Source organism: Limnobacter sp. (genome assembly GCF_036846585.1).
Classification (GTDB): Bacteria; Pseudomonadota; Gammaproteobacteria; order Burkholderiales; family Burkholderiaceae_B; genus Limnobacter.
In genome coordinates this window covers 14289-66196 of sequence record NZ_DAIUBR010000019.1, presented here as the reverse complement: position 1 = coordinate 66196, position 51908 = coordinate 14289, and the positions used below count along the sequence as shown (strand labels likewise).

General features: G+C 51.7%; 42 protein-coding genes and 2 tRNA genes. 25 read left to right on the top strand and 19 right to left on the bottom strand.

What is annotated here, in order from left to right:
- Positions 1-61 precede the first annotated feature (61 nt).
- A complete protein-coding gene (locus V7028_RS10125) occupies positions 62-1405 on the bottom strand; it encodes an alanine/glycine:cation symporter family protein (RefSeq protein ID WP_334119960.1) in 1344 nt (447 codons plus the stop codon).
- Positions 1406-2055: 650 nt separating this feature from the next.
- Here V7028_RS10125 and V7028_RS10120 point away from each other — a divergent pair.
- Entirely contained in the window at positions 2056-3552 is a 1497-nt protein-coding gene (locus V7028_RS10120) for an OmpP1/FadL family transporter (RefSeq protein WP_334119959.1), read from the top strand.
- Here V7028_RS10120 and V7028_RS10115 read toward each other — a convergent pair.
- Entirely contained in the window at positions 3549-4379 is an 831-nt protein-coding gene (locus V7028_RS10115; protein ID WP_334119958.1) for a formylglycine-generating enzyme family protein, read from the bottom strand. The genes V7028_RS10120 and V7028_RS10115 overlap by 4 nt on opposite strands.
- Positions 4372-6801 (bottom strand): arylsulfatase, encoded by a 2430-nt coding sequence (locus V7028_RS10110; protein WP_334119957.1) that lies wholly within the window; start codon positions 6799-6801, stop codon positions 4372-4374. Before V7028_RS10110 ends, V7028_RS10115 begins: the two co-directional genes overlap by 8 nt.
- 76 nt (positions 6802-6877) lie before the next feature.
- Here V7028_RS10110 and V7028_RS10105 point away from each other — a divergent pair, with 76 nt between their 5' ends.
- Complete coding sequence (locus tag V7028_RS10105) at positions 6878-7966, top strand: glutathione S-transferase family protein (RefSeq protein WP_334119956.1); 1089 nt, start codon at positions 6878-6880, stop codon at positions 7964-7966.
- Positions 7960-8526 carry a TetR/AcrR family transcriptional regulator gene (locus tag V7028_RS10100; RefSeq protein ID WP_334119955.1) on the top strand — a complete coding sequence of 189 codons (567 nt, stop codon included), beginning with the start codon at positions 7960-7962 and terminating at the stop codon, positions 8524-8526. The genes V7028_RS10105 and V7028_RS10100 overlap by 7 nt, the downstream gene beginning before the upstream one ends.
- 2 nt (positions 8527-8528) lie before the next feature.
- Here V7028_RS10100 and V7028_RS10095 read toward each other — a convergent pair whose 3' ends face one another.
- A complete protein-coding gene (locus tag V7028_RS10095; RefSeq protein ID WP_334119954.1) occupies positions 8529-9122 on the bottom strand; it encodes a TetR/AcrR family transcriptional regulator in 594 nt (197 codons plus the stop codon).
- 123 nt (positions 9123-9245) lie between these two features.
- Here V7028_RS10095 and V7028_RS10090 point away from each other — a divergent pair, with 123 nt between their 5' ends.
- From V7028_RS10090 to V7028_RS10060, 7 genes are read left to right on the top strand one after another with little or no spacing between them, the layout of a single operon-like run.
- On the top strand, positions 9246-10376 hold the full coding sequence (locus tag V7028_RS10090) for a glutathione S-transferase family protein (protein WP_334119953.1): 1131 nt from the start codon (positions 9246-9248) through the stop codon (positions 10374-10376).
- Positions 10373-11122: an SDR family NAD(P)-dependent oxidoreductase gene (locus tag V7028_RS10085; RefSeq protein ID WP_334119952.1), complete on the top strand. Its 750-nt coding sequence runs from the start codon at positions 10373-10375 to the stop codon at positions 11120-11122. The genes V7028_RS10090 and V7028_RS10085 overlap by 4 nt, the downstream gene beginning before the upstream one ends.
- Positions 11123-11134: 12 nt before the next feature.
- Positions 11135-11938 (top strand): peptidylprolyl isomerase, encoded by an 804-nt coding sequence (locus V7028_RS10080; protein WP_334119951.1) that lies wholly within the window; start codon positions 11135-11137, stop codon positions 11936-11938.
- Positions 11935-12945: a HupE/UreJ family protein gene (locus V7028_RS10075; protein WP_334119950.1), complete on the top strand. Its 1011-nt coding sequence runs from the start codon at positions 11935-11937 to the stop codon at positions 12943-12945. The genes V7028_RS10080 and V7028_RS10075 overlap by 4 nt, the downstream gene beginning before the upstream one ends.
- Entirely contained in the window at positions 12938-15256 is a 2319-nt protein-coding gene (locus V7028_RS10070; RefSeq protein ID WP_334119949.1) for a DUF3604 domain-containing protein, read from the top strand. Before V7028_RS10075 ends, V7028_RS10070 begins: the two co-directional genes overlap by 8 nt.
- Positions 15257-15277: 21 nt before the next feature.
- Entirely contained in the window at positions 15278-16345 is a 1068-nt protein-coding gene (locus V7028_RS10065) for an MBL fold metallo-hydrolase (protein ID WP_334119948.1), read from the top strand.
- 37 nt (positions 16346-16382) lie between these two features.
- Complete coding sequence (locus tag V7028_RS10060) at positions 16383-16751, top strand: VOC family protein (RefSeq protein WP_334119947.1); 369 nt, start codon at positions 16383-16385, stop codon at positions 16749-16751.
- Between the two features lie 10 nt (positions 16752-16761).
- On the opposite strand, the gene V7028_RS10055 is transcribed toward V7028_RS10060, so the two are convergent.
- Positions 16762-17808: an asparaginase gene (locus tag V7028_RS10055; protein ID WP_334119946.1), complete on the bottom strand. Its 1047-nt coding sequence runs from the start codon at positions 17806-17808 to the stop codon at positions 16762-16764.
- A gap of 266 nt (positions 17809-18074) precedes the next feature.
- On the opposite strand from V7028_RS10055, the gene msrB reads away from it, so the two are divergent.
- A complete protein-coding gene (gene msrB, locus V7028_RS10050) occupies positions 18075-18578 on the top strand; it encodes a peptide-methionine (R)-S-oxide reductase MsrB (protein ID WP_334119945.1) in 504 nt (167 codons plus the stop codon).
- A 2-nt stretch (positions 18579-18580) separates the two neighbouring features.
- On the top strand, positions 18581-19174 hold the full coding sequence (gene msrA, locus V7028_RS10045; protein WP_334119944.1) for a peptide-methionine (S)-S-oxide reductase MsrA: 594 nt from the start codon (positions 18581-18583) through the stop codon (positions 19172-19174).
- A gap of 12 nt (positions 19175-19186) precedes the next feature.
- On the opposite strand, the gene V7028_RS10040 is transcribed toward msrA, so the two are convergent.
- The 3 genes from V7028_RS10040 to V7028_RS10030 all read right to left on the bottom strand — a co-directional run bounded on the left by V7028_RS10040 (position 19187) and on the right by V7028_RS10030 (position 21407).
- Positions 19187-20833, bottom strand: a complete 1647-nt coding sequence (locus V7028_RS10040) for a 3-(methylthio)propionyl-CoA ligase (protein ID WP_334119943.1) — start codon at positions 20831-20833, stop codon at positions 19187-19189.
- A gap of 68 nt (positions 20834-20901) precedes the next feature.
- Positions 20902-21273, bottom strand: a complete 372-nt coding sequence (locus V7028_RS10035) for a DoxX family protein (RefSeq protein WP_334119942.1) — start codon at positions 21271-21273, stop codon at positions 20902-20904.
- A 57-nt stretch (positions 21274-21330) separates the two neighbouring features.
- Positions 21331-21407 (bottom strand) — tRNA-Arg (locus V7028_RS10030).
- Between the two features lie 180 nt (positions 21408-21587).
- Between V7028_RS10030 and V7028_RS10025 the strand changes: the two genes are divergently transcribed.
- The gene (locus V7028_RS10025; RefSeq protein ID WP_334119941.1) at positions 21588-22775 is read left to right on the top strand and encodes a pectate lyase; all 1188 of its coding nucleotides are present in this window, start codon (positions 21588-21590) and stop codon (positions 22773-22775) included.
- 8 nt (positions 22776-22783) lie between these two features.
- Here the strand turns inward: V7028_RS10025 and V7028_RS10020 are convergent, their stop codons facing one another.
- Genes V7028_RS10020 through V7028_RS10010 form a run of 3 tightly spaced genes read right to left on the bottom strand, consistent with a single transcriptional unit; the run spans position 22784 to position 26237 of the window.
- On the bottom strand, positions 22784-24286 hold the full coding sequence (locus V7028_RS10020; RefSeq protein WP_334119940.1) for a glycerol-3-phosphate dehydrogenase/oxidase: 1503 nt from the start codon (positions 24284-24286) through the stop codon (positions 22784-22786).
- The gene (glpK, locus tag V7028_RS10015; RefSeq protein ID WP_334119939.1) at positions 24279-25769 is read right to left on the bottom strand and encodes a glycerol kinase GlpK; all 1491 of its coding nucleotides are present in this window, start codon (positions 25767-25769) and stop codon (positions 24279-24281) included. The genes V7028_RS10020 and glpK overlap by 8 nt, the downstream gene beginning before the upstream one ends.
- Positions 25770-25787: 18 nt before the next feature.
- Positions 25788-26237 (bottom strand): gamma-glutamylcyclotransferase family protein, encoded by a 450-nt coding sequence (locus V7028_RS10010; RefSeq protein WP_334119938.1) that lies wholly within the window; start codon positions 26235-26237, stop codon positions 25788-25790.
- Positions 26238-26290: 53 nt separating this feature from the next.
- Between V7028_RS10010 and V7028_RS10005 the strand changes: the two genes are divergently transcribed.
- The gene (locus V7028_RS10005; protein WP_334119937.1) at positions 26291-27064 is read left to right on the top strand and encodes an SDR family oxidoreductase; all 774 of its coding nucleotides are present in this window, start codon (positions 26291-26293) and stop codon (positions 27062-27064) included.
- Here V7028_RS10005 and V7028_RS10000 read toward each other — a convergent pair.
- Positions 27049-27876 (bottom strand): SDR family NAD(P)-dependent oxidoreductase, encoded by an 828-nt coding sequence (locus V7028_RS10000; protein ID WP_334119936.1) that lies wholly within the window; start codon positions 27874-27876, stop codon positions 27049-27051. The two genes, V7028_RS10005 and V7028_RS10000, sit on opposite strands and share 16 nt — an antisense overlap.
- Positions 27877-28094: 218 nt before the next feature.
- Here V7028_RS10000 and V7028_RS09995 point away from each other — a divergent pair, with 218 nt between their 5' ends.
- The gene (locus tag V7028_RS09995; protein ID WP_334119935.1) at positions 28095-29282 is read left to right on the top strand and encodes a hypothetical protein; all 1188 of its coding nucleotides are present in this window, start codon (positions 28095-28097) and stop codon (positions 29280-29282) included.
- Positions 29283-29676: 394 nt separating this feature from the next.
- Here V7028_RS09995 and V7028_RS09990 read toward each other — a convergent pair whose 3' ends face one another.
- The 3 genes from V7028_RS09990 to V7028_RS09985 all read right to left on the bottom strand — a co-directional run bounded on the left by V7028_RS09990 (position 29677) and on the right by V7028_RS09985 (position 31703).
- Positions 29677-30690 carry a P63C domain-containing protein gene (locus tag V7028_RS09990; RefSeq protein ID WP_334119934.1) on the bottom strand — a complete coding sequence of 338 codons (1014 nt, stop codon included), beginning with the start codon at positions 30688-30690 and terminating at the stop codon, positions 29677-29679.
- Between the two features lie 437 nt (positions 30691-31127).
- A complete protein-coding gene (locus V7028_RS15310; RefSeq protein WP_442918728.1) occupies positions 31128-31415 on the bottom strand; it encodes an Arm DNA-binding domain-containing protein in 288 nt (95 codons plus the stop codon).
- Positions 31416-31613: 198 nt separating this feature from the next.
- Positions 31614-31703, bottom strand: a tRNA-Ser gene (locus tag V7028_RS09985).
- A gap of 93 nt (positions 31704-31796) precedes the next feature.
- On the opposite strand from V7028_RS09985, the gene V7028_RS09980 reads away from it, so the two are divergent.
- The 4 genes from V7028_RS09980 (at position 31797) to V7028_RS09965 (ending at position 35591) form a co-directional block, all read left to right on the top strand.
- A complete protein-coding gene (locus V7028_RS09980) occupies positions 31797-32210 on the top strand; it encodes a hypothetical protein (protein WP_334119933.1) in 414 nt (137 codons plus the stop codon).
- A gap of 327 nt (positions 32211-32537) precedes the next feature.
- A complete protein-coding gene (locus V7028_RS09975) occupies positions 32538-33857 on the top strand; it encodes a CmpA/NrtA family ABC transporter substrate-binding protein (RefSeq protein WP_334119932.1) in 1320 nt (439 codons plus the stop codon).
- The gene (ntrB, locus tag V7028_RS09970; RefSeq protein WP_334119931.1) at positions 33854-34720 is read left to right on the top strand and encodes a nitrate ABC transporter permease; all 867 of its coding nucleotides are present in this window, start codon (positions 33854-33856) and stop codon (positions 34718-34720) included. The genes V7028_RS09975 and ntrB overlap by 4 nt, the downstream gene beginning before the upstream one ends.
- A 22-nt stretch (positions 34721-34742) precedes the next feature.
- Complete coding sequence (locus V7028_RS09965; RefSeq protein WP_334119930.1) at positions 34743-35591, top strand: ABC transporter ATP-binding protein; 849 nt, start codon at positions 34743-34745, stop codon at positions 35589-35591.
- A 69-nt stretch (positions 35592-35660) separates the two neighbouring features.
- On the opposite strand, the gene V7028_RS09960 is transcribed toward V7028_RS09965, so the two are convergent.
- Positions 35661-36524, bottom strand: coding sequence for a hypothetical protein (locus tag V7028_RS09960; RefSeq protein WP_334119929.1), 864 nt, complete (start codon positions 36522-36524; stop codon positions 35661-35663).
- Positions 36478-37203 carry an amidase family protein gene (locus tag V7028_RS09955; protein WP_334119928.1) on the bottom strand — a complete coding sequence of 242 codons (726 nt, stop codon included), beginning with the start codon at positions 37201-37203 and terminating at the stop codon, positions 36478-36480. The genes V7028_RS09960 and V7028_RS09955 overlap by 47 nt, the downstream gene beginning before the upstream one ends.
- 331 nt (positions 37204-37534) lie before the next feature.
- Between V7028_RS09955 and V7028_RS09950 the strand changes: the two genes are divergently transcribed.
- The 5 genes from V7028_RS09950 to V7028_RS09930 all read left to right on the top strand — a co-directional run bounded on the left by V7028_RS09950 (position 37535) and on the right by V7028_RS09930 (position 44253).
- A complete protein-coding gene (locus V7028_RS09950; RefSeq protein WP_334119927.1) occupies positions 37535-38653 on the top strand; it encodes a TRAP transporter substrate-binding protein in 1119 nt (372 codons plus the stop codon).
- 74 nt (positions 38654-38727) lie between these two features.
- Positions 38728-39297 carry a TRAP transporter small permease subunit gene (locus V7028_RS09945; RefSeq protein WP_334119926.1) on the top strand — a complete coding sequence of 190 codons (570 nt, stop codon included), beginning with the start codon at positions 38728-38730 and terminating at the stop codon, positions 39295-39297.
- A gap of 11 nt (positions 39298-39308) precedes the next feature.
- Positions 39309-41213 carry a TRAP transporter large permease gene (locus V7028_RS09940; protein WP_334119925.1) on the top strand — a complete coding sequence of 635 codons (1905 nt, stop codon included), beginning with the start codon at positions 39309-39311 and terminating at the stop codon, positions 41211-41213.
- A gap of 200 nt (positions 41214-41413) precedes the next feature.
- On the top strand, positions 41414-42841 hold the full coding sequence (locus V7028_RS09935) for an HD domain-containing phosphohydrolase (protein ID WP_334119924.1): 1428 nt from the start codon (positions 41414-41416) through the stop codon (positions 42839-42841).
- Between the two features lie 23 nt (positions 42842-42864).
- A complete protein-coding gene (locus V7028_RS09930) occupies positions 42865-44253 on the top strand; it encodes an HD domain-containing phosphohydrolase (RefSeq protein WP_334119923.1) in 1389 nt (462 codons plus the stop codon).
- 8 nt (positions 44254-44261) lie between these two features.
- Here the strand turns inward: V7028_RS09930 and V7028_RS09925 are convergent, their stop codons facing one another.
- Complete coding sequence (locus tag V7028_RS09925) at positions 44262-44510, bottom strand: hypothetical protein (RefSeq protein ID WP_334119922.1); 249 nt, start codon at positions 44508-44510, stop codon at positions 44262-44264.
- 144 nt (positions 44511-44654) lie between these two features.
- Here V7028_RS09925 and V7028_RS09920 point away from each other — a divergent pair, with 144 nt between their 5' ends.
- Complete coding sequence (locus tag V7028_RS09920; RefSeq protein WP_334119921.1) at positions 44655-46943, top strand: PAS domain-containing protein; 2289 nt, start codon at positions 44655-44657, stop codon at positions 46941-46943.
- Here V7028_RS09920 and V7028_RS09915 read toward each other — a convergent pair whose 3' ends face one another.
- On the bottom strand, positions 46944-51530 hold the full coding sequence (locus tag V7028_RS09915) for an ATP-binding protein (protein WP_334119920.1): 4587 nt from the start codon (positions 51528-51530) through the stop codon (positions 46944-46946).
- Between the last annotated feature and the right edge of the window lie 378 nt (positions 51531-51908).

The window sequence follows — 51908 nt, the reverse complement described above, 5'->3', positions numbered from 1 at the left end:
CGGGGAAATGCAACCAGCCCCGTATTGCAGGGGCTGGCGTTCGTCAAGACACGATCAACAATTATTTGTTGGCGAAATATTCATTGGTCAGTTTGACAATGACGGGCGACAGCAGAATCAGGGAAATCAGGTTTGGCAGGGCCATGAATGCATTCAAGGTGTCGGCAACCAGCCAAACGAAATCAAGCTGTGTGACCGCCCCCACCATCACAAAACCTGTCCACAACACGCGGTAGGGTTTGATGACGGCGGTGCCAGCGATGAATTCCCAGCACTTCTCGCCAAAATAAGACCAACCAATGATGGTCGAGAACGCGAAAAACGCCAAGGCGATGGCTAGTATGTATTCACCGAAGCCAGGCAAACCAGTTGCGTAGGCACTTGAACTGAGCGCTGCACCATTGACACCGCTGTTCCAGACACCGGTGACCACGATCACCAAGCCAGTCATGGTGCACACGATGATGGTGTCGATGAAGGTACCCATCATGCCCACCATGCCAGATTCAACCGGGTTCTTGCTTTGACCGGCAGCCTGTGCAATACCGGCTGTACCCAAACCGGCTTCGTTTGAAAAAATACCACGTGCCACGCCGTAACGAATGGCCAGCATGATGGCTGCGCCCGCGAAACCACCCGTTGCGGCAACCGGATTGAACGCGCTGTGAAAAATCAGTGCAAACGCAGCGGGAATTTCCTGAATGTAAATGGCCAAAACAATCAAGGAGGTAATGATGTAGGCAATGCACATGAATGGCACAATTTTCTGGGCCACTGCACCAATCCGCTTTACCCCGCCGATCAACACAAAACCCACCAGCACTGTCATCACAATGCCGGAAATCCAGGTGTCAATACCAAAAGTCACTTTCAGCACATCGGCCACGCTGTTGGACTGCACCATGTTGCCAATCCCAAAACCAGCCAAACCACCGAACAAGGCAAAAGCAATGCCCAGCCATTTCCAGTTTTGGCCCAAGCCATTTTTAATCGCATACATGGGCCCACCCACCTGCTGGCCCAACTCGTCCGTTTCACGGTAATGCACCGCCAGCAACACTTCTGCGTACTTGGTGGCCATGCCCACCAGGGCGGTCATCCACATCCAGAACAAGGCACCTGGCCCACCCAGCGCAATGGCTGTTGCCACGCCAGCAATATTACCGGTACCCACAGTGGCAGCAAGCGCTGTCATCAAAGCAGCATAAGGGGTGATGTCGCCTTTGGCGCCTGCTTCGGGTGTGCGGCTTTTCCAGATCCAGCGAAAACCCAAACCAATTTTGAAGATTGGCATCAACTTCAAACGTAGCTGCAAATACAGGCCAGTGCCCAGAATGGCAATGAGCATGGGGGGACCCCACACGATGCCGTTGACTGCGTTAACAAACTGCGTAAGTGCTTCCATGCCTTGTTCTCCTTGTTGTGTGAAAAGCGATGCGCCAACTTGGGGCTTTGGTATTGCAATTGCATCTTAGTACGCAAGCAACGTGCCCAAGCAACCTTTTTTAACAAATCCTGCAATTTTTAAACAAAAAAACCCCGAACAAGGTCGGGGTTTTTTCAGAAAAAGTGTCGCAACTTACTCTTTCTTTTCAGGCTGCTTTTCAGGGGTCTTGGGCTGATCACCCAAAATCGACTTGGCAGGACAAATTTTGAAGGCAGGACATTTTTTACAACCAACAGCAATCGCAATCGGGCAAACAGTCATGGCGATCCTCGTTTCTGGTTAAGGGAATACTCCCGCTTTCAGTATTGCAGGTGTAGCCCTTTCAGCCAAGACCCAAAGCAGCATTAATGACCAAGGGTTGGAAAGACCATGTGCATGGTGACCGCAGGCTGTCCAAGCAGAACTTTTTACCTGCCAGGCGAAGCAGATGAACGCCTGATTTTGAAAAAAATTTGAACGATTGATTGAATTTGGGTTACATTTCGGTGACCGCGGATGTTAATCATTGTAAACATCACTTGAATTTTTAAAACCAACCCGCTAAAAACTCACGACACCTTAAGTTGGGCGCACTGCGACCCAACGCGTCGGAGCCAGGAGACAGACCAATGGCGTTTTTGCAGCAAGGCCCCCTACAGAGGGCCTTTGCCGTCGTATTTTCATTGACGGCCTTCACTTCAAGCCAGCACGCATTTGCAGGCGGCACAGCCAATGACAACCAAAGCACCATGGGCCTTGCCACGGCTGGCGCAGGCCAGGCCGCCGATGCGGCAGACGCGTCCGTCATTTTCTTCAACCCCGCAGCCCTTACCCGGTTCAAACGCATTGAAGTGTTGAATGTTGCCAGCGTGGCGACGTTTGACAATGACTACACTTCGCGCCAGGACAACGATGGCCCTGAGACCAATTCAGGTACCACCGGATCAAATGGCCAGTTTTTCTCCAGAAAAGACGGCTACGATTCTGCCCTTTTCATTCCGGGTCTGTTTGTGGCTATACCTGTTACACACAAACTGGTTGTGGGTTTCAGCGCATCGGGTTCGCATGGTTTGCTGACCCGTTACCAGGAAGATTACCCTGGCCGCGGACAGGGTCGAGAAAGCGATTTGAAAGTAACGCGCCTGAACCTGGGCTTCGGTTACAAAATCACGCCCACCTTGTCAGTGGGCGCCAATGGTTCTTACGAACGGTACTTCCAGTCCATCAAGCTTCGTGTGAATTTCCGCGATGCGGTCAACAAACTGGGACCGGAAGGAACCGACACTGCAGCAGCGCTGGACGGCCTTGCCGCCTCGGGTGTTGATTCACGTGCCGAGGTGCCTGATGAAACCGATGCCAAGCTTCGCATCTTCGGCTGGGCGTTCAATGCACAGGCGGGCCTGCTGTGGGAACCCAGCGAAGTCACGCGAATCGGTTTGTCTTATCGTCCCAAAACGCGGTTCAACGGCAACAGTGGCAAGCTGACCATCAACGAGAACGAAAACACCGCAGCGTTCCGCGATTTTCTGGCAACCAGCCCCTTCACCAACGGCACCGGTGGCAATTTGCTGGGCGTTGATGGTGCAACCTCTGCCGGTGATCTTTCTCCGGAGCAACGGGTTCGTCAAAGCGTGATTTTTCCGGACGAACTTCGTGCGTCAATTTTTCACCATTACAGCCCAAGGCTGGACCTGATGGCCACCTACACCTATCAAGACTACACCGAAACATTTTTGCGTTATGAACGCGAAAACAATGGCCGACTGGTTGAAAACGTTCCCCAGAATTTCAGGGTTGCACATTCCTATCGCATCGGCATGAACTACAAGCTGTACCAACGCCTGACCCTGCACGCAGGTTACGCGCAGGAAAATGGTGTGGTGGGTGATGATTTGCGGATCCCGATTCTGCCCGACAACGACCGTCGCTTCTACGGCCTGGGCGCCAGCTTCACCCCCAGCCGTGACACCACACTGGCAGTTGGCTATCAACTGCTGGATGTGGATGCAGGCGAAGTGGGCAACAACGACCAGATCACACCACGTGAAGTGTCGGGCGGCGAGTACAAGGGCATTGCAGATCTGGATGTACAGTTCTTTTCTTTCAGCCTGACCCAACGGTTTTAAGGTTCATAAGCACATCGAAAACCGATGTGCGAAGTGCTACTGACCCCTGCCACGCCAATGCGTGCGGCGGGCCGGTAACGCAGGCAATATTCCGCTGCGCACAGGTGCGAACCGCCTTTCAGGGTGAACAAGGTGTTTGAATCTTGCTGCGGGCTGCACGAGCAACAAGTGGCAGTTTCGTTGAAAGCCGGCTCGGCAAACATTGACTGGGTCCATTCCCACACATTGCCTATCATGTCGTGCAAGCCATACCCATTGGCCGGGAACTGCCCCACAGGCACAGTACCTGGCGTTCCGCCCGGGGCGTAATACCAGGGAAATGCGCCTTGCCACACCTGCGCCATGCGCTGGCCATTGGGTGCGAATTCATCGCCCCATGCAAACTGGGCATTGTGCAAACCGCCGCGTGCAGCAAACTCCCATTCAGCTTCCGTGAGCAAGCGCCCACCTGCCCAGGCAGCATAGGCCTTTGCATCTTCAAGGGCCACATGCACCACAGGGTGTTGATCGAAATCACCGGGCAATTCAATGCCGGGGCGTGGGTTGTGCCAGCACGCGCCCTGCACCGCTTTCCACCACAGGTCGGGATTGTTCAAAGGCACAGGGCCTTGGGTCATTTGAAACACATGGGAATGTCCCTGGCGCTCAGCAACAGTGACGTGCTGTGTGGCCTCAAAAAATTCTGCAAAATCTGTATTGCGCACAGGAAAAACATCGATTGCAAACTCAGCCACGCTTGCAGTGCGCTCGGGGCGCTCCTCGGGATAATGGCGATTCGACCCCATGCAAAAACCGCCACCCGAAAGCAATGTATTTCTTTTAGACATTCAATCCCATTTGGCTCAAGAAGCGCAGCATTTCAACCGGATTGACTTTACTGGTGTCCACATCAATTGTCACCTTGCCCAACTTGCCCTGAAATGGATTGGGGCCTTTGTAGCGGGTCGACACCTGGTTGCCAAGGTCTGAACCAACAGTAAAACCATCGTAACTTGTTGAAAACAGCACTCGTTTGAAGGTGTGCTTGGCCACCTGCTGACCATTCACAAACAAAGCGCCTTCACCATCAAAGGGCCGGCCCGTCATGCGCTGCTGGTACTTGATTTTCAGTTTGCCTTCGGGCAATACGGCGTTCGATTCCATGCGCTCCACATACGGCACCAGGCTTTGTTCATAACACAGCTTGCCATTTTGAATGTAAAGCACCCAACCCGCGTACTTGGCCCCCTGCGCCAGCAACACACCATCGCCCGCGGCATTGGTGCGTTCACATTCCAGCTCAATGGTGTGCGACAAACCACACACAATGGGCGCCACATCGCGTGCCAATCGTTCCACGGGCGGGTGGAAATCCCAACGCGCACGCAGGCCTTTTTCCTGTCGATCCTGTACCAGACGAAGCACCAGGTTGCGGTCGTCCAGTGGCAGCACATTGTGCTGTTGCGCGGCTTGCAACCATTTGCTTTTCAGGCGCTCAACAATGTCCGGAAACTGGCTGGCCAGGTCGGTGCCCTCGGCGGGGTCTTTGCTTAAGTCGTACAGCTCCCACACATCGTTGTCAAATGGTTTGCCACGCGTGTGGCGCGCCACTGCACGCCAATTGTTTTCCATGTAGGCGCGGTGGCCACCCAACTCGAAGTACTGTTCACTGCGGGTGGCGCTTTCCGACTTGCTGAATGTGGCCAGCACACTTTGCCCTTCAATGGGTTTTTGAGGCTGCCCCTTGTAAACAGTGGGGCGTTCAACACCGGTGGCTTCCAGCAAGGTGGGGAACAAATCCACCACATGCACAAAGTTCTCTCGCAATTCGCCCTGTGCGGGAATACCTTTTGGCCAACTGACAATCAGCGGGTCGGCCACGCCACCCAGGTGCGCATACTGTTTGTACATTTTGAATGGTGTATTCGATGCGCTGGCCCAGCCCATGGGGTAGTGGGGAAAGGTGCCCTCCTCGCCCAGCACATCGTACAACTGCGCTGCTTCTTCAACCGGAATCGGGCGGCCAAACGCTGGCGCGAACACATTGGGCGTGCCTGTGGGCGTGCCCTCAGGCGAACCACCGTTGTCAGAAAACAAAACAACAATCGTGTTGTCCCGCACACCCAGTTCATCCAGGCTTTGCAGCAAGCGGTCAATGTTTGCATCCATATTGCTCATCAAGCCTGCATACACTTCCATGTAGCGCGCGGTAATCTGCTTGTGTGCTTCAGGTAGTTTGTCCCAACTGTCAGAACCAAACGAAAGTGGTGGCAATTCAACCGTGTCGGGCATCACGCCAAGCGCTTTTTGCCGTGCAAGGCGCTCGGCACGCACGGCATCCCAGCCTTTGTCATATTGGCCTTTGTAAGCATCGCGTTCACGCGCACGGGCCTGCAAGGGCGAATGTGGGCCGGGAAAGGCAAGATGAAGGTAAAACGGGCGACCTGGCTCCAGCGCCTTCTGGGTTCGAATGTAGGTGATGGCGCGGTCGGTCAGGTCGTCGCACACAAAATAATCAAGTGTGTCAGGTGGTTCTACAGGTGCAATGCCATCGAACAATTCAGAGGGTTTGAAGTAATCGGTGGAATGCCCCTGAAACCAGTACGCACGGTCGAAACCGCGTTGCGTGGGCCAATTGTCGTAAGGCCCATTGGCACCTGTTGTGTGTGCGTTGTTGACATGCCACTTGCCACTCAGGAAAGTGGACCAACCAGCGCCCTGCAATACTTCCGCCAAGGTGGCCGCCTCGTGGGTTAAATCGCCACGGTAACCGGGGTAGCCTGCATCAATGTCAGCCAGCCAACCCATGCCTGCCGAATGGTGATTCAGACCGGTCAGGAATGACGCACGCGTGGGTGAACACATGGAACAGGTGCGAAAGTTGGTGTACTGCAAACCGGTTGTTGCCAGTATGTCGATTGCCGGTGTTTTTATTTCACTGCCATAGCACCCCAAATCGGAAAAACCGCAATCGTCCAACAGTATCACGACCACGTTGGGCGCACCTTCTTTGGCTTTGGGCTTGCGGGTGCTGGCTGGGCGAGAATCCTGAAACGACAGGGCCACCTGTGCCGCTTCGCCTTCCGGCAGGGCCTTGGGTGTCATCAACGCCCGCGCTTTGGTGTTGGCCACATGCGCACCTGTGGCAGCCACACCCACGGTAGCCGCCCCCACTGCGAGGCCTGACAAAAATGCCCGCCGTTTCAAGCGCTTCGGGGACAAGCCTTCTGCATTGTTGTTGTCGTTTTGATCATCACTGTGCTGCGCCATGTTTGCCCTCTTTAACTAGTGACACTATTTGTGTCACTATATACAAAAGAAAATCGAATCTCAAGGAAACATGCACATGGCAATGCCAAAAGTTTTGAAGGTTCATGGTCTGGACCTTTCCTACTTCACCGGAAAGCTTGAAGGCTACTTGCGTGGCAAACAAATTCCCTATGAACTGATTGAAATGGACACCGGCGATTTCAAGCGCTGCGGCAAGGCCACTGGCGTGGCCCAAATGCCGCAAGTGGAGTGGCAAAATGGGCAATGGCTTAGCGACACCACCTTGATCATTGAATTTCTGGAACAACTCAAACCGGAAACATCGGTGATGCCACAAAACCCCACGCTTCGCTTTGTCGCGCAACTGCTGGAAGATTTTGGCGACGAATGGCTGTGGCGCCCCGCCCTGTATTACCGCTGGGCACACACACAAGACGCGAGGCTGATGAGCCACCGCCTGGCCGAGGGCATGATGCGCGATGTACCGTTGCCCTTTTTCATGCGGCGCTGGGCCATATTGAACCGGCAACGGTTTCACTTTTTGTGGCTGGACGGTGTACGCAAAAGCACCGCCAAACGGGTTGAAGCACACTACCTTGAAACGCTGGATGCGCTCGAGGCAGTGCTAAAAAAACAGCCTTTCATCCTTGGTCAACGCCCCACACTGGCCGACTATGGCTTGTACGGCGGCATGTACAGGCATTTTTTTTGCGACCCCACACCAGCACGCATCATGCGCAATCGCGCCCCAGCAGTGCATGAATGGGTTGCACGCCTTTGGAATACAACACTGGTTGATTACGACAACACACCGTTTCCAACGCTTTTGCCCAACGAGATAACACCCCTGCTGAAAATTGTGTGCACGGAATTTTTGCCCTACATGCAAGCCAATGAGGAAGCGATTGCCAATGAAAGAAGTAAATTCGAATTCACCAGCAAAGGGATTCAATTCAAACTACCCACGCAACGCTACCGTGCCTGGCGGTTCCAACGCCTGAGAACCCGGTACCAGGTGCTGGACACGTCAAGTCAACATGAAATAAACACGTGTTTTCCCGAACTGGGCACAGCCTTGAACAAGCCTGTAACATCGCCCATACAGGCCCGAATTGCGGACCTTCCCATCACAACCCCTTCAACAATGACAAGCAGAACATGGTGAAAGTAGACGGACGCACCACACGCGGACAGGAAAACAAAAAACAGATTGTGCAAGCCTTGATTGAACTGATTCGCGAAGGTCATGTGTCGCCTACGGCTGAAATGGTCTCGGCGCGAGCAAGTGTAGGCTTGCGTACCGTGTTCAGGCACTTCAAAGACATGGAAACCCTGTACCGTGAAATCAGCAGCGAAGTGGATGCCATTGTGGCACCTGTGTTGGCCACCCCGGTGGTGGGTGACACTGCGCATGAAAAGCTGATGCACGCCATTGACCGGCGTACCGACATGTTTGAAAAACTGGCACCCATTCAGGCAGCCAGCCTGGTGCATTTGCATGAATCGGCATTTCTGCGAGACCAGCAGGCACGCACCGTGGCATTGCAGCGCTATTTGTTGCGCGCGTTTTTGCCCGCACCAATTGTGAAAGACAAACCACTGTTCGAGGCACTCGATTTGATTTTGAGTTTTGAAAGCTGGCTTCGGCTTCGCCGCGATCAACAACTGAGCGTGAAACAGGCCAAGAAAGTATTGCGGCGAAGCGTTGAGCAACTACTGAAATAGCTTTACAGCACTCGATCCAGCAAGGCATCAAATTGCGCAATGCCTTGCTCCCGCTCAACCACCTTGTCGCGAATCAACTGCCGGATACCCCAAAACGACAAAATAATCATCCACACCATGCTGGTTGCGGCAGCCTCATCAATGCCCTTGATTTTCTGGATTGAGGGCACCCACAGCTTGAGGATCACATCCCGAATACCAAGGCGAATGGTGTCCAGTTCCGGGGAATTCAAACCCGAACCTGCGATCAGTTGCCACAGTGCATCGCCACGCCCAACAGGCATGTCCAGCGACACCAGTTCGGCGGCCCGAATGGCCTGCTTTAAATCATCCGGGTAATTGGCGATGGCCTGCGCCGTGCCTTGCATGGTGTCGTTGAAAATGGCCCACGCCGTGGCACCCAACAAACCTTCCAGATTGGGGAAGTGCTGGTACACCAATTGCCGGCTTACACCTGCACGGTCGGCCAGCGCGCTCATGTTCAGCACACCCCACCCGGCTTCCTCAACCAGCTCGGCCGCGCTTTGCAGCAAGGCCCGTTTGCGCTCGTCTTTGCCCAGGTAAGGGCGTTTCTCTTGTGTATTGCTTGTTGTCATTCAAATGCTGCGCCACGATAAAACCTGTCCTAGTGTGCCACACATTCAAAGAATTTGACACTATGTAAATATTAATGCTTTAATGATTTATTCAAACTTGAAAACCCCGAAAGAAGGGTCCACATGAGACACCACTACACCCTGTATGGATGGCACCTGTCCTATTTCACCGGCAAGGCGCTGTGCTACCTGCGTTACAAGCAAGTGAACCATGTCCTGAAACCGGTGAACCTTTACACCTTGACACGAACCATCAAACGTAAAACCGGGGCTGCGGTCATGCCTGTGTTGAAAACCCCGTCGGGCATCTGGATTCAGGACACCAGCGAGATCATTGATTACATTGAATCGCTGCACCACAACAACCCGGTCACCCCCAACACATCGGTTCAGGAATTTGCGTCCCTGTTGCTTGAAGCGTGGGGCGATGAATGGTGGGTGCCCATCGCCATGCACACGCGCTGGAACTATCCGGAAAACTATGCATTGTTCCAGCACGATGCTGGCAAAGCCTTAATGCCCTGGGCACCGCGGTTTGTTCAACACAAAATGGCAGACCGACCCGCCACCATGCTGCGTGGCATGTTGCCATTTGTGGGCATTGTTCCAGAACAGTTCGACACCATGAACACATGGACAACCCGAATGCTGGACGTACTGGACACGCATTTCGAAGCTTTTCCCTTTCTGCTGGGTGCACGCCCCAGCCTTGGCGATTTTGGTCTGGTGGGTACCATGTACGGTCACCTTGGCCGCGACCCCTGGCCGAAACGTGAATTGATCGATCCCAGAAAACACCTGAGTGCCTGGCTGGAACGCATGAAAAACCCCTCGCCATTTGCACTTGCGCAACTGGTGCCCAACGACGAAATTCCGGCAACCCTGAACGACGTATTTCATTCCGTGTTTCACGAGTTTATTCCCATGGTTGCGCAAATTGGCGAACTGGCCACAGCCCACGCAAAGGAACATGGCTTGAACATTCGCCTGCCACGCCGCATTGGCGAAGTAACAACCACCATGGGTGGAAAGCCGTTCAAGCGCGGTGCCCTGCCCTACATGATCTGGATGCTGCAGCGTGCAATAGACCGCTACAACGGCATGGCCCAGAGCGAGAAAAAACAGGTTCGCGCATGGCTTCAAACTCATCAGGCCGAACATGTTTTGAACCTGAATTTGCCACGGGTTGAACGCATGGCCCTGACCGTGGCCGTCAGCGAATTACCCAAACAACAGATGGAGCAGACAGAGTGAACAAAACAGTGGTAATCACCGGCGCATCGTCGGGCATCGGCAAGGCATTGGCCCTTGAATTTGCGCAACGCGGATACAACCTTGGCTTGGCCGCGCGGCGGCTTGACAAACTTGAAGCACTTCAAGCTGAAATTGCCCTGTTGCCCGGTGCACAGAACGTTCGGGTGGAAATAATTGAACTGGATGTGAACAACACCCACGCGGTGGGGCCAACCCTGCAAACACTGTTTAGCCACTTGAACCGTGTGGATATTGTGGTGGTCAATGCGGGTGTAAACCAGTTGACCGCTGTGGGCAAAGGGCAATTACATGAAGAACTGGGCTTGATTCAAACCAACTTGCTGGGTGCCATTGCCACCGTGAACGCCGCCGTGGAATTTTTCAAAACACAAGGCAGCGGCCATGTGGTGGGCATATCCTCCCTTGCGTCCCTTGCCCCCATTCCAAAGCAAGCCGCTTACTGTGCCACCAAGGCTGGTTTTTCCATGTACCTGGATGCCGCAGCCATCGAATTGAAAAAGTACAACATCGACTTCACAAAAATACTGCCTGGCTTTGTGAAAACGGAGATCGTCGAGAACATGGACAAGTTCCCGTTTGTGGTGTCTGCCGAGAAGGCTGCGAAAGAAATGGTTACCCACATTGAAAAACGTCACAGCGTGGGCGTGGTACCCGGCTACCCGTGGCGGCTGCTTAAACCTGTACTGGCCAACATGCCTTCGGGTGTGTGGCAGTACCTGAAATAAGGCAGGCTGGCCATGAAGCCCTCGCACTCTGCACTGGGATTTCTCGCCGTTGCCGCACTGATCGGCATTCTGGAATGGAATTCTGCGCAGCTGGCGGCTACCAATACACTGCTGCTCACCGATTCCCAACGCGCCTTTGTGCGCGAGCAGGTGCTGCAAACCGGCGTTCGCATCGATGTTGAAAGCGGTGTCGATCAAGCCATGGCCAGTTACATCGACGATGAAATTCTGTACCGCGAAGGTTTGAAACTTGGGCTGGAAAAAGACGACCTGATCATCAAGCGCCGGGTGGTGCAAAAAATGCGCTTCCTGCTTGAAGACATGACCCCCATTGCGCCACCCACCCACGAGCAACTTCAGGCATGGCTTGAAAAAAACCCGCAGCGTTATCAAACAGGGCAAAGCGTTTCATTTGAACACCATTTTTTCAGCCGGGGAAAACGCGGCGATGAAGCCCTTTTTCACGCCCGGGATGCCAGGCAAACCCTGTTGGCGGGTGGCAGTATTGAATCAGATCCATTCCCCCTGGCGGCCAGTGGTGTTGCCACCCACAAAGACCGACTGATCAAAGAACTGGGCCTGCCAGCGGGCAAGGCCGTGTTTGAACTGCCCATGAATGAATGGTCTGCACCGGTGCAGTCTTCCATGGGTGTGCACTTGTTCAAGGTCACTGCGCGCAACGAAGGCAGAACCATGACCGTGCAAGAGGCAGGTGGCCAATTGCTCTCAGACCTGCTTGCCGCACAACGCGATGCCGTGAACAAAGCCGGCATGGCCGCACTTCGCGCAAGCTACACCATTCTGGAAACACCATGAGGGGCGCACTTCGCCGGGTCGGGCTGCTGTACCTGGCTGCATCGGCCTTGCTTTGCACACCTTTGTTTGCCCATGAAATGGGAACATCGGCCCTGCTGATTCACGAATCAGAAAGTGGCACCGGAAACCTTGTGTTCAAACGCACAGTGGGTGCAGACGGCAAAGTGCCGCCAATTGATTTCCAGTTCACACCAGCTTGCGAGTTGCGCAACCTGAACACCGAGTGGGAAGACACAACCGAGGTCATTCAACGCGCCACGTTCTTTTGCAATGCGCCTTTGATAAACCACCAGGTTTCAGTCAACGGTTTCACACGCCTTGCACCCGATCTTATTCTTGTGGCCACGCCACTGAACCATCAACGGGTCAACGCAGTGTTAACCCCGAAGCAAAGCAGCTTCCGGTTCAACACGGCAACTGTGCACACGGCAACACTGGGCTACCTGCGCATTGGGATCGAACATATTGTGCTGGGCTGGGACCACGTGCTGTTTGTTGCAGGCCTGTTTTTGCTGTGGAAAAAACGCGACCAAAGCACCCGCCAACTGGTTGGGCAATTCACCTTGTTCACCGTGGGGCACAGCCTGACACTGGCCCTGCTGGTGCTGGGCTGGATCGCAGTGCCCACCCGCGCCATTGAAGCATGGATCGCACTCAGCGTGCTGTGGTTGGCATGGGAGTTGATTCGCACACCGCCTGCAAGGCACAGCAACGCATTTCACCTGTTGTTGATCGCCGCGTTTGGCCTGCTGCATGGTTCGGGCTTTGCCCTGTCGATGCAGGAACGGGGCTTTCCCGACGATGCGCTGATCAGCACCCTGTTGCTGTTCAACCTGGGAATCGAGATCGGTCAACTATGGATTGTCACCTTGCTGGCAGCGACATTTCATTTGCTGGAAAAAACCCACTATCACGCCTGCACACGTTTAACCCAACACACACTGACGCTCGGCATCGGTGGCGCAGCACTGTACTGGACCATTGAAAGGATTCACGGCTATGTTTAAACGATCCATCCACCGTGCGCTTCTGCTGTGCGCAATCTCAGCTCTTTCTGTGTTGACCCTCAACGCATGCCAGGGCACGGACGACGAACAGGTCAGCGAACAGGCCAACCCTGCCGCCAACGTAACGCCTTCCGAACAGCCTGATGATGCAGAATGCCTGGGCAGCAGCATGCGCAAACAAGCCTTTTTTGGCGACCTGCACATTCACACCAAGCTGTCGTTTGATGCCTATTTTTTCAATTCCATCAACGGCCCGCGCGAAGCCTACCAGTTCGCCAAAGGCGAAAATGCATTTCTGCCATCGGGCGAAGACCCCGACACACCAGTGCGGCAAATCAATATTGGCCGCCCGCTGGACTTTGCTGCAGTAACCGAACACGCAGAACAACTGGGCACCTTCTCGAACATATGTGAACTGCAAGGCAATGTGCCCGCTGGCACCAACCCGGCTTGCAACACCTTGGGGCAAGTAATTCGAGACAACGTGTCGGTGTTCATCACAGGCAACGTGCCCTTGTATCTGCAACTGGTGACCAGCGCCGGAAGCCGCGTGCCCAGCACCCGGACCTGGCAGGAAATTCAGGCCATCGCCAATGCAGAAAATCAGCCCTGCAAATTCACCACATTCAACGGCTATGAATTCTCATCCAACAAAGGTGGGCAGGTTCTGCACCGCAATGTGATTTTCGAGGGCACCCAGGTACCCGCCGATGTGGTCAGTTCAATTGCACCTATTCCCACCAACGACAACACAAATGACGAATGGGGACTGTTCGACAAACTCAAGGCAGAATGCCTCGATGTCAATGGCTGTGACGTGGTTACCATACCGCACAGCACGAACCAAAGTGATGGCCGCTTTGCACGCCCGCGCCAAAACGGCACCGGCCTGCCACCTGCGCGCGACAACGCCACGCTGACCGCAGCCGATGCCACCTTGCGCAACACCATGGACCGCCTGTTTGAAATTGTGCAACACAAAGGCGCCAGCGAATGCATCACCGGTTTTAACACCGGGCTGACTGGCGGGGAGGAATCGGGTTGCGGCTTTGAAGAATGGAAAACCCTGTGCAAAGGCAATGCAGACGACCCGGCAGAATGTGCGCGCGTGTGCAAGGGCAAGTCAACGGACCCACTGTTTTGCCAGGTCAACCGCTACCAAGGCAATGGCAAAAGCATTCACGCTGCCAGCGCATGCACAGGCAGTGACATTGGCGGCTCAACGCCCGCAGACTGCACCGCCCCGCTGGACTATGCACGCAATGTGATTCCCGAAGGCAGCGCGATCAAACGTAAACTGGGTGTGAACCCCTACCAGTACGGTTTCATTGGATCAAGCGACACACACAACGGCATTGCCGGCAACACCGACAAAAACAAATTTGCAAAAAATTCAGGCCACGGTGGTGTGCTGGACGATGAGCCCCACGAAGCACTGGGCAACTGGGAATGCCGCGCACAACCCTTGCCCACTGATTCGGTAACAGGTTTCAAAATTCCATTCAGCACTGAATCAGCCGACGACCCGAACAACTGCGCAGACCGGGTATTCAACCCGGTAGCGTCCAACTTCACACCCGGTGGCCTGGCCGGTGTCTGGGCGCGGGAAAACACACGCAAGGAAATTTTTGCGGCATTGAAACGCCGCGAAACATTCGCCACATCGGGTTCCAGAATGCGTATTCGAACACTGGCCTCGCACAAACCCTTTCCCGGCAATATTTGTCAAATGCTGGGCGAAGGCAAAAGCCCGATCGAGGAAGGCCTTGTGGATGCAGTGCCCATGGGCAGCACGTTGAATGTGAAAGGCAAAGGGCCCTACATTGTGGCCTATGCAATTCAAGACCCTGGCGGCGAAGAACCCGGCATTCCACTGCAAAAACTGGAACTGGTCAAAACCTGGGCGAATGCGGGTGGCGATTTAAAACACCAGGTTCTCAAGCTGGCAGAAAACAGCAACGCACCACAACCAGCGCAAGATTGCAGCCTGCAATACAAAGGCCCCGAACAAATGTGTGCCGTGTTTCACGACACCAGCTTTGACCCCGCAACCGGTGCCAGTTATTACGCCCGCGCGCTTGAAAACAATTCATGCCGATGGACCACCAGAATATGCGCAGCCAAAGGCGTTCAGTGCGAAGCCCTGCAACCTGGCAACGGTTTGTTCCCGGCACAAAGCGGTTTTTCTGGCTACGAAGGGTGTTGCCGCATTGAAGGCGAAACCGGTTCTTTCCGCGGCGACTTCCGATTCATCACACAACAGGAACGCGCGTGGAGCTCGCCCATCTGGGTCGAAGGCAAAGCGCCCTGACCTGCCACACAAGGACATATCATGTTAAAAAAAATTCTGTTGGGCGCACTCCTGTTCATTGGGCTGGGCGCCGCCATTGCCTACACGCAACGAAGCAATATTGCACTGGCACTGGTCGACAACATTGTGACCCAACGCATGCAAAACCCGCTGGATGAACTGCAAGACGGTTTGCATGTGGGCTTGTGCGGCACGGGTTCACCCTTTCCTGACCCGCAACGGTCTGCACCCTGCACACTGGTGATTGCGGGCAAGGACATGTTTCTGTTCGATGCAGGCAGTGCCGCTGCAAAGCAAATCAGCAACATGCGCTTTTCCACCGGGCAGTTGAAAGGCGTGTTCATCACCCATTTTCATTCCGACCACATCGACGGTTTGGGCGAACTGCTGATGACCCGCTGGGCACAACACACCGAAGGCCAACGCCTGACCGTGCATGGCCCCACAGGCATCGGGAACGTGCTGTCCGGGTTTGTACAAGCCTACACCGCCGACACTGGCTACCGCACCGCCCACCACAACGAAGCCACCATGCCCCCCGGCCTTGCCGGCGCGGATGTGAATGAATTCGCTGTGCAGAAAGGGCAATACACCACCGTGCTGCAAAAGCCCGACCTGTTGATTGAATCGTTTGCGGTGAACCACCAACCCATCAACCCGGCAGTGGGTTACCGCATTCAGTACAAGGGCCGAACCGTGGTGTTAAGTGGTGACACCACGTCAAATGAACAGGTGCAAGACGCCGCCCGAAATGCCGACCTGCTGGTACACGAGGCCTTAAGCCCTGAACTGGTTGGCCGCCTGCAAGAAGCAGCCCTGAACAACCAGCGCACCAAGCTGGCCAAAATATTTGCCGACATTCCGAACTACCATGCCACCCCGCTGGACGTGGCCGTGCTGGCCAAAGAAGCCGGGGTCGGGCATGTGGTGCTGAACCACATTGTGCCGCCCCTGCCCTTGCACCCTTTGCGGGAAATTTTTCTGGGCAGGGCCCCAGAGGTGTTTGAAGGCCCGTTCCGGATTGGCGACGACGGCGATTTCATCAGCCTGCCCAGCGGATCAAAAGAGGTGGTGTATAGTCGCCGTTGACCCCTCTCGAACAACACACATATATCGGAGACACACCATGATTGGATACATCACACTGGGCACAAACGACCTGCCCAAAAGCGGTGAATATTTCGACAAGCTGTTTGCACCCTTGGGCGCCAAACGCATTCTTGAATTGCCACATGGCATTTTCTGGGGGACCAGCATGGCCAACCCATTCATTGGCTTGATGAAACCAGCCAATGGCCAGGCTGCCACAGTGGGCAACGGAACAATGGTGGCCCTGGCGGCGAAAGACCGTGCCCAGGTTGATGAATTTTACGCCCATGCAAAAGCCAACGGATGCACCTGTGAAGGTGCACCCGGTGAACGCATGCCCGGCTTTTATGCAGCGTATTTCCGCACACCGGACGGCCACAAAATGAACATTTTCAAAATGGGCTGATTACCCGCAATCAGCGATCAAACAAAGGCTGCAAGTCGGCCTTCGACTTGATGCCAGACTGCAAGGCCAACATCAACAAAATGCGGGCCTTCTGGGCCGACAAATCGTCGGCCATCACCGCACCAGCATCCGAAGTTGTTTTACCGCCGCCCACAAATCCGTAGTTGGCCATCACGCGGCCCTGATGCACACGGGTTGCAATCACCACGGGAATATTTTTCGACAAGGCATATTGCACCGCCTCGAACATGGGCACATTCATGTTGCCCATGCCAAGCGCCTGAACCACAATACCCTTCACCCCCCGGTCCACCGCATTGCGAAGTGCTGCACCGTTGGCACCGCCGTACATGGCAATAATTTCCACTTCGGGCATGGGGCCATCAAGAAGCTGAAAGGTTTGGCGACGCAGCGGTGTGGTCGCATACATCACACGGTCCGGATACACCTCGCCGATCAGCCCAAACGCACCACCCTGGAACGTTTCTACATTCTGGGTGTGGGTTTTGGTCACATAGCGGGCGGCGTTGATCTGGTTGTTCATGGCCAGCATCACACCCTTGTTTTTAGACTTCTCATCCACCGCAATTCGCACCGCGTTCAACAGGTTGCGGGGGCCATCGAAATCCGAAGACGACGCATTGCGCTGTGCGCCAATCAACACCACCGGCTTGTCAGAACGCACAGTCAAGTCCAGCCAGTAGGCTGTTTCTTCCAGTGTGTCCGTGCCGTGGGAAACAATGACACCTGCCACTTCAGGGCGATTCAAGGCAGCTTGCACCTCTTTGGTTAACTGGGTCCACCGCGTGGGGTCCATGTAATCAGAAGGCACATTCGACAAACTTTTAACCTGAATGGAGGCGTACTTGCCCACATCAGGCACGGTGGCCAGCAGGTCTTCACCTGAAATAGCGGGCACTGGCGCATTTTTCACCGGGTCAATCTTCATGGCAATAGTGCCACCCGTGGCAATGAACTGCACCACCGGTTTATCCTGTGCGTACACGGCAATCGAACTGGTCAGCAAAGCGGACACAAGCAAGGCTTTCATTTTCATCCCAATCTCCTTTTAGTTATTGAATGGGCCCGAGTGCTTGGAGAACCCGAGCGAGTTAACTCTAACAGGGTAAGTAAATTACTCATGGGTCACTTAGTCGATTTGAGCAATGGAAATGCCACACTTGTTAACAATCCCGGAATTTGCTAATCCCCGACATGTAACTTTTAAGTACGCCATTGCGAATACCCTCCTGAATTGAACGAAAAACAGCGATCAAGGTCGAATTCGGCAATTAAACAATCAAAGTCAAAGGAAAACCCAACATGCAACGTCGCACAGTTTTAACCGGTCTTGCTGCCCTTGGCGCCAGCCTTTTGATTGCCAAACCCATGAGTTCAATCGCCAGCATGAACAAACTGAACAAATCTGAAACCGAGTGGTTGAAAGTCATCCAGAAAGAGCAGTACAACGTGCTGTTCAAGGAAGCCACCGAACGCCCCTTCTCCAGCCCCCTGAATGATGAAAAACGCAAAGGCACCTTTGTGTGCGCTGCGTGCAACCAACCCCTGTTTCCGTCGCAATACAAATACGACAGCGGCACAGGTTGGCCCAGCTTTTTTGATGCCAACAAAGGCGCACTGAACACAAAAACCGATTACAAACTGATTTTGCCGCGCACTGAATACCATTGCAGCAATTGTGGCGGCCATCAAGGCCATGTGTTTGACGATGGCCCTGCCCCCACCGGCAAACGCTATTGCAACAACGGTTTGGCCTTGGCCTTTGTGCCAGAAGGCCAGAAGTTACCCACCATTCGCAAGGCATGAACATGAAACTGAAAGCAACAATTGCCGTAGCCTTGGGCTTGCTGGCCAGTGCCACGGTGCAGGCCGAAACAAAAACCGCTGTATTTGGGGGCGGGTGTTTCTGGTGCGTGGAAGCCGACTTTGACAAAGTACCCGGCGTGCTGAAAACCATTTCCGGTTATGCAGGCGGGCAATACAAAGACCCCGATTACCAGGTAGTTAGCGCAGGCCGAACTGACCACACTGAAGTGGTTGAAGTAACCTACGACGACAGCAAGGTAAGTTACAGCCAGCTGGTTGAATTCTTCTGGAAAACAATTGACCCCACCGCGAAAGACAGGCAGTTTTGCGATGCCGGCAAACAATACCGCAGCGGCTTGTATTACCTGAACGACGAACAGAAAAAAGTGGCAACCGCCAGCAAAGCCAAGTTACAGGCCAGTGGAAAATTCAAAACCATACACACCGAGGTGGCCCCGGTGGTGAAGTTCTACCCTGCGGAAGAATACCACCAGGACTATTACACCAAAAACCCGGTGCGCTATGGCTACTACCGCAATGGTTGCGGGCGCGACCAGCGGCTTAAAGAATTGTGGGGCCCCAAGGCAGCGCGGTAAATTTGAATTAAATCAGGCCGTGCTGAATTTGACGCCCTTGAACTGTTCACGCAGCACCGATTTCTGCACCTTGCCGGTGGCCCCGATCGGCATGGCCTCAATGAATTCCACATCGTCGGGAATGTGCATTTTGGTGATCCGGCCTTCATAGAATTTCAGCAGGTCTTCCTTGCTGACTTCCGCGCCCGGTCGTTTCACCACAATCAACAAGGGCCTTTCATTCCACTTCTCATGGGCAATGGCAATCACCGCTGACTGCAACACCGCTGGGTGAGACATGGCAATGTTCTCAAGGTCAATGGAACTGATCCATTCACCGCCCGACTTGATCACGTCTTTCGTGCGGTCGGTAATTTGCATCAAACCATCTGGCGCCATGCGTGCCACATCCCCCGTGGCGAACCAGCGCTTGCCCGTGGCATCGTGGTTAAAGGCCTTGGCCCCATCGCCCCCATAATATTCATTCAGCACCCAGTGGCCCCGCACATGCAACTCGCCACTGTGCTCGAAATCCCAAGGCAATTCGCTGCCGTCCTCCGACACTAGTTTCATGTCCACACCGAAAATCGTGCGGCCCTGTTTGGCCACAATTTCATACTGTTCCTGCTTGGGCAATTCGCGTTCGTCACCACTGAGTTTCGACACCGTGCCCAAGGGCGACATTTCCGTGCTACCCCAGCCCTGCATCAACTCCACGCCCATTTCATCAAATTCCCGGATCAAACTGACAGGCACCGCAGAACCACCCACCAATGAACGTTTCAAGGTGCTGAACTTCAAGCCATGTTGTTTCATGTGGTTGATCAAACCCAGCCAAATGGTTGGCACACCGGCGGCCACGGTCACTTTCTCGCGTTCAAGCAAATCATGAATGGAAGGGCCATCCAGCTGCGGACCGGGCATCACCAGTTTGCAACCAGTCATCAAGGCCGCATAAGGCAAGCCCCAGGCATTCACGTGGAACATGGGCACCACTGGAAGAATGATGTCTTTTCGAGTCAAGGCAATGGCGTCGGCGCAATTGGACATCATGGCGTGCAGCATTGTGGACCGGTGCGAATACAGAATGCCTTTCGGATTGCCCGTGGTACCCGAGGTGTAACACAGGGTGCAGGCAGAATTTTCATCGAACTCGAGCCACACATAGTCGTCTGTTTGGGCTTTCAACAAGGTTTCATAGTTCAGCAAACCTGGCACCGGTGAATCTGCCGGCATTTTGTCTTCATCAATCATCAAGACCCAGCGCTTCACAGTAGGGCAATGCGGCGCAATCGCCTTGATCAAAGGGGCAAAAGTAAGGTCGAAAAAAATGGTGGTGTCTTGCGCATGGTTGATGATGTAGATCAACTGCTGCGGGGTGTAACGCGGGTTCAGCGTGTGGGTCACCGCCCCCATGCCAGCCACGGCGTAGTAAATTTCAAGGTGCCTGTGGCTGTTCCAGGCAATGGTGGCCACATTGTCGCCCTGTTCAACACCCAGATCATGCAGTGCATTGGCCAATTGCCGTGCGCGCGCCGCCATGGCCTTGAAAGTAATTCGGTGAAGATCGCCCTCCACCCGTCGGCTTACCACTTCCTGCGCGCCGTAAAACCGTTCGGCATGCACCAAAATTGAAGAAAGCAGCATTTCCTGCTTCATCATCAGACCTGGCTTCAACATCGTTTCTGTCTCCCCTCGGGTTGGATTTCTTTTTTCAAAGTGTAACCCAGAGAAACATAACTATGGTTCTATTTCATCCGCACAGGGTGTTGGGTCGCCTTCCAGATGAACCAGATGATCAAGGCCTGCAGGGGCAAGCGCAAATACAGCAACGCGACTGGAATGTTCTGGAATTGATCCGTATTCATGGCCATGTGAACATTGGCAGGAAGAACCGCCACGCACAGCGCAATCAACCCCCAGCCAGCCCACTTGCGTGTGGTCGGCAGCAGCACACCCAAACCACCCAACAGCTCGAACACACCACTGATTTTGACCAAGGCTTCAGGCTCATTGAAGTACGGTGGCACGATGCTGGCGAAGAAACTCAGCAAAACAAAATGCAGAATGCCGGCACCGATAAAAAAGCTGGCGACGATGAGAATCGGGATTGGAAGCATGGCAGCGTGGAATAAAACAAAAAACCCTCGCCTTTTGAGCGAGGGTTTTTTTTTATTTGGTGCGGCTGGCAGGAATTGAACCCACGACCCCTTGGTTCGTAGCCAAGTACTCTATCCAACTGAGCTACAGCCGCTGTAAAGAAGCGAGATTATGCCTTAAACAGCGCGCTTGTGCAAGCGTTCCTACATTTTTTTTACTTGGAATCGGCAAATTCAAATTCCCGTGAAAAAAGTCAAACTTTTCGAAAAAAAATACCACTACCTTCATAGGACATTCTATTTTTCAACTTAACTTTATCAGGAGCTCACTTCACATGAATATGCATCTTCAAGAGATAAACGGTGTGGAGGCTCTTAAAGACCACGACTGTTGTTGCGGTCCGGAGGAGATTAATTTTGATAACGTTGTTAGAGCCCTTACATCTGATTTGTTCGACAGTGACTCAGGATTAACATTCCACAATGCACTGGATTTGTCCCATGACCGGTTGCTAACGGAATCCAATTCCGATTTGCTCGACATGGGTACGAAAGATCGTCTAATTGCGCTTGCGAACCAAAGAGACTATGATTTCGAGGCATACCAACAATATTTTGAAAATCTCGGGTTCCATGGGGAAACCAAAACTGGAACCGAGTACTCACAACCTGTAACCCACAAAAACAAAAAACCGTTGGCTCCTACGGAAGAACCTGCTCCCTTAAAGAAGAAAGCCACAATCAATTTGGACCGCCTGGAAGAACGACTTCCTTCGATAGATTCCTCATATTACTATCCCGACGATGAGGACGATGACAATAAAGATAACGTCCCAACTGTCAAAACTGTAAATACAAAAAAGACAGAAGAGCCAGAAGACGATGTAACCGTCCAGCATGTCAACAACACGGGTTCAGTAGATCCAAGCAAGTATGTACTTAGCGACAACCCGATTGTTGTTAGGGAAACCATTGTTGTTAAAGCCGGCGAAACTTTTGATGGAAAAAATCAAACCTATACAGCAGGCTCGGAACTAGGTGATGGAGGCCAGGCAGAAGGGCAGAAACCGATATTTATTTTAGAAGACGGTGCCACTCTGATAAATGTTGTGTTTGGAAGCAATGGAGCCGATGGAGTTCACACTTATGGAGATGCCACAGTAAACAATGTGCACTGGAGCGATGTGGGCGAAGATGCATTGACAATGAAAGCATCTGGCACAGTGCGGGTAACGAATAGTAGTGCAGAAAATGCATCTGACAAGATTTTTCAGCTAAATGCCCCTGGAACTTTCATTATCGACAATTTCTATGCCAAAGATTTCGGTACATTTTTAAGAACGAATGGAGGACAACAAGGCAACTGGGATATCCGCCTCACCAACATTCGTGCGGAAAATGGCAAGATAAGCCTTGTTCGAAGCGACTCCACCTCAATAAAAGTCACAGCCAGTGGCATTAACGCGACCAATGTCAAACAGCTTTACAGACTTCCGGAGTCAGCGACATTAAATGCCAAATAGGTGGCAGTTCATTTGCAACTATATTGATCGGCAATTGCCCTAAACTTTGACTCTTGCCGATCAAGTTCCTCATCGCTGTAACGCAGCTCGTTTTGCAGCACAAACCGAACCTCGTTCATGCAGGCCAGGGCCGCAGCGCTGTCCAGAAACAGTGCCCTGCTTCGGCGGGCCAACACATCTTCAATGGTCACCGCCATTTCTTCCAGCACAGCCTGCGCTATTTCAGCGGCGTTCAGTTCAAGGCAAGGGTGCAGTGCACTGCCGGGCTTGCGAAGCGGCAAGTCATCTTCCAGCCGCATGTGGCGGGTGCGGGTGGGCTTGTTGCGCCAACCTTGCTGCTCACAGACCAAATCAATCACCTCCTCGGCCATGCTGCGGTACGTAGTCCATTTGCCACCCGTGATGCTAATCAAGCCACTTGGCGCGGTAATGACCGTGTGCTCGCGTGAAATACTTTTGGTGTTTTGCTTTTCCTCACCCGCGCTGACAAGCGGGCGCAAACCAACAAACACGCTGCGCACATCGGCACGCGTGGGCGCGTTGGCCAGGTACTGGCCTGCGGTGTTCAAAATAAAGTCAATTTCCTCGGGCAATGCGTCAGGTTCCCAAGGCGTGTCCTGTCGCGGGGTATCGGTTGTGCCAATCAATGTTTTTCCCAACCAGGGCACCACAAACAGCACACGGCCATCACTGGTTTTGGGCACCAGCAAGGCTTCCTTACCAGGATAAAAATGTTCGTCCACCACCACGTGCACACCCTGGCTGGGGCTCAGAATGGGTTTGGATTCCCCTGAATCCATTTTGCGTAATTCATCCACCCACACACCGGTGGCGTTGATCACGGATTTGGCCTTGAAACTGAATTGCTGCCCTGAAAACTCATCGCGCGCCTGCACGCCTGTAATTTTTTCATCCGCCTTCAAAAACCCGGTCACCGGCATGTAATTAACCGCCACACCACCAAGCTTGTAGACAGTTTTCATCAGGGCAATGGCCAAACGCGCATCATCAAACTGCGCATCAAAATAACGCACGCCACCCTTCAACCTGCTTTGCGAAATGGTGGGCACGGCCCGCAGCACTTCGTTTTTTTTCAGCATCGTGGTGGGCCCAACAGCCAACTTGCCCGCCAGCAAGTCGTACATTTTCAGGCCAGCCCAGTAAAACAGCTTCTGGAACACACTGTGCACGGGAATGACAAACGCCAGGGGTTTGACAAGATTGGGCGCATTGCGCAGCATGCGGCCGCGCTCCTCCAGTGCTTCGCGCACCAAACTGAAATTGCCTTGGGCCAAGTAGCGCACACCGCCGTGTGCCAGCTTTGTGGCGCGTGAACTGGTGCCTTTGGCGAAATCATGCCCCTCCAGCAACAGCACCTTCAATCCCCGGCTTGCCGCATCCACTGCACTGCCCAAACCTGTGGCACCACCGCCAATTACAATCACGTCCCACACGTATTCTTCTTGCGCCCTGGTTAACAACACTTCAAGGTGCTTTTTACGACTAAGCATCTGCCCATCCTTTGGAACGTTCTACCGCGCGGTGCCAGCGATCAAGCAAGGCACCACGTTCATCAATACTCATTTCAGGTTCGAACCGGGCGTCCACCTGCCAATTGGCCAGCAAACTTTCTTCGCTTTCGAACACACCCACCGCCAGGCCCGCCAAATAAGCCGCACCCAAGGCTGTGGTTTCAGTCACAGTGGGGCGAACCACGGGCACGCCCAACAAATCAGCCTGTATCTGCATCAGCAAATCATTGTTGGATGCACCACCATCCACACGCAATTCCCGCAGGGGTTTGGCACCATCGCGTTGCATGGCCTGCACCAAATCCACGGTTTGCAAGGCAATGCTTTCCAGTGCGGCACGTGCAATGTGTGCGCGGTTGGTGCCGCGTGTCATGCCCACCAGTGTGCCGCGCGCATACGGGTCCCAATGCGGTGCGCCCAAACCGGCAAATGCTGGCACCAAACACACACCATCGGTGTTGGGTACACTGGCCGCCAGGGCCTGAACATCAGACGATTGATTGATAATGCCCAACCCATCGCGCAGCCATTGCACCACAGCACCGCCCATGAACACACTGCCCTCCAGCATATAACTGGTTTTTCCGTTCACGGTCCAACCCACCGTGGTCAACAAACGGTTGTGGCTTTCAACCAGTTCGCTCCCCGTGTTCAGCAACATGAAACAACCCGTGCCATAGGTGTTTTTCGCTTCACCGGGTTCAAAGGCGGTTTGCCCGAAAGTGGCCGCCTGCTGGTCGCCCGCCACACCCGCAATTGGAATGGGCGAGCCCAGCACCGAGGCGTCACACTGCGCAAAAACGCCGCTTGATTCAAACACCCGCGGCAACATGCTTTCAGGTATATCGAACAAGGCCAGCAATTCTTGATCCCACTGCCGGGTTTTAATATTCAGCAGCATGCTGCGCGATGCATTGCTGGTGTCTGTGGCATGCATCTGCCCGCCAGTCAAATTCCAGATCAACCAGCTGTCGATGGTGCCAAAGGCCAGTTCACCCGCCTCGGCTTGTACACGCGCGCCCTCGACATGGTCCAGAATCCAGTTGACCTTGGTCGCAGAAAAATAGGAATCCAGTTCCAACCCTGTGGTGCGGCGAATCAAGGGTGCTTTGCCCTGCTCACGCAGCTTGTCGCAATACAAGGCAGTTCGCCTGTCTTGCCACACAATGGCGTTGTACACGGGCGCACCTGTGCTGCGGTTCCAGACCACGGTGGTTTCACGCTGGTTGGTAATGCCAATGCCTGCAATGTCTGAAGGCTGAATGCCGGCCTTTGCAATGGCCTGTCTTGCACAGGCCAACTGCGTGTTCCAGATGTCCGCCGGGCGGTGTTCCACCCAGCCTGCTTTGGGAAAAATCTGCTCAAACTCTTGCTGGCAACTGGCCACCACCTCGGCACGTTCATTGAATACAATGGCGCGCGAACTCGTGGTGCCTTGGTCAAGGGCCAGGATAAAACCCATGGGTGCGTCTCCTTCTTTTTATTTTCTTTGGCCGGTGCTATTCCAGTTACCCATATGGCGATCCAGAAACGCCTGCAGGCCTTCGGCTTCAAATTGGCTCACACTCCACAGTTCGCGGGTCAATGCAGCAGGGTTCAACCAAATGTAGGTGTCCACTTGCATGGTTTCACCACTGGTATTCAAGGTCACGGAAATTTCCCTGCGCGCATATTCCGGTCCTTCAAACTCATCCAGCCGCTTCATGTCGTCCTGCAACACATCTAGCCACAGCAAGCCCTGCACTTGTGTGCCCTGGCTTTCCACCATCGCCGGGTAGGTTTCACCGGGCACGGCAAGGCGCTGAAAACCCTTGGCAATCGCATTCTGGCATGGGTATACACCTTTGACGACCTGTGCCCACACAGGTAAATACATCAAGGATCCGTACACAAAAACATGCCGACGGTCTTGCTCAATTTCCGAGCCCATGCGATGTTACCTTTTCAAATGAAAACCATTAGAAATGCCTGCGAGGAGACAAAGTGAAAACAACAACAGACCTGTTCAATTTACAAGATAAGGTGGCTTTGGTCACGGGTGGGACACGTGGAATTGGCTTGGCCTGTGCAGAATTGCTGGCTTCCAAGGGTGCCACGGTGATCATTTCCAGCAGAAAGCAAGATACCTGCGAACAAATTGCCGCGCAATTTCAAGCAGATGGGTTAAATGCTGTCCCCATGGCCTGCCACTTGGGGGAAATGGATCAAATTGAGGCGCTATACCAACAAATCGAAGCCAGGTTTGGAAAGCTGGATATTCTGGTCAACAACGGCGCAACCAATCCGCACTTTGGCCCAATTTATGACACCGACCTGGCCGCGTTTCAAAAAACCTGCGATGTGAACATTCGCGGCTACTTTTACATGAGCAGCCACGGTTGCAAACTGATGGCCAAAAACGGCGGCGGCAGCATTATCAATGTGGCTTCGGTCAATGGTGTTGTTCCCGGCCTGTACCAAGGCATTTATTCCATCACCAAAGCCGCGGTTATTTCAATGACCAAAGCCTTTGCCAAAGAATGCGCCCCCATGAAAGTGCGCGTGAATGCGCTACTGCCCGGTGCCACAGACACCAAATTTGCATCGGCTTTGGTTCACAACGACGCCATTCGCAGTGCCCTGCTTCAGCATGTCCCCATGAACCGTGTCGCCCAGCCCAGCGAAATGGCGGGCACGGTGCTATACCTGGCGTCCGAAGCGTCCAGCTACACCACCGGTTCCTGCATCAATGTGGATGGCGGCTATTTGGTGGTTTGAATCCCTTTGTAGTCATCCTGGTTCAGTGTGCGCCCCATTTGCTGCCACAAAATGTGGCGCATGCGTTTGAACGGCACCAGCCTTGATCCCCACCACACCCTTGCAGCATTGTTGCCATACACAATGCGTGGCTCGTTTTTCCTGATGCACTTCAACACGTATTCGCAAATTTCATCGGGTGGTGTGGTCAAAAACTTTCTGGCAAACTTTTCATGCTCCGGTTTACTGGCAATGTTGGTGTTAATGCCACCGGGGTGAACAAGGTGCACCTGGACACGGCTGTTGGAAAGTTCGACCATCAACGATTCAGTAAAGCCACGCACGGCAAACTTGCTGGCACAGTAATCCGAATTGCCTGGTGTGCCAACCAAACCAAAAATGCTCGATACATTCACCACGGCACCCTCGCCGTTGTCGAGCAACTGCGGCAAAAATGCGCGCGTGCCATGCACCACCCCCCAGAAGTTGATACCCATTACACGTTCATAGCTGTCATCACTGAGTGCCCACACGGGCCGACCTTCCCCGCTGACCCCTGCGTTGTTGACAACCACGTGGGCATTGCCCAACGCAGCTTTCACCGCTTGCGCAAAGGCGTAAACACTCGCCTTGTCGGAAACATCCAGTTTCTCTGCAAACACAGGCACATCTGCCGCCTGCATGACCAATCGCTCGGTTTCCTTCAAACCTTTTTCATCGCAATCGCACATGGCGATTTTGCTGCCCAGTTTGGCGAACATCAGCGCATATGAACGCCCCATGCCAGAACCCGCACCGGTGATGACCACCACTTTGTTATTGAAATTTTTCATGTTGCGGCTCCTTCGCCTGTCAATTTGACGGGATTGATTTCATGGCATTGAATGTATATTTGACAACAAGCATTGTCAAATACAAATTAACCAATTGAGGGGAGATCCATCCCCCTAATTGGAGGATGAAAAAATAGGGAACCCTGCACACTTTCATTATGTTTCGGCCAAGTTGCCAAAAACCAGACCAATCCAACAAGAAAGCAAGGAGCAAACCCATGGATGCACCCAAGGCATTGATCAAGGACATTGAAGGCGATGTCAGCGTGAGCCGCAATGGCGAAGTTGTAAATGTTAAAGCTGGCGACTTTCTGCTGCCAGGCGATGAAGTGGCCACAGGTGACACAGGTCGCCTTTCGCTGGAATTCCCTGGAACAGAAGGCCAGATTCCGGCTGCAGGCGTGATGACAGCCAATGGCAAACTGACCTTGGGCGAACAGACCGGTGCCAACGGTCAACAAATTGTGGTGATTGAAGACGGCGAATGCTTTGAATTCACCACCGAGCTGGCTGAAAACTCCGCTGCAGCAGAAGGCGGTACGGTTTCGGGTCTGTTCGGCGCTGGTTTGCTGGGTGCGGGCAGTGGATCCGTCGCGGGTGCAGGTGCTTTGGCAGCAGGCGCATTTTTGGCTGATGGCTCAGGCGACTCCGGTTCTGGCGATACTGCAACAGGCAGCAGCGCCACAGGAATCAACGGCATCGGCGATGGCTCCGGTTTGGGCACAGGTGAGTTTTCATCCGAAGACAGCCCCCAAAGCCTGGAAGAATTCACCAACGAAAACCTGACCCAGGAAAATTTGGAACAAAGCGTGATTGAGCCCGTTCAAACGGCTGGCGACGCAAGCCAGAACAATCCTGAATCCACACCCGACAACATTGCAGTGGCCGGCGAACAAATTACTTTGGCCGGTCTGGAAAACGTGCACGATGCCCTGGTTGCCACAACAGGCGAAGACACCCCCCAAGCTGACCTGATTCAACAATTGGTGGATGGCGTAAACGAAACACCATTGGGAGAACCCTTGAGCCCGGTTACCGCACCACTGGCAGACGCTGTAAACACCGACCTTGGCCTGGACACCCTGATTGCCGCAATGCCCAACGTAGACCCCACCGAAGGTGGGCTGGTCAGCAGCATCGTCGACCTGGCCGACGACATTACCCAGCCAATTAGCCAACAGGTCGAACCCTACGACCAATTGATGGCCGAACTGAAAGAAGCCGCTGCCGAAATTGACACGGCACTGGACAGCATGCTGAGCCAGGTCACCACCGAAGTACCTTCCACCGACATTGCCGAAGGCGATTTGCTGGGCACATTAAGCACCGGCATTTCTTCCACCGCAGATTCACTGGGCGGCGAATCTGGAAGCTTGCCAGTTGACCCGACAAGTGGGTTGGTCTGATTTTTATCAAGACCGATTAGTAAAGTTCCATTTTGGGTGTCTAGCCTCTGTTCTTTTACCCGGACAGAGGCTAGCACTCGTTATGAAAACATTACAATTATTCAACAACACAGTTATTTGCACCCACCTTAATCACCTTGGTCACCACTAAAATTTTTAGTGTCTCGTTATTCTCGATAAATTCCGACTAGATCAGAACCATCTCTCTGGAAAAAGTTCTTTCCTCGATGCAACGCCATTTCGCTCACACATAGATGAACAAGAAATAAGTTGATCCTTTGGAATGCCATTGGACCGCCACTCAGAAACTGGCGGAGGCCGAATGCCAAAGAATGACGCGACGGCAGAAATGCCATCGAGTTCATAAATAATTTATCCAGGGTGCATATTACGGTCAACTTTCAGGACCGAAATCCAGCGGTAACGTGTCACCGAAACGCGGGTGAACAGTATTTACGAAGTCTCGGAATTGCTGCGGTGTTCTAGAAATTTTTAGCAATGCGACAATTGAAATTAGATGATCCTTTAATTTTGGGTGCCCAAAATCACTGGATAGCCACTGGTAGAGCTTCGCCTTCTTTTCTGCTTTGTTTGCCGCTTTTTTTAGCTCTGTCAGTAGCTCAGGAGCTAATCTGTTATACACCACCTCGTTAGTAATCTTTCCAAAAAAGATTGGTCGCCATTGCGGCCGCTTATCCTTCGGAGGAAACTCATAGCCGTAAAGCCTGAAAAGATGCTCATAATAATCAGCTGGAAAAGTTTTCAGATATGGCTGCAATTCTTTGGCAACAAATGCTTCGAGAATCTTTGCTAACGCGTCTTTTGCTCGATCCCTCTGATAGCCGGTTGCCTCATCAACCAAAGAGATAATTCCAACATGAGCCAGTCCGCGCATTAACAAATTTGCTCGCTCAGCGACAGCAATCTGATTTTTGGTTAACGCCTTTGCATCATGTGCTTTAAGCCAAACTTCACAAATTTTTGGAAGTAGGGAAGCATCAACGCCCAAACGCAAAGGCCCGCCACGGGGGTCTTTATACTTTTTGGGCTTAGACACCAATGTGCGTAAATCATTGTCAATAAATGGCCTTAGCGAAGACGCGACTAAAAAAGGTGGCAATACACCGTCATGATCAATGTCAGTTTTTTTACGCAACTGATAGCCGCCAGTGACAGGGCCAAAAGCGGTTGTAATACCACCTTGAGCAATCACCCTGGATCCATCTGGTAAAACGGCGCAGGGCAACACAAGCTCCCCTATTTTCAATTCACCAAAGTGCGTTGCAGTAGGCAGAGAAGCGTTCTCTTTTCTTGCAGCAATCATCTTTTCCGAAAGTTGCTTGCGTTCATCCGCGGTCATCTTCGCGTTCTTTACCTTGCCACCTTTTGCCTTTCCGTTATTTTCCATAGTTGAATCCGAAGGTTAAAGAACCTTAAATATACAAGCATTTAATTATTTTGCAAGTAATGACATGCATTTAATTTATTTTGCATGTAAACAGAGTCATCGTAAAATTTTCCTGTTCTAAGGAAGCCACAGTCTTTAGGAACGCTCAATCTCAACCCTCTTCCACCAAAATACGGGGTGATTTGAGTGTCAAAAATACAATTCGTTATACTTGCTTATGTCAATTTATGGGGTGCTAATTTTTCCCCACACCAACCGATGTAAGGAAACGAGTGTCAGCCCGCGCCATCCACAACGGCTGTAGTACAAGCGAGATTTTCACAGCTTTAATTAGCAATTCGAATGCTCGGACGCGTGGAACATAGTAAAACCCGACAAACCAAATATGGAGCCCACCTCATCAAGGTACTCACATGCCACCACCATGAAAAGCGGCATCACATTCTTGATGCGCTCGGCTGCCGCAATCTTGGACTCCTGCTTTGCCACGCTGGGGTCAGGGCGATTAGCTCCTTGGCCTCCGATCTCCTCAACCTGGCCTGGTTGATTGAAACCTGAGGGTACTTTCCGATCGACAGCGTTTTTTCAATCCCATGGAAACGGTATTTCAAGCGCCACAGCTTACTGCCGGTCGTATTCACCACGATGTACAACCCCTCCGAATCAGCAACCTTGTATTGCTTGTCCTTTGGCTTTAAAGCCCTCACTTGAACATCTGTCAGCACGAAATACCCCCAGGTTGGTTTTAGGCTGGGGAATATACCCCCAAAATCACCGGGCTGTACAGAAACACTTAGGGACACTTAGATACGTGCAGACACAAAAAAAACCCCGAAGGGCTTTATCTGGCGGGATTTAAACCCACATTTTCGGACTTGGCAGATATCAATAGAAACAACCTGATACGCCTAGAGAAATAAATTTGGCGGAGAAGGAGGGATTCGAACCCTCGAAGAGGTTGCCCCCTTACCTGATTTCGAGTCAGGCCGATTCAGCCGCTCTCGCACTTCTCCATGGGTCGGCAGTATAACTTAGCTGCGCCGCACATGGCACGTTGCAGTTCAGGTAGCATTCGAAATCATACAAAACAACAACGGAGACACCACTTGAACAAGTCCACGGGCAACCGCTTCATTTTTCTTGGCTTTATTGCCGCTGGTTTTACCAACATCATTGGCATGTTGGTAGCCAGTGGGTTTTTCACCAATTCCGCATTTCATGAACTGTCACCCGAGGTATTCTCCGATTTCGGTACTTTCATGATCATGGTATGGGGCTTGGCTTACCTGGCTGTGGCAAAACAAGCCCACCAACTGCCGACGATCTGCTTTGTATTTGCATTCGAGAAAGCCATCTATGTGTACACCTGGGTAATCTGGATCGGCAACAAATCAGACATGCTGCCAATCATCCGTGAAGAAACTCCCCTGCTCGCCTTGTTTTATTCAGGCTACGGCATTATTGACCTGGCCTACGCCCTGTTCTTCGCATGGGTAGGTATTCGCGCACTTCAAAAGTAAGCCTGATTCAAACATCAAACCGGTGCATGCACCACATCAATCAAAACCGGCGCACCGATTTATTTGGTGCGCCGCACCAAACACGTTCCGCGCACCAAAATTAACGTCATTTCCGGCACCGATTTAAAACAATTTCACCCGCACGCACTTCTTTTTTGCATGGCACACATTCTGCTAAATGGGTAGGGAGACCTTTGCCAACGACGGATCGGGTCACACGCTTTTTAGTAAAGAAGTACTGGACAACGGCGTCCATCCCTACTTGCGTAGCAGGTATGGCGATGTGCGCCGTTTTTTCTTGGGTTGATCTTTCAAGGACGCGCAAACATGAGCAACAAACCAACTGACAAAAAACCTGAGTTGTCGGAAACACGCCGCACATTCATCAAACAATCTGCAGCGGTTTGGGGCTCCACCCTGCTGGCAGGCTTCGGTGCTCCATCCATTGTGATGGCTCAATCCACCAAGCTGGAAACCACCAAAGCCAAGTTGGGATTCATTGCACTATCTGATGCTGCACCGTTGTTTGTGGCTGATGAGAAAGGCTTCTTCAAAAAGCACGGCATGACAGATGTGGAAGTTCTCAAACAATCTTCCTGGGGCACCACGCGCGACAACCTTGTGTTGGGTTCTGCGGGCAACGGCATTGACGGTGCACACATCCTTACTCCCATGCCCTACCTGCTTACAACCGGCGCAATTACCACCAACAACATTCCAGTGCCGATGGTTATTTTATGCCGCCTGAATCTGGACGGGCAAGGTATCTCGGTAAGCAACGAATACAAAGATTTGAAAGTAGGCACCAACGCCACCGAATTCAAAGCAGCACTGGCGGCAAAGAAAGGCGGCGGCAAGGCAGTGAATGCAGCCATGACATTCCCCGGCGGCACACACGACCTGTGGCTTCGCTACTGGATGGCGGCTGCGGGCATTGACCCCAACAGCAGTGTTTCCACGATTGTAGTTCCACCACCCCAGATGGTGGCCAACATGAAAGTAGGCAGCATGGATGCCTTCTGTGTGGGCGAACCCTGGAACCTCCAACTGATTCACCAAAAAATTGGCTACACCGCAGTAACAACAGGCGAGCTGTGGAACAACCATCCAGAAAAAGCATTGGGTATGCGTGCTGATTACGTGCAGGCCAACCCCAACGCCACCAAAGCGATTTTGAAAGCTGTGATGGAAGCGCAAATGTTCTGCGACGACCCAGCCAACAAAGATGAAGTGGCCAAAATCTGTTCGCAGCGCCGCTGGATCAACGCACCGGTTGGCGACATCATCGACCGCATGAAAGGCGACATGGACTACGGCACAGGTCGCGTGGAAGAAAAGAGCAAACACCGGATGAAGTACTGGAGTAACCAGGCTTCATACCCATTCCAAAGCCACGACCTGTGGTTCATCACCGAGAACCAGCGCTGGGGCTACCTGCCCAGTAAACTTGATACAAATGCACTGATCAAGAAAGTGAACCGCGAAGACATTTGGAGAACAGCAGCGAAGGAACTCGGTGTTGCCGCCAAAGACATTCCGGTCAGCACGTCGCGGGGCGTCGAGAAGTTCTTCGACGGCAAAGTGTTTGATCCGAAAAACCCCAAGGCTTACCTCGACAGTTTGACCATTAAGGCGATGAAATCATGATGAACAGCGACACACTCGAGCGACTGCAAACCACCCCAAAAGTGAAAAGCAAACCTTTTGTGGAAACCGCCGCTTTCAAGCAATTGAAGGAGAGCATAGGGAAAATTGTTCCTCCCATTGTGATCATGAGCATTTTGCTGTTGATCTGGGAAATCATGTGCAGCGGCGAAGGTGCACGCCTTCCCGGCCCCAGCAAAGTGATCACCGACACATGGGAATTGATCACCAACCCGTTTTATAACAACGGCGGAAGCGACGTGGGCATGGCCTGGCAAATTCTGGCCAGCCTTGAACGCGTGGCCATAGGCTACAGCCTGGCTGTGATAGTGGGTGTTGCGCTGGGTGTGTTGGTGGGTCAGTCCACCTGGGCCTTGCGTGGTTTGGACCCGCTGTTTCAAGTGCTGCGCACCGTGCCGCCGCTGGCGTGGTTGCCATTGTCGCTGGCTGGCTTTCAGGATGGAAATCCATCTGCAATTTTTGTGATTTTCATCACGGCCATTTGGCCCATCATCATCAACACCTCGGTGGGCATTCGCAACATTCCCGAAGACTACCGCAACGTGTCGCGCGTTATCCAGCACAACGGCATCGAGTACTTCTGGAAAATCATGTTGCCCGCCGCGGCGCCCTATATTTTCTCGGGGCTTCGCATTGGTGTTGGCCTTAGCTGGTTGGCCATTGTTGCTGCTGAAATGTTGATTGGCGGCGTGGGCATTGGCTTCTTCATCTGGGACGCATGGAACAGCTCGCTGATCAGCGACATTGTTTTGGCGCTGGTCTACGTCGGCATCGTCGGTTTCATTCTGGACCGCTGTGTGGCCTGGGTGGGCAACAAAATTACACGCGGTACTTCCGCTGCTTAGTGCAGAACTCAAGGAGATTATTATGAGCGACCGTTTCTTAAGTATTTCTCAAGTCCAAATGCGCTTCGAGCGCAATGGCATCGTGAACCCTGTGTTGAAAGACATCAACCTGGACGTAAACCGCGGTGAATACATTTCGCTGATCGGCCATTCGGGTTGTGGCAAATCAACAGTGCTTAACATCATCGCCGGTTTGCTGACTGCAAGCGAAGGTGTAGTGATTGTCGACAACAGGGAAGTAAACGCACCCGGTCCTGACCGCGCCTTGGTATTTCAAAACCATTCCCTGCTGCCCTGGCTTACCGTGTACCAAAACGTAGAACTGGCTGTTGAAAAAATTTTCAAGGGCAAGAAAAGCAAAAAAGAACAGCGTGAGTGGATTTTGCACAACCTTGACATGGTGAACATGAGCCATGCTTTGGATCGCCTGCCCTCCGAGATTTCCGGCGGCATGAAACAGCGCGTGGGCATTGCCCGTGCACTGGCCATGGAACCCAAGGTGTTGTTGCTCGATGAACCTTTCGGTGCGCTGGATGCGCTAACGCGCGCCCACCTGCAAGATGAAGTAATGCGCATTCAGAACGAATTGAAAAACACCGTGGTGATGATTACGCACGATGTAGACGAGGCCGTGTTGCTGTCTGACCGCATCGTGATGATGACCAACGGCCCATCTGCCACCATTGGCCAAATTCTGGACATCGACCTGCCCCGCCCCCGCGACCGTTTGGCCCTGGCCGACGACCCCACCTACAACCACTATCGCCATGAAGTGCTCAGCTTTCTGCACGAGAAACAGCGCAAGGTGGAAAGTATTGGCAAACTGCGTGAGCAGAAAAAAACGGGTGACAAACAAACTGCATCTGCCTGAACCCCACCTGCATAAAAAAACCGCTGTGCTTTAAAAGTACAGCGGTTTTTTTCTTACTGCTTCAAATCATTACAAACCCGTCAAATCCCTCAAGGCCTGTACATAAGTTTCAACGGGCAAATCTTCAGGCGCCTCAAACTGCGCTTTCATCAAGGCCATTTGTGCACGGCTGTTGAATTCACCAATGGTTTGGTTTGCATACAAGGGCGACGCTGCAATGTCAGGTGCACGACGGTGCAAGGTGGCCTGTTCAAAATCAAATGCAATTCCAAGTCCCGTGCCCTCATCAAAACGCCTCACAAAAATTTCCATGCCCCTGGGTGTTCCAGCCTGTGAATCAAAACCCACGGGCACAACGATCGAACCCATTTGCGTGGTTGAACCAAAATCGCAGGTGCGCCCACCAGTTGGCCCGGGGGACAACACCAGCGCATCCAGATTCACATTCACCGCATTGCCCTGCTTATCCAGCACCATGGCTTCTTTGTCACCCAAAGCATCCATCTCACCATTCATGACCTTGGTCACGTAATCGCGTTCAAGTGCAATGGCATCAATCTGGGCTTGTGTGGGTTTCCCGCCGGGGTCACCAGAAGCACTTACTGCCACCAGTCCTGCTGTGCGTGGGCCAACGCGTAAGGTTTCAAGAATGCCCTCGGTGGTGGCGCAATTGGGCAACACATCGGGGTTGCTTGCAAAAAATGCACTGCTTAAACATTTGCGCGGACTTTTTCCACCATCGCGCACAAACTCGAAAAAATAACGATTGGTGTCGTAGTGGGTCGAACCACCACCCCGGTTCTGAAAACTGGGCAGGAACACGTCATACACCTCAGCACCCATGGCACGCATGGTTGCCACCGCCTGCTCAATCAAGGCGCCCTGCTCACCCGTTCCCGCGGGCGTGGTGCTGGTACCCAACTGGCGCAACACACCAATTTTCTTGCGTGTTGTATGGGTTGGTTACCAACACCGTGCGCCCGGAAAACCCGGTGGTGAAATAGGCAAACTCGTCTTGATGTGCTTTACCGAGAATTACCGCACCTGCCTTGCGCAAACCGGCTACCGAAGGCGCATCAACACCGGCCTGATGGCCAAGCATGGAATACGAAGCCGATGTGGACGGGTGATCCACCGTGTCGTAATTGTCTTTCAACAACACGGGCATGCAATGCAGGTAACGATCAACCACACCGCCATCGGCTGCGTACTGTACATCCAGTGCCTTCGCAATTTCCAGCGCTTCTGGATTGATCGCCAACACCGCACTAATGGGCAAACCGCCATTGGGTTGGGGGTTGTCGTTGTACATAAAAATTCGTTCTATGTACATTGTCGTCAAGGCCTCGCAGGTCAAGGTGGAGCCATCCCGCATTTTTGTGCGCCCGGCAAAGGTGTCATGCACCATTTGCATGTCCGCCTCAACCAGCTCGAAAAACTCGGCTGGCGTACGCAATGACTTGTCCACAAAAACATCGGGACCCGTGTCGGCGGGTTCAGTGGGTGAGCCGCTTGAATTGTCCGGCGAACTGGTTTGTGCAGCTTCATCTGAACTGCAAGCCGCAGACGCGACAATGGCCAGAAGGGAAATGAGTTTGATCAATGTGTTCATGCATGGGTCCTTCATCGTGGGAATCATTGCCTTGCAATGCAAGCCCAATGCCCGAATTCATTGATTAGAACCCCTGTTCAGTTAATTCACAATTTCATGGTAGGTATACGGACAATTTGCAGAAATTTGCATTCGAATTTGCAAAGTTTGCAAAACAAAGTGAAGTTTTTCAAGACACAACACAGGGTAAATCCCGACCCCAAATGGTGCATCAATGCCCCTGGATAAGGGTTTGCTCCTATTCAGTTACCGTTGGGTGGCTATCACAATGCAGGTTCGAAAAGTAAAACCACAACAACAGTCGAAAGCTACATCAATTTAAGGAGGCAAAATGACTGATTCAGTGAACAACCAGAAGCGCCGTGATTTTATCAAGGGCACATCCGTGGCCGCAGTGGGTGCAGGCGCCATGGCGTTCCCCATGATTTCTACTGCTCAAACAGTGAACATGCGTTTCCAGAGCACATGGCCCCAGAAAGACATTTTCCACGAATACGCAGTTGACTTTGCAGACAAAGTGAACGGCATGGCCGGTGGCCGCCTGAAGATTGAAGTATTGCCCGCTGGTTCAGTGGTAAAGCCTTTTGACTTGCTGGATGCAGTGAGCAAGGGTACGTTGGACGGTGGTCACGGCGTTATCGCTTACTGGTACGGCAAAAACGCAGCCGTTGCACTGTGGGGCTCAGGCCCGTCTTTCGGCATGGACGCCAACATGTTGCTGGCCTGGCACTACTTCGGTGGCGGCAAGGAATTGCTAGACGAAATTTACGGCAGCCTGAACATGGACGTTGTGTCGCTGATGTACGGCCCAATGCCAACACAGCCCCTGGGCTGGTTCAAAAAGCCGGTCACCAAGCCTGAAGACCTGAAAGGCCTGAAGTTCCGTACAGTTGGTTTGTCTGTGGACATGTTCACCAAGATGGGCCTTGCCGTAAACGCACTGCCCGGCGGCGAAATCGTTCCAGCGATGGACCGCGGCCTGCTGGACGCGGCTGAATTCAACAACGCATCTTCCGACCGCCTGTTGGGCTTCCCGGATGTATCCAAAGTGTGCATGCTGCAAAGCTTCCACCAGTCTTCCGAGCAGTTTGAAATCCTGTTCAACAAGACCAAGTACAACAAGCTGCCAACTGAATTGAAGGCAATCATCCAGGCTGGCGCAGAAGCATCTTCAGCCCAGATGAGCTGGAAAGCAGTGGACCGCTACTCCAAAGACTATCAGGAAATGCAAGCCAAGCAGGGCGTGAAGTTCTTCAAGACCCCTGACAGCATTTTGAAGGCCCAGTTGAAAGCATGGGACGAAGTGACCAAAGAAAAAGCCGCTTCCAACCCCATGTTCAAGAAAGTGTTTGAATCGCAGCGTGCATTTGCAGCACGTGCAGCCAAATGGCAAGCCGACACCACCGTTGACTTCAAGATGGCTCAAGCATTCTACGCTCAGAAAAAGTAATTAATCCCACGATCAGAAGCCAACATCCGCACAACGGGTGTTGGCTTTTTTTAAAAGAACCAGAGGTTCACTCCATGTTAGCTTTTCTCCATTTGGTCGACAAAATTTCAACCAAGGTTGGGCACCTGTTTGCCTGGACCATCGTGCTGTTGACCGGTGTCATTGTGTTCGAAGTGTTCACACGCTATGCCCTGAACAGTCCCAACCCGTGGGTATTCGACGCATCCTATATTCTTTACGGCATTCTGTTCATGATGGCAGGTGCCTATACACTGGCCACCAACGGCCATGTGCGCGGCGACATTCTGTATGGCTTTCTTGAGCCCAGAACCCAAGCCATTCTCGATTTGATTCTGTATTTCGTTTTCTTCTTCCCCGGCATCATCGCATTGACCTACGCAGGTTACACATTCGCTGACGAAGCCTGGGCCATCAAGGAAATGTCATCCATCACAGCCGATGGTCCACCCATTTATCCCTTCAAGGCATTTATTCCACTGGCCGGTTTCTTCCTTTTGCTTCAAGGCATCGTCGAGGTGATCCGCTGCATCATGTGCATCAAAGACGGCGTCTGGCCCAAGCGTGAAGACGACGTGGAAGAAGTGGATGTAGAGAAGCTGAAAGCTTCACTCGGCAAGAATTAACAGGATCAATCATGAAAAAAGAACTATATTTTGGTATTGCCATCATGGCGATGATCCTGATCGGGGTCGCCATTGCAATGCCGGTGCCCTCGGAAATGACCAACGGTCACCTGGGTCTGCTAATGCTGTCGCTGGTGGTGGTTGCCATCATGTTGGGTTTCCCAACCGCTTTTACCCTGATGGGCATGGGCGTAATTTTTACCTACTTTGCCTACGATGGAAATATTCAACACACGCTCGATTTGATGGTTCAGTCCACCTACAAGGTGATGACCAACGACGTACTTATTTCAGTACCGCTATTCGTGTTCATGGGCTACCTGGTTGAACGTGCAAACCTGATCGAAAAACTGTTCAAATCGCTGCACCTGGCGATGGCTCGACTTCCCGGCGCACTGGGTGTTGCAACACTGGTAACCTGCGCAATTTTTGCGACAGCAACGGGCATTGTGGGTGCAGTAGTTACCTTGATGGGTTTGCTGGCCATGCCGAGCATGTTGAAAGCAGGTTACGACACCAAAATGGCAGCCGGTGCTATTACTGCTGGCGGCTGTCTGGGTATTTTGATTCCGCCTTCCGTGTTGTTGATTGTGTATGGCGCCACAGCGGGTGTTTCCGTGGTGCAGTTGTATGCGGGTGCGTTCTTCCCCGGCTTGATGCTGACCGGCATGTACATCGCCTACATCATGATCCGTGCAAAAATCAATCCGAAATGCGCGCCCCCCCTGTCTGAAGAAGACCGCAAAGTTCCACTAAGCCCCGTACTGGATTCCCTGAAGCGCACCTACGGCAGCAGCCGCGCCGTGTCTGCTTTGGTCAATGGCTTGAAAGGTCGCCGTGAAGGCAACCTGACAGGCGGACAGGTGGCAAACCAGTTGTTTGTGGCCATGCTGCCTGCAATTTTTGCGGCATTCATTTTGGGGCTGGTTTACTCCTCTTTGACAGCCCCGAAAGAAGCGGCATTTGACACCTCAAGCCTGGTCAGTTTCGGTGCAGACTACGACAGTGGCACCTCCAATTCTTATTCCTTCGACCTGGCTGAACCCGAGATTGAGGGCTCCACAGGTTTAGCAGAACCAGCCGGTGCAGACACTGCAGAATCTGCTGCGGCACCAGCGCTGGAAGAACCTGCAACAGAAGAAATTGTTGTTGAGGAAGCGCGTTCAGCGCCACTGAATTTCTGGATATCCCTGCTGGTGGTGGCGGCTGTACTGGTTTACTACTACTCTCGCCTCAGCTTCGAGCGTCTTGAAGTGTTCAAGATGTTGCTGACGTCATTCTTCCCCTTGGCAATTCTGATTTTGGCAGTGTTGGGTAGCATCGTGTTTGGCTTTGCAACCCCTTCAGAAGCGGCGGCTGTGGGTGCGTTTGGTGGCTTGTTGCTGGCAGCAGGTTATCGCCAACTCAGCTTCCCCGTGCTGCGCGAATCGGCGTTTTTGACCTCCAAAACCACTGCGATGGTCTGCTGGTTGTTTGTGGGCTCCTCGATTTTCTCAGCCGCCTTCGCGCTGCTGGGTGGCCAGGAACTGGTGGAAACCTGGGTGTTGTCTCTGGGCTTAACCCCCATTGAATTCCTGTTGCTGTCACAGGTCATTATTTTCCTGTTGGGCTGGCCACTGGAATGGACAGAGATCATCGTGATTTTCATGCCGATCTTCATCCCGCTGTTGCCCTACTTTGATGTAGACCCACTGTTCTTCGGCCTGTTGGTGGCTTTGAACCTGCAAACCGCGTTCCTGTCGCCACCCGTGGCCATGGCAGCGTTCTACCTCAAGGGCGTGTCGCCACCCGGGGTTACATTGAACCAGATCTTCCTGGGCATGATCCCTTTCATGTTTATCCAGATCTTCGCCATGTTCGTGTTGTATGTGTTCCCACAGATCGGCATGTGGTTGCCAGGCGTGTTGTACCGTTAATCTGGCAGATTGCATTGAAACAAAAAACCCGCTTTCAGCGGGTTTTTTGTTTTCGGAATAGCCTACCAAACAAGGAATTAACCCTTTTTTACATCCAATTCAAAGGATCGATCTTAATTTTTTCAATTACAGTCTTGTTAAGTTGCAAAGCCCAATTGCCCTCTTTCCAATTCTTTTAATTTGAAAAAAAGGTATTCGTCATGACACCCACTGACGTGACCGAAAGCTCCAATGAGCACGAGTGCCTGACGATTCCGGAAATAACGCTAGCTGGCGAGGTGGAATCGGACACTCTCTATAGAAATGACGACATCAGTCCGGACGTTGTACTTCTCATCGACGATGATCCCGATGTGCTGACTGCACTTCGTAAAGAGCTCCGAAAACTCAATTTGACCGTGCTGACATCGCTTGAATCCCGGGAAGGCGTAACGCTGGCAAAACGACACAAACCTGGCGTGGTGATCTGTGACATCAAAATGCCAGAACTGTCTGGCATTGATGTCATGGAAGCGATAAATCAAGTCTCTCCCGATACCTCCCGTGTCGTACTGACTGGATTCAGCGATCTGGACACCGTGATTTCGTCCATCAATCGAGGACATGTCAAACGTTACCTGTGCAAACCCCTCGATGCCGAAATATTGCGTTTGACAGTGTCAGAACTGGTTGGAATAGCCAGACTGAAATTCGAAAGGAACAAAACAGCAAGAGAGCTCAACAACAAAGCGATTGAACTTGAAATGCTGAATGACACGCTGGAACATTGCATCGGTGAACGCATCAGAGAGCTTGAACAGGCAAGGCTTTTTCTCGATGTTTCCCATAGAGAAAAACGAGCGCAGTATCTGAGTGCTGTAAAAGTCTTTTCCGGACTAACGGAACTACGATCCCCACAGTTGGGTGCCCACAGCAAACGGGTAGCAGAATTGGCTCGATTCATCGCAATTGAATTGAACTGTGACCCGGACCTTGTTTATGAAGTTTACATTGCTGGGCTTCTTCACGATGTTGGGAAAATTGGCTTGACTGATCAAGCATTGTTTACGCCAGTGGGCAACTTGACAACTGAATTCAGAGCTCAATTGATGTCTCACTCAATCAAAGGACAGATGTTGTTTGATGGCTTAAGTGACATGGAACCCATATCAATCATGATCAGGCACCATCATGAGCGATTTGATGGGGATGGCTATCCGGACGGAATATTCGGAGAGGTAATCCCCTTGGGTTCCCGAATACTTGCAGTGGCTGAAGACTTCGATGAACTGAAGCTAGGTTGGTTGACACCCCAAAAACTTTCTGAACAAGACGCGCTGTCACTCATCATGAAGTCTGGAGACAGTCGCTACGACCCAAAGGTGGTTGCCGTATTTCCAACAGCTCTGGAAAAACTGAGAGCAGCCCCAAGACTCGAGGAAAAGTTGGTTTCTGGTTCGGAACTTCGCGTGGGTCAAACTTTATCGCGCGATTTTGTGGGGCCAGATGGTTACCTGTGGCTGTCCAAAGAAAAGCTTGTCAGCAAGCATCTGATCGATCACATCAAAGAACATGAAAACGTAATGGGAAAACCATTGAAAATTTACGTGTATCGCCTAAAGCGAACCGGAAAACAAACCACCAAATAGACTTTGAATACCCAGGTCAAATCATGAATATCGCGCAAAAACCGGAAAGTAAAAGTAGTCCATTGATACATGGTTTCACTGGTGTAATCAATCCGAACAAACCATCCAAACACAAAATACTTTTCGTGGACGATGATTCCAACATCATCAATGCGCTTCGAAAGGTGTTTCGGCTGGAACCTTATGACATTCTTTTTACAACAGACCCCCGTGAGGCAATTTCAATCGCGAGAAAAGAAAAGCCCTCTGTTGTCATTTCTGACATGCAGATGCCTTCTCTATCGGGAGTTGATGTATTTCAGGCCATATCGGAAACATCCCCAAATACTGGAAAAATCATTTTAACAGGGCATGCGGACACCGATTCAGCGATTGACGCCATCAATTTGGGTCAGGTAGACCGGTTCATGAACAAACCATGGGATGAAGGTGAGCTTAAGCGCGCAGTAAATGACTTGATCGAGATTTACCAAATTCGTGTTGAAAATGAACAGTTGAATCAATCATTGGTTGAAAAAGTTCATGAGCTTGAACAATTCCAGAATGAACTGGAATCAAAGATTGAAGAGCGACTCGATGAAATACGACAGGTTAATTCGCTACTGGATCAATCCAGAAAAGAAATAAAGATGCAATACCTGAGTGCGATTCGTGTGTTCAGTAATTTTCTCGAATTGCGGTCGCCGGCCATTGCGTCCCACTGTCGACTCGTGGCAGATTTGTCGCGGATTCTTGCACAGCAATTGGCATTGGATGAAGGAGAAATTCAACAAATCTACATTGCAGGTCTCTTGCACGACATCGGGAAAATTGGTTTGCCCGACCATACTCTATTTACTCCGTTTACGAGTCTCGACGGAGAATCACAAACGGCGCTGCTCAAACACCCAGTTCGGGCCCAAACAGTATTTTTAAGCCTTCCCGACATGGGAGAAATCAGCAAAATCATTCGACACCATCATGAAAGATATGACGGACACGGATTTCCTGATGGTTTGATTGGTGCAAGTATACCAATGGGCTCGAGAATTCTGGCTGTAGCTGAAGACTTGGACGAACTGCAACAAGGTTGGCTGGCGGAGAGAAAGCTGACATTGAAGGAGGCAGCCAGATTCGTGACCGGTTCTTCAGGTAGACGCTACGACCCTGAAGTCATTCGGGCCCTTCCGAAAGCACTGGAAGAATATGCAAGCACGCCACTTGCCAACGAAAAACTTGTATCAGCACAAGGCTTGAAAATTGGCGCCGTGTTATCCCGAGATTTCACTGGGCCAGACGGGTATTTGTGGGGCTCAAAAGACCAAGTGGTCAACGGACGGATGGTCACAAAATTCCGGGATGGGGAATCCGTTATCGGCGTACCCATGAAAATCTACATTTTCAAACCTCAAGCATTGTCCAATAACAGTTGACCCCAATGTCACGCCGTGTCGTTTGTTGATTTCTTGCTGATCAGGGAACGAATTCTTTTGATGGCTTCCATTTGAGCCTCTATTTCTACATCAAACTCCCTTAGTTTCATTTGTTCAAGAAGTGTGTACTTCTCGATGCTTTCCAGGTGATCATCCAACTCGAGAACAAAAGGCAGCATAGCGTTGTTCATCTTGTGAACATATTGCGCTAATAATTCATTCACCGGGTTTCGATCTTTTTCTGATCCTGCAGACACGTGACTAAACTCCGAAGCAAGGAAAACACCTGACAGTTTGCCAGAACTGTTCAACTTTTGTTAAATTAAGGAAGGCTGAACTCACCCAAAGTATCGTGCCCCAAATGCTCATAAGCATAACCCTATCGAAGTGGGCTCTCAATCATGAACTTTGACTCCAGTGTGCAGGAACGGGAAATTCTCCTGAGATCTGCCGAACGCATGCTCAACACCCTGGCGTGGGAAGTCGATATTGGCTCCGGTCAGGTCAGTTGGCACATCTTCGGCAATCCGGAAATATCACCCGGATTCCAGACGCTCCTGAACGCCTCATCAATGGATGAATATCTGGCGCTTGTTCATCCAGAAGACAGGGGCGAGGTGATGACCGTTTTAACGGACAAAACCGTTCAAGTCGGGTATCGATTCACCTTCCAGCATCGCGTGTTTTGCAAAGACGGATCAGTCAGCCAGTTGAAAGGCTCGGGTGAAAAACACGACAAGCTTGGTCGCCCCATCATCGTGGGCTTGCTGATAGACATCACAGAACAGGTTCGGGAGAAAAAAAGGAATTCTGATCTGGAGCAAAAACTGCTGTCTACTCTCGAGAATATGAGCGACGCATTTTTCATCGTGTCCAACAAATTCGAATTTCTCTATCTGAACCTTCGAACAGAAAAATTATTGAGAAGAAACAGAAACGATCTTGTCGGAAAAATCATCTGGGAAGAATTCCCAGAGGCCATCGACACCCCGATCTATCCGCTCTACCACGATGCACTGAAGTCGGGCAACCCATTTAATGTGAAGTTTTATTACCCGCCACTTGACACATGGTTTGAAGTAAACGGATATCCCGTTGCGGAAGGACTGGCAATTTACTTCAAAGATGTAACCGGCGAACAAAGGCAACAAGAAGCGGCAAAACTTCTACAAGAGCGTTTTCTATTGGTATCCAAGGTTACCAATGACGTGATTTGGGACTGGGATTTGGTCAATCAAAAATTGTGGTGGAACGATTCCATGTGCCGTGTGTTTGGATACACCAGAGCGCAACTGGAGCCGGGTCCGGAATCATGGACCAATCACATTCACCCGGATGACCTGGATCGTGTACTCGAAAGCATTCACAAGGTGATCAACGGCCCAGAAACCATGTGGGAGGGAGAGTATCGGTTTATCAAAGCAAACGGCAAGTACGCCACTGTGCACGACAGGGGATTCGTCATTCGAGATGACCAAGGCCAAGGCATACGGATGCTGGGCAGCATGCTTGATTTGACCGAACGCAGGGAACTGGAGGAAAAACTTCGGGAGTCACAGAAACTTGAAGCCATGGGCCAATTGACTGGGGGTGTTGCACACGACTTCAACAATCTGCTGACTGTAATTTTGGGCAACGCCGAAATTCTCTTATATCGATTAAGCGGAAATCAACCACTTCAAGCAATGGCGGAAATGACCGTGAAAGCCGCTGAGCGTGGTGCTGAATTAACCAGTCGACTTTTGTCATTTGCACGACGTCAACCGCTCAGGCCCATTACACTAAATGCCAATCGATTGATCCGGGACTCCGAAGAACTGTTCCAGAGAACCTTACCAAAATCAATTGAAATTGACGTGGTTGAAAATGAAGAATTGTGGTCAATGGACGTCGACGCCAGCCAGCTCGAGGTGGCGTTGCTCAACTTGGTGATCAACGCAAGGGACTCTATGCAGAATGGAGGAAAATTGACCATAGAATCTGCAAACACATACCTTGATTCAGATTACGCGGCCACTGAAGGCGAAGTCGCCCCAGGCCAGTACGTCAGGCTCACCATTTCCGACACGGGCTGCGGCATGACCCGGGAGACTATCAAGCGTGCATTCGAGCCCTTTTTCACCACCAAAGAAGTGGGTAAAGGAAGTGGTTTGGGATTGAGTATGGTGTTTGGATTTGTAAAACAGTCCCAAGGACACATCAAGATTTATTCAGAGATGGGAGCAGGAACATCTGTGAAACTGTACTTCCCCAGAAGCAAAGCAGACACACGCCCTGATCCTTGCGTTATGGAACAGGGAGAAATCAAAGGGCGCAATGAACACATATTGATTGTTGAAGACGATGACCTGGTGCGTGAGCACCTGCATTCACAATTGATTGAAATGGGATACCGGGTAACCGCTGCCGTGGATGGGCCAAGCGCACTTGCGGTTTTAGAGCAAATCGCTCACATCGATTTGCTGTTGACTGACATCATCATGCCCAACGGCATCAATGGTCGACAACTCGCCGACATGGCCAAGGAATTGAAACCCGACTTGAAAGTTCTTTTTACCTCCGGCTACACAGAAAATACCATTGTTCATGACGGCAAGCTGGACGCAGACCTTGAACTTCTCAGCAAACCCTACCGCAAACGGGAACTGGCATCCAAGGTGCGCAAGGTGCTTGGGTTGACCGCCAACTGATCAGCGGGTGAGCCGCTCGATAACCTCAAGCAACTGCTTCAACCTTGGCGGTTTGCTCACAACCTCATCAATGTTTTTGAATTCATCATCATCCTGATTAATCTGGGAACCCCAACCGCTCATCAAAACCAACGGGACACCTGGAAACCTCTTTTTTATCTCGTGAGCCAACTCGATGCCTGTCATATCGGGCATACCCAGGTCAGTAATTACAAGATCATAAGGTTTCAACGTTGTCGATTCTGCAAGCAAATACTCCAGAGCCAACTTACCTGTTGACACCGCATTCACCTGATGACCGGCGTGCCGCAAAATTGAACTGCACGTGTCCAGAATCAACTGATCATCGTCAACCAACAAGATTTTTCGAATTACAAATGCAGTATTCTTAACAGAAACCAACTTAGGCGAAGTGTCCTTAGGTTCTTCGGAATTCATTTCAAAAGCAAGAGAGATACGCGTTCCCTTACCTGGACTGCTATCGATTGCCAATGTTCCGCCCATGCGTTTGACAATGCCGTAAACCATCGAAAGCCCCAAACCAGTTCCACGATCACCCTTGGTGGTAAAAAAAGGCTCCATGCAACGAACTTTCGTTTGTTCATCCATTCCCACACCATTGTCGCGCACTTCCAGATTCAGGAATTTTGTGCTGCCTACGGTCGCCGTGCTGGTATGAATTTCAATCACGCCCCCATTGGGCAAAGCATCCGTGGCATTCAAAATTAAATTGGTAAGTGCCTCTCGCATCTCGGAACGCGATGCATTCAATGGTGAAATGTTCTCCTCAAAAAAGGTCTTTATTTGAATGGACCAGCCTTTCTTGATGGTGATCGTTTCCCATTTCGCACGGGTCAACTCAATCGCTTCCTGACAAAGGGCATTCACGTCCGTAAAAACGAAATCGGAGACATCATCCCGACCCTTCGCAAACCTGCTCATCCTGAGCACCGTATTTGTTACATCGTCAATTGCGGTCTGAATAGTCGTTAACTGCTTTCGATCCCTGTCGGGCAAATCACGGTCAGGTGACAAAAGACTTTCCACATAAAGTGCAGCCGGCGATATCGCGTTGTTAATATCATGCGCAATGCCTGCTGCCATTTCGGCCAAGGCCCTCAACCTTTCTTGCTGCAACACCAGATCCTGGGTTTGCGTCAGTTCCTCATAAGCATCTTGCAATTGCTTCAGCAATTCTGCCTGTGACAAGGCAAGTGCAACATGTTCACCCAACTGTCGCAAAAACTTAAGCTCATCTTCCGAATAAGCGTTCTCAGCCTTCCTCGCCGTCACCATGACACCCAGTACACGTGCCTCTTGCACCAGTGGAACAATCACAAGACTGTTCAAACCAAAAGTTTTCTGGATTTGCTGGGCAATCGGACACCACGACTGTTTCATGGTTGGCTGAAATACAAACTTGCCAGTACACGCTTCCTGAAGATGCGTGCCTGTAATCGGAATATCAGACAACCCCGAAATACCAAGAAGTTTTGCCATCTGAAGACTAGACTCCGACAAAGACCTCACTGAAACAGTTTCTGACTTCAGGTCATAAGCACCCAAAAAACAGAAATCGGATGGCAAGTCATTTTCCAGCGCATTAATCACCACAGCGTAAATGCTGTTGATATCCAGACGTTTCCCAATTGACCGCGTGATTTCATCCAGCAGATTCATCTTCCGCAGCTGCGATTCGCTGTCGCGTTGCACTTGCTTGATGTGCGTAATGTCTGTCATTCCGCCGATCATTCGCAGCGCCTTTCCGTGGTGGTCGCGAATCACAAACGCCCGATCTGTCACATCGGACCAGGTTCCGTCAGCCCGCGCAAATCGGTACTCATCCCGCCAAGTTTCCTGGTCCCCCTCAAGCACCGAATCAATGCCACTGACAACCCGCGCCAGGTCATCAGGATGAATACGGCTGGTTCGTGACTCAATCGTTGATCCGCATTCATCTTGAAGATAGCCAAACAAGGTCTGTAGCCCTTCGCTCCACCAAACATAATCAGCGTCTTCAAGATCCCACTCCCAGATGCAATCGCTTGTTGCATTGGCCAGTGATCGAAAACGCTCAAGATTCACTTCCCTATCCTGCTCAATTCGTTTTCGCTCAGAAACGTCTCGCTGAATCGCCACCCAATGCGTGTAGTAACCGGTTTGATCTGCAATCGGAACAATGTTCAGTTCAATCCAGAATGGTTTTCCATCTTTGGTGTAGTTGATCAGTTCTTCATGCACGGGTTTCCAGGCAAGAAGGCCCACACGGATTTTGTCCAGCACATCGCGTTGCGTACCAGGGCCTTGAAGAATTCTGGGCGTGTTTCCAATCACTTCATCTGGCGTGAAGCCCGTTGATTCATAGAAGGCCGGGTTGGCGTACAAAATTTTTGGACCATCACCAATCACCGGTTCGGCCTCGGTGATCAACACCATGTCGTTAAGCCTCTCAACACAGGCTTCGAGCAACTGCAAACGCTCCATCGTTTTGGCTTTGTCTATCGAATTGACCAAATTTTCCAAGGCGAGTGAACGATTCTTGGCGATGGTTTCAAGCAACTCCGAAACACCCGTATCGAAGAAGTCTGTGCCAAAACCGAAATAAACCATGGCCGCGAATAATTTGCCATGCAAATGCAATGGCACCACCGCAAATGACCCCATCCCGGCATCAATTGCGTGCTGGGCCCAACCAACAGCGTAAGGTTCGTCACGAACGTCATTGCAAATGTACAGCGATCGCCTTTCAAGCCGCTGGAACAAGGGATGCCCGGTGTCTATATCGAGAGATTCCATCACCTGATCAACCAAATCAAGGCACTGCCCCCCCTTTGCAACCACTTGAAGTTCTTCGGTGCCCGGCTTGAAACTGACAATCCACACCAGCGGTATTTGCCCCACCGCAGGTACAATCCGACAGACCTCATTAAACATATCCGCCGTACTGCTCAAGTAGGGTATCTGGACATTCACCTGGTTCTGCGCGTACAACAAGCTGTTGATGCGATTGACCGTATGAAGTGCGTGACGATATTCCGTGATGTCCTGAATAAACCCCTGAATGCCTGTTGTCCGATCTTGATCATTTTTGATTGCTTTCGCAGCAACCCTGACTATTCGCTTGCGGTTTTTGAAAGTAAGTATTTCCGCCTCAAGGTCAATCGGATCGCCTTCAGCGACGCAACGCTCAAGAGCCTCCTCCAACCTTGCCCGGGAGAAACCATAATATCGATCCAGCCCAGCATTCAAGTCGGCAGGTTGACCCTGCTCTTCGGAAACTTCGAAAATCCGGAACACTTCATCAGACCAGTGAATCTTTAACCTGGGTTCCAGGTCAACCGACCATCCACCAAGGCCCGCCATAGTTCCATCCATTTGCTTCAAAACCATCGGAATACTCGGCTCAGGTTTTGTATGGTCAGCAACAACAGATGGCGATACGTTCAGGGCAGGATACGTATGCTCCACGCCGCCTCTGCGCAATGGCAGATATAACTCAAAAGTGGCACCCTGTCCTGCTTGCCCCTTTGCCTTAACCATTCCCCCATGCCGTTCAACAATCTTTTTTACATTCGCCAGCCCCATGCCGTGGCCATGAAACTCCGTTTGATCGTGCAAACGCTGGAACGGTTTAAAAAGTCGATCCGCCAACTCAGGGTCAAACCCTGCCCCATTGTCCTTCACCGAAATGCACGCAAATTCGTTGAATAACCTTGATTGAACCTCGACCACAGGATGATCTTTCCGAGCGGAGTACTTCAATGCATTGGAAAACAAATTAATGAACACCTGCTCGATCAACGCCGGGTCAACGGGTACTGCTGGCAGATCTGAAATTTTCCAGGTCGGGCGTGGACCGTCATGATCAAGTTCTGCAATCACTTTGGATCGATGAACAATGTCATTTAAATTTGTCTCGACAGAGGCCAACGGAGATGCACCAAGCCTTGCAAACTCCAGGAGATCACTGACCAGCTTACCGCCCCGCTGACTCGACTCGAGAATTCGCATGACAGAGCGATTCAGGTGTTCTGGGGAGGACAAGACTTCTTGTTCTTTTAGGCGGGAAGCGTAGCCCTGAATCAAATGAATTACCGAGTTCAAATCGTGTGCAATCCGCCCTGCGAAGCTGTCAAGCTCGCTGTTCAGTTCTTTGAGTTGCTGATTGGACGTTGACAATTGCTGCAGCAATGTCTCATTGTTTTTCTTGAGTTGCTGAAACTTCAAGGCCTTGTGGATGGATGAAAGAACCTGGCCTATCTTGAAGGGTTTCAAGACATAATCTTGAACACCCAGATTCAGTGCCTCGACTGCTGTTTCCACACTTCCATGGCCTGTCATCAAGATGCAGGGGAGATCGGGCTGAACAATCTTCACCTTACCTATTAGCTCAATACCAGTGAAGCCGGGAAGCTTTAAATCAGTCAACAAAAGATCTGCCGGATTGCAGCTGATGAAATCAAGCGCCTCCGCTGGTGTAGAAAATCCGAACACCTCGAATCCTCGTTCCTCCAACAGAAGGCAAAGCGCTTCTTTCTGGGCTCGCTCATCATCTACGACTATCAATTTCGGTGATGAATTAATCATCCAATACATCCTTAAACCGTCTTTGAATTAATGCACGATGAACTATCGTTGCGCGAAGTGCTCAAGCACTTGCTTTAGTTTGTATTTGTGCTTGATTGCTGTCGAAACAAATTTTAACAATCACCATCATAAAAAAACATACCTTTTTTGACCCCCCCCTCAACAGGTCGCAAAAACAAAAAACCCGCCACAAAGGCGGGTTTTCATGTTTTTGGCGGAAGCTGTGAGATTGTTATCGCGCCTAGCGGCGCTCCCTCGTTTCGTTCACTTGCGTGAACTCCACCGAACTATTATTTTTACGATCCGTTCGTTCGAATCTACTCACAGGTCGCAAAAACAAAAAACCCGCCACAAAGGCGGGTTTTCATGTTTTTGGCG

Coding starts and splice junctions, on each gene's coding strand:
- V7028_RS10125 (WP_334119960.1), bottom strand. CDS start 1,405: ATGGAAGCACTTACGCAGTTTGTTAACGCAGTCAACGGCATCGTGTGG.
- V7028_RS10120 (WP_334119959.1), top strand. CDS start 2,056: ATGGCGTTTTTGCAGCAAGGCCCCCTACAGAGGGCCTTTGCCGTCGTA.
- V7028_RS10115 (WP_334119958.1), bottom strand. CDS start 4,379: ATGTCTAAAAGAAATACATTGCTTTCGGGTGGCGGTTTTTGCATGGGG.
- V7028_RS10110 (WP_334119957.1), bottom strand. CDS start 6,801: ATGGCGCAGCACAGTGATGATCAAAACGACAACAACAATGCAGAAGGC.
- V7028_RS10105 (WP_334119956.1), top strand. CDS start 6,878: ATGGCAATGCCAAAAGTTTTGAAGGTTCATGGTCTGGACCTTTCCTAC.
- V7028_RS10100 (WP_334119955.1), top strand. CDS start 7,960: ATGGTGAAAGTAGACGGACGCACCACACGCGGACAGGAAAACAAAAAA.
- V7028_RS10095 (WP_334119954.1), bottom strand. CDS start 9,122: ATGACAACAAGCAATACACAAGAGAAACGCCCTTACCTGGGCAAAGAC.
- V7028_RS10090 (WP_334119953.1), top strand. CDS start 9,246: ATGAGACACCACTACACCCTGTATGGATGGCACCTGTCCTATTTCACC.
- V7028_RS10080 (WP_334119951.1), top strand. CDS start 11,135: ATGAAGCCCTCGCACTCTGCACTGGGATTTCTCGCCGTTGCCGCACTG.
- V7028_RS10075 (WP_334119950.1), top strand. CDS start 11,935: ATGAGGGGCGCACTTCGCCGGGTCGGGCTGCTGTACCTGGCTGCATCG.
- V7028_RS10070 (WP_334119949.1), top strand. CDS start 12,938: ATGTTTAAACGATCCATCCACCGTGCGCTTCTGCTGTGCGCAATCTCA.
- V7028_RS10065 (WP_334119948.1), top strand. CDS start 15,278: ATGTTAAAAAAAATTCTGTTGGGCGCACTCCTGTTCATTGGGCTGGGC.
- V7028_RS10060 (WP_334119947.1), top strand. CDS start 16,383: ATGATTGGATACATCACACTGGGCACAAACGACCTGCCCAAAAGCGGT.
- V7028_RS10055 (WP_334119946.1), bottom strand. CDS start 17,808: ATGAAAATGAAAGCCTTGCTTGTGTCCGCTTTGCTGACCAGTTCGATT.
- msrB (WP_334119945.1), top strand. CDS start 18,075: ATGCAACGTCGCACAGTTTTAACCGGTCTTGCTGCCCTTGGCGCCAGC.
- msrA (WP_334119944.1), top strand. CDS start 18,581: ATGAAACTGAAAGCAACAATTGCCGTAGCCTTGGGCTTGCTGGCCAGT.
- V7028_RS10040 (WP_334119943.1), bottom strand. CDS start 20,833: ATGTTGAAGCCAGGTCTGATGATGAAGCAGGAAATGCTGCTTTCTTCA.
- V7028_RS10035 (WP_334119942.1), bottom strand. CDS start 21,273: ATGCTTCCAATCCCGATTCTCATCGTCGCCAGCTTTTTTATCGGTGCC.
- V7028_RS10025 (WP_334119941.1), top strand. CDS start 21,588: ATGAATATGCATCTTCAAGAGATAAACGGTGTGGAGGCTCTTAAAGAC.
- V7028_RS10020 (WP_334119940.1), bottom strand. CDS start 24,286: ATGCTTAGTCGTAAAAAGCACCTTGAAGTGTTGTTAACCAGGGCGCAA.
- glpK (WP_334119939.1), bottom strand. CDS start 25,769: ATGGGTTTTATCCTGGCCCTTGACCAAGGCACCACGAGTTCGCGCGCC.
- V7028_RS10010 (WP_334119938.1), bottom strand. CDS start 26,237: ATGGGCTCGGAAATTGAGCAAGACCGTCGGCATGTTTTTGTGTACGGA.
- V7028_RS10000 (WP_334119936.1), bottom strand. CDS start 27,876: ATGAAAAATTTCAATAACAAAGTGGTGGTCATCACCGGTGCGGGTTCT.
- V7028_RS09995 (WP_334119935.1), top strand. CDS start 28,095: ATGGATGCACCCAAGGCATTGATCAAGGACATTGAAGGCGATGTCAGC.
- V7028_RS09990 (WP_334119934.1), bottom strand. CDS start 30,690: ATGGAAAATAACGGAAAGGCAAAAGGTGGCAAGGTAAAGAACGCGAAG.
- V7028_RS09975 (WP_334119932.1), top strand. CDS start 32,538: ATGAGCAACAAACCAACTGACAAAAAACCTGAGTTGTCGGAAACACGC.
- ntrB (WP_334119931.1), top strand. CDS start 33,854: ATGATGAACAGCGACACACTCGAGCGACTGCAAACCACCCCAAAAGTG.
- V7028_RS09965 (WP_334119930.1), top strand. CDS start 34,743: ATGAGCGACCGTTTCTTAAGTATTTCTCAAGTCCAAATGCGCTTCGAG.
- V7028_RS09955 (WP_334119928.1), bottom strand. CDS start 37,203: ATGAACACATTGATCAAACTCATTTCCCTTCTGGCCATTGTCGCGTCT.
- V7028_RS09950 (WP_334119927.1), top strand. CDS start 37,535: ATGACTGATTCAGTGAACAACCAGAAGCGCCGTGATTTTATCAAGGGC.
- V7028_RS09945 (WP_334119926.1), top strand. CDS start 38,728: ATGTTAGCTTTTCTCCATTTGGTCGACAAAATTTCAACCAAGGTTGGG.
- V7028_RS09940 (WP_334119925.1), top strand. CDS start 39,309: ATGAAAAAAGAACTATATTTTGGTATTGCCATCATGGCGATGATCCTG.
- V7028_RS09935 (WP_334119924.1), top strand. CDS start 41,414: ATGACACCCACTGACGTGACCGAAAGCTCCAATGAGCACGAGTGCCTG.
- V7028_RS09930 (WP_334119923.1), top strand. CDS start 42,865: ATGAATATCGCGCAAAAACCGGAAAGTAAAAGTAGTCCATTGATACAT.
- V7028_RS09920 (WP_334119921.1), top strand. CDS start 44,655: ATGAACTTTGACTCCAGTGTGCAGGAACGGGAAATTCTCCTGAGATCT.
- V7028_RS09915 (WP_334119920.1), bottom strand. CDS start 51,530: ATGATTAATTCATCACCGAAATTGATAGTCGTAGATGATGAGCGAGCC.